Source organism: Anaerobacillus alkalilacustris, assembly GCF_001866005.1.
GTDB classification, from domain to species: domain Bacteria; phylum Bacillota; class Bacilli; order Bacillales; family Anaerobacillaceae; genus Anaerobacillus; species Anaerobacillus alkalilacustris.
This window is the reverse complement of record NZ_MLQR01000001.1, coordinates 1-57,671: the sequence shown is the minus strand read 5'-3', so window position 1 is coordinate 57,671 and position 57,671 is coordinate 1. Positions and strand designations below refer to the sequence as shown.

Annotated in this window: 47 protein-coding genes, 8 tRNA genes, 1 rRNA gene, 1 pseudogene, 1 riboswitch and 1 other annotated feature (1 of these 59 running past the window's edge); of the genes and pseudogenes, 12 read left to right on the top strand and 45 right to left on the bottom strand. The window is 35.2% G+C overall.

Annotated elements, in window-relative coordinates; genetic code table 11:
* From BKP37_RS00285 to BKP37_RS00130, 32 genes and pseudogenes are all read right to left on the bottom strand, one after another.
* Window positions 1-224: the 5' portion of an MBL fold metallo-hydrolase gene (locus BKP37_RS00285; RefSeq protein ID WP_071307759.1), read on the bottom strand. 571 nt of this gene lie to the left of the window's left edge; only the first 224 of its 795 coding nucleotides appear in the window; its start codon is at window positions 222-224; its stop codon lies off the left edge, out of view.
* Between the two features lie 15 nt (window positions 225-239).
* The gene (locus BKP37_RS00280; RefSeq protein ID WP_071307758.1) at window positions 240-1,037 is read right to left on the bottom strand and encodes a two-component system regulatory protein YycI; all 798 of its coding nucleotides are present in this window, start codon (window positions 1,035-1,037) and stop codon (window positions 240-242) included.
* Window positions 1,024-2,391 carry a YycH family regulatory protein gene (locus BKP37_RS00275; RefSeq protein WP_071307757.1) on the bottom strand — a complete coding sequence of 456 codons (1,368 nt, stop codon included), beginning with the start codon at window positions 2,389-2,391 and terminating at the stop codon, window positions 1,024-1,026. The genes BKP37_RS00280 and BKP37_RS00275 overlap by 14 nt, the downstream gene beginning before the upstream one ends.
* A gap of 2 nt (window positions 2,392-2,393) precedes the next feature.
* Window positions 2,394-4,211, bottom strand: coding sequence for a cell wall metabolism sensor histidine kinase WalK (gene walK / locus BKP37_RS00270; RefSeq protein WP_071307756.1), 1,818 nt, complete (start codon window positions 4,209-4,211; stop codon window positions 2,394-2,396).
* A gap of 2 nt (window positions 4,212-4,213) precedes the next feature.
* On the bottom strand, window positions 4,214-4,918 hold the full coding sequence (gene yycF / locus BKP37_RS00265; RefSeq protein WP_084034478.1) for a response regulator YycF: 705 nt from the start codon (window positions 4,916-4,918) through the stop codon (window positions 4,214-4,216).
* Between the two features lie 268 nt (window positions 4,919-5,186).
* On the bottom strand, window positions 5,187-6,701 hold the full coding sequence (locus tag BKP37_RS00260; RefSeq protein WP_071307755.1) for a peptidoglycan DD-metalloendopeptidase family protein: 1,515 nt from the start codon (window positions 6,699-6,701) through the stop codon (window positions 5,187-5,189).
* Window positions 6,702-6,936: 235 nt separating this feature from the next.
* Window positions 6,937-7,009: transfer RNA gene (locus BKP37_RS00255), tRNA-Thr, on the bottom strand.
* Between the two features lie 19 nt (window positions 7,010-7,028).
* A tRNA-Phe gene (locus BKP37_RS00250) sits at window positions 7,029-7,104 on the bottom strand.
* A 34-nt stretch (window positions 7,105-7,138) separates the two neighbouring features.
* Window positions 7,139-7,214 (bottom strand) — tRNA-Asp (locus BKP37_RS00245).
* A 3-nt stretch (window positions 7,215-7,217) separates the two neighbouring features.
* A tRNA-Met gene (locus tag BKP37_RS00240) sits at window positions 7,218-7,294 on the bottom strand.
* 150 nt (window positions 7,295-7,444) lie between these two features.
* Window positions 7,445-7,519: transfer RNA gene (locus BKP37_RS00235), tRNA-Glu, on the bottom strand.
* Window positions 7,520-7,530: 11 nt separating this feature from the next.
* A tRNA-Lys gene (locus tag BKP37_RS00230) sits at window positions 7,531-7,606 on the bottom strand.
* Window positions 7,607-8,125: 519 nt separating this feature from the next.
* A complete protein-coding gene (locus BKP37_RS00225; RefSeq protein ID WP_071307754.1) occupies window positions 8,126-9,412 on the bottom strand; it encodes an adenylosuccinate synthase in 1,287 nt (428 codons plus the stop codon).
* Between the two features lie 729 nt (window positions 9,413-10,141).
* On the bottom strand, window positions 10,142-10,633 hold the full coding sequence (gene queF / locus BKP37_RS00220) for a preQ(1) synthase (RefSeq protein ID WP_071307753.1): 492 nt from the start codon (window positions 10,631-10,633) through the stop codon (window positions 10,142-10,144).
* Between the two features lie 3 nt (window positions 10,634-10,636).
* Window positions 10,637-11,362 carry a 7-carboxy-7-deazaguanine synthase QueE gene (queE, locus tag BKP37_RS00215; RefSeq protein WP_071307752.1) on the bottom strand — a complete coding sequence of 242 codons (726 nt, stop codon included), beginning with the start codon at window positions 11,360-11,362 and terminating at the stop codon, window positions 10,637-10,639.
* The gene (queD, locus tag BKP37_RS00210; protein WP_071307751.1) at window positions 11,359-11,847 is read right to left on the bottom strand and encodes a 6-carboxytetrahydropterin synthase QueD; all 489 of its coding nucleotides are present in this window, start codon (window positions 11,845-11,847) and stop codon (window positions 11,359-11,361) included. Before queD ends, queE begins: the two co-directional genes overlap by 4 nt.
* Window positions 11,840-12,505, bottom strand: coding sequence for a 7-cyano-7-deazaguanine synthase QueC (queC, locus tag BKP37_RS00205; protein ID WP_071307750.1), 666 nt, complete (start codon window positions 12,503-12,505; stop codon window positions 11,840-11,842). Before queC ends, queD begins: the two co-directional genes overlap by 8 nt.
* Before the next feature lie 679 nt (window positions 12,506-13,184).
* A complete protein-coding gene (gene dnaB / locus BKP37_RS00200) occupies window positions 13,185-14,549 on the bottom strand; it encodes a replicative DNA helicase (protein ID WP_071307749.1) in 1,365 nt (454 codons plus the stop codon).
* A gap of 70 nt (window positions 14,550-14,619) precedes the next feature.
* Window positions 14,620-15,063 (bottom strand): 50S ribosomal protein L9, encoded by a 444-nt coding sequence (rplI, locus tag BKP37_RS00195; RefSeq protein ID WP_071307748.1) that lies wholly within the window; start codon window positions 15,061-15,063, stop codon window positions 14,620-14,622.
* On the bottom strand, window positions 15,060-17,030 hold the full coding sequence (locus tag BKP37_RS00190) for a DHH family phosphoesterase (RefSeq protein WP_071307747.1): 1,971 nt from the start codon (window positions 17,028-17,030) through the stop codon (window positions 15,060-15,062). The genes rplI and BKP37_RS00190 overlap by 4 nt, the downstream gene beginning before the upstream one ends.
* Window positions 17,031-17,045: 15 nt before the next feature.
* A complete protein-coding gene (locus BKP37_RS00185; protein WP_071307746.1) occupies window positions 17,046-17,981 on the bottom strand; it encodes a YybS family protein in 936 nt (311 codons plus the stop codon).
* Window positions 17,982-18,270: 289 nt separating this feature from the next.
* Window positions 18,271-18,927 (bottom strand): potassium channel family protein, encoded by a 657-nt coding sequence (locus BKP37_RS00180; RefSeq protein WP_071307745.1) that lies wholly within the window; start codon window positions 18,925-18,927, stop codon window positions 18,271-18,273.
* A 79-nt stretch (window positions 18,928-19,006) separates the two neighbouring features.
* Window positions 19,007-20,360, bottom strand: a pseudogene (locus BKP37_RS00175) (TrkH family potassium uptake protein).
* A gap of 1 nt (window position 20,361) precedes the next feature.
* Window positions 20,362-21,018 (bottom strand): potassium channel family protein, encoded by a 657-nt coding sequence (locus BKP37_RS00170; RefSeq protein WP_071307744.1) that lies wholly within the window; start codon window positions 21,016-21,018, stop codon window positions 20,362-20,364.
* 76 nt (window positions 21,019-21,094) lie between these two features.
* Window positions 21,095-21,242, bottom strand: a riboswitch (cyclic di-AMP (ydaO/yuaA leader).
* Window positions 21,243-21,341: 99 nt separating this feature from the next.
* The gene (locus BKP37_RS00165; RefSeq protein ID WP_071307743.1) at window positions 21,342-22,364 is read right to left on the bottom strand and encodes a potassium channel family protein; all 1,023 of its coding nucleotides are present in this window, start codon (window positions 22,362-22,364) and stop codon (window positions 21,342-21,344) included.
* 96 nt (window positions 22,365-22,460) lie between these two features.
* Window positions 22,461-22,700, bottom strand: a complete 240-nt coding sequence (rpsR, locus tag BKP37_RS00160; protein ID WP_238938037.1) for a 30S ribosomal protein S18 — start codon at window positions 22,698-22,700, stop codon at window positions 22,461-22,463.
* A gap of 86 nt (window positions 22,701-22,786) precedes the next feature.
* A complete protein-coding gene (gene ssb / locus BKP37_RS00155) occupies window positions 22,787-23,302 on the bottom strand; it encodes a single-stranded DNA-binding protein (RefSeq protein ID WP_071307741.1) in 516 nt (171 codons plus the stop codon).
* A 30-nt stretch (window positions 23,303-23,332) separates the two neighbouring features.
* Complete coding sequence (gene rpsF / locus BKP37_RS00150; RefSeq protein WP_071307740.1) at window positions 23,333-23,620, bottom strand: 30S ribosomal protein S6; 288 nt, start codon at window positions 23,618-23,620, stop codon at window positions 23,333-23,335.
* Window positions 23,621-23,857: 237 nt separating this feature from the next.
* Window positions 23,858-24,958, bottom strand: a complete 1,101-nt coding sequence (gene ychF / locus BKP37_RS00145; RefSeq protein WP_071307739.1) for a redox-regulated ATPase YchF — start codon at window positions 24,956-24,958, stop codon at window positions 23,858-23,860.
* A 232-nt stretch (window positions 24,959-25,190) separates the two neighbouring features.
* A complete protein-coding gene (locus tag BKP37_RS00140) occupies window positions 25,191-27,185 on the bottom strand; it encodes a molybdopterin-dependent oxidoreductase (RefSeq protein ID WP_071307738.1) in 1,995 nt (664 codons plus the stop codon).
* A gap of 38 nt (window positions 27,186-27,223) precedes the next feature.
* On the bottom strand, window positions 27,224-27,424 hold the full coding sequence (locus BKP37_RS00135; RefSeq protein WP_071307737.1) for a DUF951 domain-containing protein: 201 nt from the start codon (window positions 27,422-27,424) through the stop codon (window positions 27,224-27,226).
* A 139-nt stretch (window positions 27,425-27,563) separates the two neighbouring features.
* The gene (locus BKP37_RS00130; RefSeq protein WP_071307736.1) at window positions 27,564-28,586 is read right to left on the bottom strand and encodes a YkvI family membrane protein; all 1,023 of its coding nucleotides are present in this window, start codon (window positions 28,584-28,586) and stop codon (window positions 27,564-27,566) included.
* Between the two features lie 100 nt (window positions 28,587-28,686).
* Between BKP37_RS00130 and yyaC the strand changes: the two genes are divergently transcribed.
* Complete coding sequence (gene yyaC / locus BKP37_RS00125; RefSeq protein WP_071307735.1) at window positions 28,687-29,310, top strand: spore protease YyaC; 624 nt, start codon at window positions 28,687-28,689, stop codon at window positions 29,308-29,310.
* 532 nt (window positions 29,311-29,842) lie between these two features.
* Here yyaC and BKP37_RS00120 read toward each other — a convergent pair.
* The 13 genes from BKP37_RS00120 to rpmH all read right to left on the bottom strand — a co-directional run bounded on the left by BKP37_RS00120 (window position 29,843) and on the right by rpmH (window position 42,685).
* Window positions 29,843-30,544, bottom strand: coding sequence for a DUF554 domain-containing protein (locus BKP37_RS00120; RefSeq protein WP_071307734.1), 702 nt, complete (start codon window positions 30,542-30,544; stop codon window positions 29,843-29,845).
* A 10-nt stretch (window positions 30,545-30,554) separates the two neighbouring features.
* Complete coding sequence (locus BKP37_RS00115; RefSeq protein ID WP_071307733.1) at window positions 30,555-31,715, bottom strand: aminotransferase class V-fold PLP-dependent enzyme; 1,161 nt, start codon at window positions 31,713-31,715, stop codon at window positions 30,555-30,557.
* A gap of 190 nt (window positions 31,716-31,905) precedes the next feature.
* Entirely contained in the window at window positions 31,906-32,757 is an 852-nt protein-coding gene (locus BKP37_RS00110) for a ParB/RepB/Spo0J family partition protein (RefSeq protein ID WP_071307732.1), read from the bottom strand.
* Window positions 32,750-33,511 carry a ParA family protein gene (locus tag BKP37_RS00105; protein ID WP_071307731.1) on the bottom strand — a complete coding sequence of 254 codons (762 nt, stop codon included), beginning with the start codon at window positions 33,509-33,511 and terminating at the stop codon, window positions 32,750-32,752. Before BKP37_RS00105 ends, BKP37_RS00110 begins: the two co-directional genes overlap by 8 nt.
* A gap of 709 nt (window positions 33,512-34,220) precedes the next feature.
* Window positions 34,221-35,087, bottom strand: a complete 867-nt coding sequence (gene noc / locus BKP37_RS00100) for a nucleoid occlusion protein (RefSeq protein ID WP_071307730.1) — start codon at window positions 35,085-35,087, stop codon at window positions 34,221-34,223.
* 535 nt (window positions 35,088-35,622) lie between these two features.
* Window positions 35,623-36,339, bottom strand: coding sequence for a 16S rRNA (guanine(527)-N(7))-methyltransferase RsmG (gene rsmG, locus BKP37_RS00095; RefSeq protein ID WP_071307729.1), 717 nt, complete (start codon window positions 36,337-36,339; stop codon window positions 35,623-35,625).
* Window positions 36,332-38,233, bottom strand: a complete 1,902-nt coding sequence (gene mnmG, locus BKP37_RS00090; protein ID WP_071307728.1) for a tRNA uridine-5-carboxymethylaminomethyl(34) synthesis enzyme MnmG — start codon at window positions 38,231-38,233, stop codon at window positions 36,332-36,334. Before mnmG ends, rsmG begins: the two co-directional genes overlap by 8 nt.
* Window positions 38,234-38,330: 97 nt before the next feature.
* Window positions 38,331-39,707, bottom strand: coding sequence for a tRNA uridine-5-carboxymethylaminomethyl(34) synthesis GTPase MnmE (mnmE, locus tag BKP37_RS00085; RefSeq protein WP_071307727.1), 1,377 nt, complete (start codon window positions 39,705-39,707; stop codon window positions 38,331-38,333).
* 448 nt (window positions 39,708-40,155) lie between these two features.
* Entirely contained in the window at window positions 40,156-40,779 is a 624-nt protein-coding gene (gene jag, locus BKP37_RS00080) for an RNA-binding cell elongation regulator Jag/EloR (protein ID WP_071307726.1), read from the bottom strand.
* Window positions 40,776-41,546 (bottom strand): YidC family membrane integrase SpoIIIJ, encoded by a 771-nt coding sequence (gene spoIIIJ / locus BKP37_RS00075; protein WP_071307725.1) that lies wholly within the window; start codon window positions 41,544-41,546, stop codon window positions 40,776-40,778. Before spoIIIJ ends, jag begins: the two co-directional genes overlap by 4 nt.
* A gap of 155 nt (window positions 41,547-41,701) precedes the next feature.
* Window positions 41,702-41,926, bottom strand: coding sequence for a membrane protein insertion efficiency factor YidD (yidD, locus tag BKP37_RS00070; RefSeq protein WP_211271416.1), 225 nt, complete (start codon window positions 41,924-41,926; stop codon window positions 41,702-41,704).
* A gap of 13 nt (window positions 41,927-41,939) precedes the next feature.
* A complete protein-coding gene (rnpA, locus tag BKP37_RS00065; RefSeq protein ID WP_071307724.1) occupies window positions 41,940-42,290 on the bottom strand; it encodes a ribonuclease P protein component in 351 nt (116 codons plus the stop codon).
* A gap of 257 nt (window positions 42,291-42,547) precedes the next feature.
* Window positions 42,548-42,685 carry a 50S ribosomal protein L34 gene (rpmH, locus tag BKP37_RS00060; protein WP_071307723.1) on the bottom strand — a complete coding sequence of 46 codons (138 nt, stop codon included), beginning with the start codon at window positions 42,683-42,685 and terminating at the stop codon, window positions 42,548-42,550.
* Window positions 42,686-43,366: 681 nt separating this feature from the next.
* Here rpmH and dnaA point away from each other — a divergent pair.
* From dnaA to BKP37_RS00005, 11 genes are all read left to right on the top strand, one after another.
* A complete protein-coding gene (gene dnaA, locus BKP37_RS00055; protein ID WP_071307722.1) occupies window positions 43,367-44,716 on the top strand; it encodes a chromosomal replication initiator protein DnaA in 1,350 nt (449 codons plus the stop codon).
* Window positions 44,717-44,961: 245 nt separating this feature from the next.
* Window positions 44,962-46,104: a DNA polymerase III subunit beta gene (gene dnaN, locus BKP37_RS00050; protein ID WP_071307721.1), complete on the top strand. Its 1,143-nt coding sequence runs from the start codon at window positions 44,962-44,964 to the stop codon at window positions 46,102-46,104.
* A gap of 268 nt (window positions 46,105-46,372) precedes the next feature.
* Complete coding sequence (gene yaaA, locus BKP37_RS00045; protein ID WP_071307720.1) at window positions 46,373-46,591, top strand: S4 domain-containing protein YaaA; 219 nt, start codon at window positions 46,373-46,375, stop codon at window positions 46,589-46,591.
* 15 nt (window positions 46,592-46,606) lie between these two features.
* Window positions 46,607-47,722 (top strand): DNA replication/repair protein RecF, encoded by a 1,116-nt coding sequence (gene recF / locus BKP37_RS00040; RefSeq protein WP_071307719.1) that lies wholly within the window; start codon window positions 46,607-46,609, stop codon window positions 47,720-47,722.
* Window positions 47,723-47,731: 9 nt separating this feature from the next.
* Complete coding sequence (gene remB / locus BKP37_RS00035; protein ID WP_071307718.1) at window positions 47,732-47,989, top strand: extracellular matrix regulator RemB; 258 nt, start codon at window positions 47,732-47,734, stop codon at window positions 47,987-47,989.
* A gap of 106 nt (window positions 47,990-48,095) precedes the next feature.
* A complete protein-coding gene (gyrB, locus tag BKP37_RS00030; protein WP_071308366.1) occupies window positions 48,096-50,009 on the top strand; it encodes a DNA topoisomerase (ATP-hydrolyzing) subunit B in 1,914 nt (637 codons plus the stop codon).
* A 420-nt stretch (window positions 50,010-50,429) separates the two neighbouring features.
* Window positions 50,430-52,925 (top strand): DNA gyrase subunit A, encoded by a 2,496-nt coding sequence (gyrA, locus tag BKP37_RS00025; protein WP_071307717.1) that lies wholly within the window; start codon window positions 50,430-50,432, stop codon window positions 52,923-52,925.
* Window positions 52,926-53,702: 777 nt separating this feature from the next.
* Window positions 53,703-54,785 carry an HD-GYP domain-containing protein gene (locus tag BKP37_RS00020; RefSeq protein WP_071307716.1) on the top strand — a complete coding sequence of 361 codons (1,083 nt, stop codon included), beginning with the start codon at window positions 53,703-53,705 and terminating at the stop codon, window positions 54,783-54,785.
* Window positions 54,786-55,159: 374 nt separating this feature from the next.
* Window positions 55,160-56,667: a sequence feature (mutual gap in cmsearch alignment for this rRNA model is longer than 100), on the top strand.
* A gap of 151 nt (window positions 56,668-56,818) precedes the next feature.
* A tRNA-Ile gene (locus BKP37_RS00015) sits at window positions 56,819-56,895 on the top strand.
* A 15-nt stretch (window positions 56,896-56,910) separates the two neighbouring features.
* Window positions 56,911-56,986 (top strand) — tRNA-Ala (locus tag BKP37_RS00010).
* A 319-nt stretch (window positions 56,987-57,305) separates the two neighbouring features.
* A 23S ribosomal RNA gene (locus BKP37_RS00005) occupies window positions 57,306-57,671 on the top strand; the annotation flags it as partial.

Genomic DNA, 57,671 nt, shown 5'->3' with positions numbered 1-57,671 from the left:
TGATATTTTCTTGCTAGTATACCAACCCCTTTTATATGATCGCTATGTTCATGCGTAACTAATATTGCATCCAACTCACTTGGACAACAGTCAATCTTTTTGAATAATTGATCCATCGCCTTGCCACTTAAACCTGCATCAACTAAAACTCGCTTTTTTTCGGTAGCAACATAAATGGCATTTCCTGAGCTGCCACTTGCTAATACACTGAATGTTAAACTCATCTATGCTTCTCCTCATTATTGTATATTTTGAATGGCGCCATCGATCGCATTTACATAATAAATCTGTTCATTTACACCAATATTCCACATTGGCGCAAAAACCTGAACCTCCCCTTGAGGTGGCTTAAAAAAACTATAATAACTCAACTCAATCTTTGTGATTACACTATCTGGCGGAATAAGCTGTTGGTTAAATAGTTTCTCTATTGCTCTCATACTTGAAAGCAGCTCTTGTTCCTTGCCTGGGGGGTGGATTGGTTGAATCGTCAAATAATTTTGTTCATACATAACAACTTCAAAATCATTGTTTAGTTGTAAAAGAAGTGGTAATCGTCCACTTTCATAATTATCAACTTTTTTGCCTTGATACGTTTGATAAAAAAACACTTGCTTTAACTTAGAATCATAATGACTAAAACGATAATGTTGACCAAAATTGATATGTTGTAGAACAAACTCTTTTGCTTGCTCTTGAATAGGTCCATCTTTTTGCCTGAAAGAATGCGGATTATTTAAACTAACTACTATTCCATCATCATTGACTTCCACAACTTTTTGAGAATTTTTTTTCCTCTCGACTTCTTTATCCAAAGGCACTTCAACTGCACCACTTATATAAGTTCCGGTAAGCTGTTCATCGAGCAACTCTGCCTCAATAACAATATTCATTTCCGAAAGTCGTTCTTGTATCGTAGCTTCTAATAGAAAATTAATATTACTAGCATCTTTTTTTTCATTTAGTTGATAACCTAGGAAAATATTAAGCAATAAGAAAGTAATAATGAAAATTGTTTTTGCTCTACTCCAATCCATCGGTTATCACCTCACTATCTTCCATACCATTAACAACATTTACGACTTCCCAACTATTATTGTAGTAAATAAACCATCTCGGCTCTAAAATAACAAATGACTGTCGTTTAACCATCATATACCCTACACTAATATCTGTTAATAAATATGGATTAAAATCCTCTTTATTATTTATTGCTTTTATAACTTCATAACCAGAGGGTAATATCGTAGACTCGCCAAGATTAATAGGTTCTTCGTCAACGAAAAACAGTGGCCGCTTATATTGTTCTATACGGTTTCCACTCCCTCGCTGTAGTGTGATTTCATATAAGTTATTTATCTCAAAAAAGTTGGCACGATATACCGGAATTCCGTCAACAAAGAGTCGAAAATTAATCTCATCCTTGTCACCTACTGATTTTACAGAATCATAGTAATACGAATTAGTAAAGCCACCGTGACCATTCAAGAAATCCAGTCCAGTAAATAAAATATGTTTATCATTTCGGTCAATCCCATCACCAAAAACAGGATTAATATACTGCAAAACATTACCGTTATTTAATACATTCATCATTCTATTTCCATCTGTGAAGGATTCTTCGCCATTTGACTGCAAATAGTTTTTTACAAAGCTGGGATCACTGAATAGTGATTGTTTAAAATGTTCAGCAGATATCGTTTTTGCTAAATATGTGCCACTATTTATCATTAAATCATCTTCAGGTAAAAACACGGTTCCCATAAAGCCACTACCATAATTAACGATATTATATGGGAATACTTCATAGTAACTTCCGTTTTTATCATCAACCGTTATATCTTCTCTAAAGCTCTCTGCAGAAATATTTGTTATGGCATTGGCTACGACTTGCTCATTATTAGAAATTAACCGTGCATGAACTTGTTCTTTACCATCACTAGATTCAATAAAAAAAACAATCCTATCTATATTTCTAATAAAACTACTTTTATTATTGTTGAAATGAAAAAACTCATTTAACGCTTCAAATGGAATACTCGATGGAAAAATAAATTCTATCCCTTTGAATTCCTCATCAATCTCTATATCTATAAAATTAGTAGTAACAGTTATTTGTTCTACTGATACCCCATGATACTCATCATAATATTTTTGAATGTACTCTAAGCTTCCAATGGGTGAAAATGATAATCCATCATTATAAAGAACAATCTGCTTTGGCCTAATTACCTGATCTAAGCCTTTTTCATCGCCAATTTGAGTACGATCAATATATTCTGTACTCTGTAATACTCTATAATTCGGCTGAAAAATCCAAATTTGATACGTTAAGAACACACTGAGTAAAATTAGGAGCCATAGAATGACGGTTTTCACATGTTCAATCATTACTACTCACCACCTTTTTCTGCCGAATAAGGTAAAGTTAATGTAATCCTTGTACCAATATTCCATTCACTACTTACCCAAATGCTCCCACCATGAGCCGAGACAATTTGTTTTGCTATTGCTAACCCAAGCCCTGTTCCACCTAATTTTCGCGAACGAGCCTTATCAACACGATAAAAACGATCAAAAACTTGTGGCAAGTTTTCGGCTGGTATTCCTACCCCTTCATCATTAACACTAATACTAAAATCTTTTTCGTTTTCTTTTAAAGATATTGAAATTTCCCCGCCTTCTGGAGAATACTTAATAGCATTTGATAAGATGTTATCGAGAACTTGAATAACTTTATCCCTATCAACGGTAGCAAAAGTCGTATGACTAGGTATATCCCTATGAAAATAAATCTTATCATTATCAGAAACTAGCTCATATCGATCAATGACACTATTTAATAACTTTGTCATATCAATGGTATCTAAATATAGTCGGTAATCTTTACTATCCATCTTTGAAAGTTGGAGTAAATCGTTTACTAAACGAATCATCCGTTCTGTTTCAGTTTGAGCTACATTTAAAAATTTAGGAGCAATAGTTGGATCATGTAATGCGCCATCCTCAAGAGCCTCAAGATAACTTTTCATTGAAGTTAAAGGGGTTCTTAATTCATGGGATACATTTGCTACAAACTCTCGACGTTCCTGTTCAATTTTTTCTTGCTCAGTAACATCATGTATAACAGTAATAATTCCGTTATAACTACCATCTTCTTTTTGAATAACAGAGAAATTTGCTTCTAATATATACTCTTTTTCTTTCTCACTAAAATCCAACAACAAAGAACCAGGGTTTCGATACAAATCATCTATCGTTCTATCATTAAATACTCGTAGCAATTTAACGATTGACTTACCTAGAACTTCCTCTTGAGAAACATTCAATAAATTCTCAGCCTGTTTATTCATTAATATAATACTACCTTCTTTGTCCGAAGCAATAACCCCATCTGTCATATGGGAAAGAACTGAACTTAGCTTCCTCTTTTCCGCTTCTGTAGTAGCGTTTGCTTCTTTTAACTTGGTAGTTAGTTCATTAAACGTAATCGCCAACTGACCTATTTCATCTTTACCATATACATGAACTTTTCTTGAAAAGTCCCCTATTCCCAATACTTGCGCTTGTTTTCGCATATCTAATATTGGCCTTGTAATGGTTTGAGCTAAAAGTATTCCTAAACCACCAGTAATGACTAAAGCAATCAACGTACCCGTCATTAATATTTGATTAATTTGTTGCATTTGCTCATATATTTCTTCTATTGAAGCCTCAATATAAACTGCTCCAATCGTTTCATTATTTGAAATAACAGGTATAGCTAAAACCCGCATTCTGTGTCCTGTTGTTTGATCACGGAGAATATCTCTATCTTTTGCTCCAAGTAAAGCTCTTTTCACACGTACTTCTGTCGTTCTCTGCCCAACAACGTGGCGCTTTTGAAAATTAGAAACACTTAAAACTACTTTGTGTTTATCAATAACCTGTACTTCTGCATTTTCAATCGAAAAGAACTCTCGCAATAATACATCGATATCATCATTTAAACTAGACGTCGTTTCATCTCTAGTTTTTTTCATTTCTTGTTCGATATTATAAGCCAATAAATTTGCCCGTTCTTCTAACATTTCAAAATGGTTTTCTACAAGTTGCTCTTCTAACTGTTTTGTAAAATAAACGCCAATCACTTGCATCGCTATTAAAATCAGTAATACGTATATAATAACTATTTTTACTTGTATCGATTTAAAAAAACCGACTTTATGCATAATTAATTCTCCTCATGGTTCTTTAAATAATATCCTACTCCCCTACGTGTAATAATCCAATTAGGATGACTAGGATTGTCCTCTACCTTTTCCCTTAGTCGCCTTACAGTTACATCGACAGTGCGAACATCACCAAAGTAATCATATCCCCACACTGCTTGCAATAAATGCTCACGAGTCATAACTTGTCCCATATGTTTTGCTAAATAATAGATTAATTCAAATTCTCGGTGAGTTAATTCGATAGCTTCCCCACGTTTTGTAACTTGATACGCATCAGGGTGAATGATCAGCGAACCTATATTCAACTCTTTTTTTTCAGGTACTACTTCTTCTGGTTGCTGTTGGTGACGTCTTATATTAGCTTTAACCCTAGCTAACAACTCCCTAGTGCTAAATGGCTTTGTTACATAGTCATCTGCTCCAAGTTCAAGACCTAGTACTTTATCTATCTCAGAATCTTTAGCTGTGAGCATAATAATTGGCATATCATATTTTTTTCTGACTTCCCGACATACTTCCATACCGTCTTTAAGTGGTAACATAATATCTAGTAAAATTAAATCTGGAACTAAACTAGCAACTTTTTTTACCGCTTCTTCCCCATCATAAGCACACTCAACAAAAAAGCCTTCTTTTTCTAGACTAAACTTTAAAATATCTGCAATCGGCTGCTCATCATCAACTACTAAGATTTTCTTCACCATTTTATTTTCAACTCCCGATTTTTATAGAAAGTGTCTGATTTTACTGTTTCAAATATATTACTGATTTAAGTTTCAACTATATTCTATCATATTATGAAAGCTTTTTTGTCCACTACAATCTGGGTACCATATAAAAAGTCTGGCAACTACAACTATCGACGTAACACGACAAAACATTTGTTTTTATCACGTCTACACAAGTTGAAGTTACCAGACCTCGAATATATATTCTTTTAATTAATTTAAAGGCTAAAAGCCACTATACAAATTATCTATTTAAAAAATCCATTGGATTTTTTAATTCTCCATTTTGATAAACCTCAAAATGTAAATGGATACCAGTTGAATTACCAGTTGTACCCATCACACCAATCTTTTGTCCTCGAGCAACAGTTTGCCCTACTTTGACATCCATTGAAGCCAAATGAGCATATAACGTTCTCATACCATTATTATGATTAATAATAATTTTATTGCCATAGCCACCATCCCACCCAGCAAAAGTAACGGTACCATTATCGGCTGCTAAAATATTATAATTGGATGGTCTTGCAATATCGATTCCTCTATGAAATCTCCCCCAACGCATTCCTTGATAACTAGAAATATATCCACCTACTGCAGGCCATGCTAATTGTCCAGTTCCTCTAGATGGGGTTACTTTTGTTCCACGTAATACTACTCGATTTACTGGTTCTTTTGTTACATTTTCACTAACAATTTTTCTTTCAATCGTTCTACCGTTTTCCCGGGTAATACTATAACTAACTACTCGTTCACCTTTTTGTCCTTCTTGTTGGACTTTCGTGTCACCACGCCACATATTAGCATCGTCTTTTGTTTCTGTCTGAAATGGTATTTCTTCCTTAACTTTTGAAGCTTCTTCAATAATTACTTTTACGATCGGTTTATATACAGTAACATTTAATTCATCACCAATTTGTAACAATGTATCTTGTGTAACTTTTGGATTTAAAGCAAGGATTTCATCGATTGAAAGATTGTTATCTTCAGCAATTGTTCCAAGCACATCACCTGGTTCAACAACATAAACCTCATCTTCTAATGTACCTAAATTAATTTGTTTTACTGCATCCTCTACAGATAATATCTCCTTTGGATTTACAACAGCTTCACCAGGTTCTATTTCCTTTGATAACTTAATATCTAATATAATCTTCTCTCCAACAGAAGGTTTTCTATCAAGCTCGTCAATTTCTTTTACTTCCTGAAAATCTTTTAATTCCTCTTTTGAAACATATTGAAGCATTAACTTTTCAATTACCTCTAGGTATTCATCTTCACTACTTACATACCCAATTTCTTCATCCTCGACCTTCAAGGATATAGATTCAGCCTTCACACTTAACCTATGTTCTAATTCTTCTAATGTATCATCAGTATTAGTCCTAGAAGTAAAAACAAGTTCAGGAATCATGTCAATATCTTGCCCAATAACCAATGTAAGGTCTTCATAACTACCACTAAATTCTTGTAAAATATCATTCTTTAATTTTGTAACTAAAGAACTATCATTTACTGAACCTACTCTATTACCATCAATATAAATGTGATAGATCGATTGTAAACCATTATTTTCGACCTCTTCTTGAGCGTTAACAAAACCAGTATGTAAGTTTGTTGCTAGTAGTGCTGTACATAGTCCTGATCCAATGACTTTTTTATATTTATTAGTGAATGTTTTCAATAAATTAAGGTTTGTTTTTGTCTTACCTATTAAGCCTTTTGGTAGACGATCTAACCAGTGCTTATAGTGTTTCATGGTTCTCCTCCTACGCTACTTTGTTCAATTTTTTATATTAGTAATATTAATGTTTTAATCATAAATTTCATACAACCTATTGTATTGTAACACATCTAGCTTAAAACGGTTTGATAAATTTATAATCGTAATATAACTGTATAATTATTGTTATTATTTAACAGATACCTTCTGTTCCCGTACCCAAAAAATAAAAGCCTACCAAATGAATGATAGACTTTTATGTAAAATAGAGTGCCGGCCAGAGGACTTGAACCCCCAACCTACTGATTACAAGTCAGTTGCTCTACCAATTGAGCTAGGCCGGCATACTATTAATTTATTTAGTGGTGGCTCGGGACGGAATCGAACCGCCGACACGAGGATTTTCAGTCCTCTGCTCTACCGACTGAGCTACCGAGCCGTTACATTAGTCACAATCAATAAAAAACAAAAAATGGCGGACCCGACCGGGATCGAACCGGCGATCTCCTGCGTGACAGGCAGGCATGTTAACCGCTACACCACGGGTCCATTTGGTTGCGGGAGAAGGATTTGAACCTCCGACCTTCGGGTTATGAGCCCGACGAGCTACCAGACTGCTCCATCCCGCGATAATAAAAAGTATAATGTTTTGTGCTTGTTTTTGATGTGTTGACTTTTTCTTCCTACAGTTACACTTCAAATTGTTACTTTGATATTAACGTGCCGACAATAACTATTATAACCACTTTCGTCTTGTTTTACAACACCAATTTTAAAATTGGTGACCCGTACGGGATTCGAACCCGTGTTACCGCCGTGAAAGGGCGGTGTCTTAACCGCTTGACCAACGGGCCAAAGATGAAAATGGTGAGCCATGAAGGATTCGAACCTTCGACCCTCTGATTAAAAGTCAGATGCTCTACCAACTGAGCTAATGGCTCATCTCTTAACGACAATATTTATAATATCATATCTTAAAAACAAATGCAACACTTTTTCTAAAAAAACTTTTTTCGAAAATAATGTAACTTGTTTTTGCAACACTTTTACTAGAATATACAATTACTAAATAAAAATCAAGTTTTTTTTTATAAAATTTCTGAATCCTCTATTAAGAGTTCATTAAAGTCCCTTACTACTAACTAAAGAAATGAGAAATACGTTGGAAATTTGTTGTCTTAATGCGTTATTTATTGCTAAAAATATTTCATTATCATTATAATCAGTTAACTTATCTAATTATATACCTCTTTGCATATTAATTAGCTCCCCATAAATTTCCTTATTTTATCTTTAAATATTTTTCCTTTTTACTTATTCCGTAAGAAAGGGAAAGCCCCACGGCTCTAGACGTAATAATTATTTTTGCAACGAATAATCGCAAGAGCAACGCTAATAAAATAGAGCACGAGTTATTAATAAACTCGTACTCCAATTTAATCATTATTGAACTTGAGATCTTATGCAAACACGCCTCTTACAAGATTTGTTTGGCTACGATCAGGTCCAACAGAGAAGATTGTTAAAGGAATTCCAGTTAGTTGAGAAATACGCTCGACATAATGTCGTGCATTTTCTGGTAATTCATCAAGAGATTTTACTCCTGTAATATCTTCCGTCCAACCTGGTAACTCTTCAAATACAGGCTCACACTCTGATAATACTTTTAAGCTTGCTGGGAATTCTTTCATAACTTCGCCGCGGTATTTGTAAGCTACACAAATTTTCAGTTTTTCAATACCAGTAAGTACGTCAATTGAATTTAACGATAAATCTGTAATACCACTTACACGTCTCGCATGACGAACAACGACACTATCAAACCATCCGACACGGCGTGGACGACCTGTAGTTGTACCATATTCATTCCCTACTTCACGAATACGGTCACCAACTTCATTTTCTAATTCTGTTGGAAATGGCCCATCACCAACACGTGTTGTATATGCTTTAGATACTCCAACTACATGATTAATTTTAGAAGGTCCAACACCTGATCCAATTGTTACTCCACCTGCAATTGGATTTGAAGACGTAACGAAAGGATATGTTCCTTGGTCAATGTCTAACATTACCCCTTGGGCACCTTCAAACAGAACGCGTCTTCCATCGTCTAGTGCATCATTTAATACAACAGATGTATCATCTACATATTGTGCAATTTGTTGACCATACTCGAAATATTCGTCTAAAATTTCTTCTTTTGTAAAGCCTTCAACTTCATAATACTTTTCAAACATACGATTTTTTTCTTTTAGGTTACGCTCAAGCTTCATTTCGAATTCTTCACGATCAAGTAAGTCGGCAATTCTAATACCTACACGTGCTGCTTTATCCATGTAAGCTGGACCAATACCTTTTTTCGTTGTTCCAATTTTGTTGTCACCCTTACTCTCTTCTTCCACAATGTCTAACTTAATGTGGTAAGGAAGTATGACATGAGCACGATTACTAATTCGTAAGTTGCTTGTATCTACACCTTTGTCATGTAAATATTGTAATTCTTGTACTAACGCTTTCGGATCAATAACCATCCCATTACCAATTACGCAAATTTTATCTTTATAAAAAATACCTGAAGGAATTAAGTGTAACTTGTACTTTTTTCCATCAAAAACAATCGTGTGACCAGCATTGTTTCCGCCTTGATATCTTGCTACAACTTCAGCTTTTTCAGACAAGTAGTCTGTAATTTTTCCTTTTCCTTCGTCTCCCCACTGTGTTCCAACGACAACAACTGATGCCATTAATGTACACCTCCGCAAATAATTAAAAGAATATATATATTTTTTCCTTGTAATATTTTATCCATTCAAAACCATAGTAAGTGTAACAATTTACTAAAGTAAAGTCAATAAAATCCGAACGATTTATTACTAATTTAACGATTCGTTCGTGAAAACTTTTTGTGGAAAAGTATATTAAAAAATGATGTTTCAACTAAATCATCATTATAAAAGTCTCCATAATTATTTTTCTCTTATTGCATTTGGGTTAAGTTCCCATATCGGTATAGTCATGCTCTATTCGCGTACCCTAAAGCACTATTTTCCATTTTTGCATACTTGATTATGTTCTATTCGTGTACCCTAAAGCACTATTTTTCATTTTGCATACTTGATTATGCTCTATTCGTGTACCCTAATACACTATTTTCCATTTTTCATACTTGATTATGCTCTATTCGCGCACCCTAAAGCACTATTTTCCATTTTTCATACTTGATTATGCTCTATTCGTGTACCCTAAAGCACTATTTTCTACTTTGCATACTTGATTATGCTCTATTCGCGCACCCTAAAGCACTATTTTCCATTTTTCATACTTGATTATGCTCTATTCGCGTACCCTAAAGCACTATTTTCTACTTTGCATACATGATTAGCTATATTCCTTAATTCCAATTCAAAATTAAGGCTTAGGGATCCCTTTAATCCCTAAGCCTTTTAACTACTTGCTATACTCAAGCAGCTTGATTACCTATTATCGATTTTTTCTGGATACATGTCATGGTTAAACATGCGTTGTTTTGCCATCTCTTCAAACATTGTTCCTTTTTTTCCGTAGTTTGCATATGGATCAATTGAGATACCACCTCGTGGCGTGAATTTACCCCATACTTCAATATATTTCGGGTCCATCAACTCAATTAGATCCTTCATAATAATGTTGATACAATCTTCATGGAAGTCCCCTTGGTTACGAAAACTAAAAAGATAGAGTTTTAACGATTTACTTTCAACCATTTTTTCACTAGGTATATATGAAATATAGATCGTTGCGAAATCAGGTTGGCCTGTTTTTGGGCAAAGGCTTGTAAATTCCGGACAATTAAATTTTACCCAATAATCATTGTCTAGATGCTTATTCTCAAAAGTCTCTAAAATTGATTTATCATATTCGAATTTATATTCAACATTTTGGTTACCTAACAAAGATACACCTTCTAATTCATGATCTTTTCTCAATGTTTACACTCCTTTTTTATTACCCCAAAGTAACGTATGAAGTTGTGGTAATACTCTTACATTATTCAACTCTGGATCAACGACAACTTTACTAATAAGCCATTCTAATTTTTGAATTAAAATTAAAGCAAGTCGTTCGTTACTCTCATCAGATAAATCTTCGTTCCCTACCTGTAAATAAAAAGGTACTGTAGGAAATTTTTTATGAACGTCTTTTGCATATTGTAAATCATTATCATTAAAAATAACTACTTTTATACTAACGTGCCCATTATCTATTCTTTTAGTTAAAAGTTGTACTATATCTTCTAACCTATTAAAATCTGTCTCCATACCACTGCTAGGAGGCTTAGGTGAAACCGTTAAGTCGTCAATCTCAAGCATCCAATCTTGCCAAACACTACCCTGTGTTTCTAGACCAACCTTGATTTTTTTTTCCTTTAGTAATCGAATAAGAGTGCCCAATGATTTAATAAGAGCCGGATTTCCCCCTGAAATCGTCACATGTTCAAAGTTATCAAGCCCTATTTTCTCTAATTCTCCAAAGATCTCTTCAGCATTCATCATCGCAATGTCTTCTTTGCCACTGCCATCCCAAGTAAAAGCAGAATCACACCAAGAGCACTGGTAATCACAACCTGCTGTTCTAATAAAAACAGTTTTTTTACCAATAACTGCACCTTCGCCTTGAATGGTTGGGCCGAAAATTTCAATTACTGGTATTTTCATTCCATCCACTCTCTTCTAGCTTCCGCATAACTCGTTGGTGTTTCAAATAAACGAACAAACTCCACTCTCGGTTGTAACTCTTTAAATTGACTTTTCTTTAAATAATCAGCCATTTTTTCATAAATCCAAACAACCAAATTTTCTGCTGTTGTATTCATAGGCGGTAATGTCTCATTTAAATATCTATGATCTAAATATATTTCAATTTGTTCTTTCCAAATTTTCTTAATATCACCAAAGTCAATAGCAATACCAATTTCATCTGTTAGCGAACTAATTCCAAAAACGACTTTATACGTATGGCCGTGTAGGTTCTTACATTTGCCTTCATAATGATGAAGATGATGAGCCGCATCAAATGTGAACTCTTTACTTACTAGGACTCGTTTATTATGATATCTTAGCTGTTCTTTTTGAATATCTTCACCAAACTTTTGAAGCTTATCGACAATACGAAAACCAAATAAGTTATGACTGTTACACATCGGCTGCTCCTCCTTTTTGCTCCTCTAAATACATACGTAATCCTTCTTTACGGAGCTTACAAGCTGGGCACTCACCGCACCCGTCACCAATAATACCGTTGTAACAAGTTAACGTTTTTTCTCTTACATACTCAAAGGCACCTAGTTCATCAGCAAGAGCCCATGTTTCTTTTTTATCAATCCACATTAATGGTGTATGAATGACAAACTGATAGTCCATCGATAAATTTAACGTGACATTTAAAGATTTTACAAACACGTCACGGCAATCTGGGTATCCTGAAAAATCTGTTTCACATACACCTGTAATAATATTTTTTATTCCTTTGGCTTTTGCCATAATAGCTGCAAACGATAAGAAGAGATGATTCCTTCCATCTACAAATGTTGAAGGTAATTCTCCTTCTCCACCTTCTTTTATCTCTATGTCACTTCTAGTTAATGCATTTGAAGTGAGTTGATTTAAAAGACTCATATCTATAACCGTATTTTCTACACCTAGATCACTAGCAATTGCCTTTGCAACATCAATTTCTTTATTATGCCTTTGGTTATAATCAAACGTTACCGTTTCGACTACATCAAAGTTTTTCAATGCCCAAAATAGACAAGTAGTTGAATCTTGTCCACCACTGAACACCACCAATGCTTTTTTCATATTTAAACACTCCTTAGTTTTTTTTAACGAGAGGAGATCGCGAACTCTCGAATTTTACAAGAAAAGCGCAAGGCGCCAAACACTGGAAGGTCGGCAAATAGCGGTCTGCTCCTTTGACCGCAATCTATGTGCTTCTGCGTCTGACAGCAATGCTTCGAAGTAGGCTTCCTCGAAGCAAAGTAGCATGAAGCATCATCAAAGAAGTAATCCAGGAAGTCAGTGAAGTCAGAACCTTGACTGAAGTGATCGAGCCGATGGCGCCTGGAGCTAGACAACTTTCTAGCTTCAAAATTTTATAATTTCTTTTAAAAATATATCTTCTATAAGACTCTTCTTAGAAAATGCCCCTCACTATTTTACATACTCCCTCGTATAAACACAAGATGTCCCCTCTAGAATATACTGGAGGGGACTGCAAAATATGCTATTTAACCTACTCGTATAACGCTGTATCAAACTTCGTCGTCACATAGCTACACGAAGCTTTTCTATGCTGTCTAGCTTCAGTGCCTATCGACTAGAGAGCTTCCCTCACCTCGTCTACGATAAGTCGAGAACGAAAGCCTAACGTCTTTCGACTCTCCTTTATCTCACTCGACTCAGTCTAGCTATTTACGTCCATGAACAAGGCACTTACACTTTTCTATAGAGCCGTCCACGATGTGATTGAAGTCAGTGGCTAGGCTCCTGCTGGGATGTTATTGTCATCGAAACGCCGTTCTAAGTTAACGAATTTATTATACTCTTTCACAAAAGCTAGTTCGACCGTGCCTACTGGACCATTCCTTTGCTTGGCAATAATAATTTCAATAATATCCTTGTTCTCCGATTCTTTATCATAGTAATCATCACGATAAAGGAATGCTACGATGTCGGCATCCTGCTCAATACTTCCCGATTCACGAATATCTGACATCATCGGACGCTTATCTTGACGTGATTCAACTCCACGGGAAAGCTGCGAAAGAGCAATAACAGGAACTTCTAATTCCCTCGCAATTGCTTTTAACGTTCTGGAAATCTCAGAAACTTCCTGTTGACGATTTTCACCACTTCTACCATCTCCTCGAATAAGTTGTAGGTAGTCGATCAAAATCATCCCTAAACCTTTTTCCTGTTTTAATCTTCGGCACTTTGCACGGATATCGTTTACTTTAACACCAGGAGTGTCATCAATATAAATACCTGCTTTAGAAAGACTTCCCATTGCCATTGTCAACTTAGTCCAGTCTTCTTCTAGAAGAGATCCTGTACGTAGTCGCTGTGCGTCGATATTTCCCTCTGCACAAATCATCCTCATAACAAGCTGAGATGCTCCCATCTCTAAACTAAAAATAGCTACATTTTCATCGGTTTTTGTCGCTACATTTTGTGCTATGTTTAAAGCAAAGGCAGTCTTACCTACAGAAGGTCTCGCTGCAACAATGATTAAGTCATTTCGTTGAAAACCAGCTGTCATTCTATCAAGTTCAGAAAATCCTGTTGGGATCCCTGTGATATCACCTGTTCGATGCTGAAGTTGCTCAATATTATCATACGCTTCAACGAGCACGTCCTTAATTGAAATAAACGCACTCGTATTCTTTTTATGTGAAACTTCTAAAATTGTTTTCTCTGCTTCATTTAATATTGCATCAACTTCTTCTTCTTCAGCATAACCTTCAGCTGCAATTGTAGTGGCAACACGAATTAAACGTCTTAATATAGACTTTTCTTCGACAATTTTACTATAGTACTCAACATTTGCAGCTGTAGGTACACTACCTGCTAGATCACTTAAATAAGATACTCCACCAATTTCTTCTAGCCACTTTCTATCTTGAAGTTCTGCTGTAACAGTGACAAGATCAACAGGCTCTCCTCTTTCAGCTAAGTTTATCATCACACTGTAAATTCGCTGATGTGCTGCACGGTAAAAGTCTTCTGATGTTAATCGCTCTGATGCTGTGACTAGTGCCTCCGGTTCTAAAAATATTGCTCCTAGAACAGCTTGTTCTGCTTCAACGTTTTGCGGCGGAGTGCGGTCAGCAAATAATTCACTCATGATGGTTCCACCTACCCTTTTTAATGTAAGATCTAGAATGATTGAAAAGTGATACCGTTACTTTATTACATTATCCTTCAATTACATGTACTTTAATTGTTGCTGTTACTTCTGGGTGTAATTTAACCGGAACATTGGTATAACCTAGTGCACGAATTGGTTCATCTAATTCGATTTTACGTTTATCTACTTTCTTTTTCATTTTACCAAGTGTATCAGCAATTTGTTTACTTGTGACAGCTCCGAAAAGACGGCCACCTTCACCAGATTTTGCTTTAATTTCTACCGTAAGTTTCTCTAATTCATCTTTATAGGCTTTTGCTTCATTTAACTTTTCTTCTGCACGCTTTTCCTCGCCTTGCTTTTTCACTTCTAACGTTTTTAAGTTTCCTGAAGTTGCTTCAGAAGCTAGTTTATTGGGAAGTAAATAGTTTCTTGCATATCCTTCCGAAACATTTTTGATTTCACCTTTTTTTCCTTTACCTTTTACATCTTGAAGAAAAATTACTTTCATGATTCTTTTCCCCCTTCAAAGTATTGATCTATTTTTTCTTTTAATAATTCTTCCGCTTCATCTACTGAAATGCCTTCAAGTTGTGTTGCAGCGTTTGATAAATGACCGCCACCATCTAGCATTTCCATAATTAATTGCACATTAACGGCGCCTAATGATCTAGCACTAATACCGATCGCATCATCTTTTCGTTTTGAAATAACAAACGAAGCCACGATACCATTCATTGAAAGTAGCGTATCTGCAGCTTGTGCAATTAGTACTTGACTACATACTTTATCCGGACTTCCTTTAGCTATCGCAACACCATTACGGTAAATATGCGCATTTTCAATAAGACGAGATCGTGTAATATACTGATCTAAGTCTTGTTTAAGAAGGTTTTGAACTAAAGCAGTGTCTGCTCCTTGTGATCTTAAATAGGACGCTGCATCAAATGTTCTAGACCCTGTTCTAACTGCGAAACTTTTCGTATCAACAATAATTCCTGCTAATAACGAAGTTGCTTCTAACAAATCGAGTTTTGTTTGTTTAGGCTGGTATTCAAGAAGTTCTGTCACTAACTCAGCTGTTGATGACGCATAAGGCTCCATATAGACTAATACCGAATCTTCAATAAATTCTTCACCACGGCGGTGATGATCTATCACAATTACACGATCAATTTTTTCCAAGACTTTCGGCTCAATCACTAACGAAGGCTTATGTGTATCAACTATAACTAAAAGAGTATCATTCGTTACCTCTTCTAAAGCTTCTGTAGGAGTAATAAAATGCGCCCATAAGCGATCATGTCTCTCTACTTCCTCCATTAACTTCCTTACGTCCCTACTAATATTGTCAGGATCTAAAATAATATATCCTTCTTTACCATTTAGTTGCGCTAATTTTAGTACACCTATAGCTGAACCTACCGCATCCATATCAGGATTTTTATGCCCCATAATCATGACACGGTCACTTTCTAAAATGAAGTCACGAATTGCGTGGGAAATAACACGTGCTCTAACCCTAGTTCGTTTCTCTACAGCATTTGACTTTCCACCATAAAAACGAACCTTACCGTTTTTTTGTTTAATAGCTACTTGGTCACCACCACGTCCTAGTGCCAAATCTAAACTTGATTGAGCAAGTAATCCAAGCTCTTGGAATGTTCCTTGCCCACTACCTACTCCAATACTTAGTGTAATAGGTATTTTCTCGCTAGAAGTAGCTTCTCTTACCTCATCAAGTAAATCAAATCTTGTTTCTTCAAGTTTTTCGAGAACTTCTTGGCGGAATATAGCTAAAAAACGATCCGAAGACGTCCTTCTTAGAAAGACACCGTGTTCCTTTGACCAATTATTTAAAGTAGATGTAACTTGACTCATTAACTTACTTCGAATTTGGTCTTCCATACCTTGTGTTACTTCATCATAATTGTCTAAGTAAATAATAGCAATAACAGTTTGTTCCTTTTCGTACAGCTTTTTCACATAAGTTTCTTCTGTTATATCAAAAAAGTAGATCAGCCGTTCATCTCTCTTTATGAGGGCTCTAAAAACATTTTCGCCAATTTGAATGGAAGTCTCTTTTTCGTCACTGTCAAGAACATTATATAAATCTTCATCAATTTTAGTGATTGGTTGACCAATGCATTCCTCTTCTATAAATGAAGTAACCATAGGATTTACCCATTGGATTATTTTGTCTTCATTGTAGAGAAGCATACCGACCGGCATCTTTGTAACCGCTTCCTCTCCTGCCTTATTAACTCGATACGACAGTGTAGAAATATATTTATCTAAATCCTTAACAAAAGAATTTTTCGCTTGAATAGTATAAATAAGTACGACCCCTAGACATAAAAAGCCGACTAGGCCAAAAATCCATTGATATAACGTTAATATTCCAATAAAAATGGCTGCCACAGCAAACAAGGCGATGACATGATATCCATGCCACCGTTTAAATAAGAACTCTGGCATAATTTCAACTCCTACTCATTTCGAGTTTTTCATTCTTTTTCGAAGTTCGAATCCTAAATCAATTATACCTAAAATTCTATATATATAAAGAAGAAATGGGGCTATAATCGTAATAATTATAATTATGATAGGAATTGATTTATTTAACCGCTTGGCATAACAGTAGTAAAATACGACTGCTAACCCTTGAATTGTCATGACAATTTCTAGTAAGGGAAATAGATTCCACATGACAATATGAAGAGCGGTCCCTTCTTGTAAGCCAATAATCATTAAAATAGAAGCAACTAGATAATACCATAAAAATGACTTCGGAAATGACCATTCTCTAAATGGTTTAAACTTAGGTACTTTCATACCGATTCTTTTTAATACTGCATATGAAATAAGTTGGATAAATAAAGCGTAAAAAGCCCCAGTTGAAATAATAATAGATGGCGCTAAAACGATAAGCTGATTAGTAAAGTCGACAAGATGAGCAAGCTGTGCACTTGGATCTTGTCCCAATGCAAGTAACATTGCTTCGGCAGCATTGATTGATTCAATCATTAACTCTTGAGTTGCTCTCACTGGATGAATATCAAATATAAGGATACTTAAAATGAAATAAAAAAGCAGATTAACGATATACGCTAAACTACCTCCTAATAAGACAGTAAAGGCAGACTTTTTTCTTCTAAATAATTCCCCAACTACTAGCCCACCACTTCCAAAAAAGATAGCACTAAAAATTAATAATGGTCCTCCGATAATAAATGAAACAAATGAAGCTACAAAAAATAACAGTAAGCCAGGTTTCCATCCATTTCGTAAGGTATAAATAATAAATGGTAGTGGTAGTATCCAAATTAAAATAGAACCCAGTATTGGCAAAATGACTGTCGTAAAAGCTATTAATGCAAATATTGCTGCAAATATCGCTCCTTCAGTCATTACCTTAGTATTTTTCAATCTTATTTCCCTCTTTTCTCTAATACTAAATTATTTATCTAAAATCAATTTTCTTTAACCTCAAATATTTCCCTTAACCTTGAAGTCTTTCTATTTGTTAAAGATATGAAAAATATTATATAGTAACGAACTACATTAATGTGTGACTTGTTAATGAAATTTTTGGTATAACTAAGGTATGTTACTAGCATCTTCCCCTATCACCTTATAATATAAACAACCCTCAATGATTTTCACTAACTTAGCCTGTAAAAAGTAAAAAATAGTATAAATTGATTGTAACATACGATTATAAACTCTCATCTTCAAAACGTTTTAAATCATTGTTATGGCCTATTAGTATTAAAATATCTTTATCTAAAATGAGCTCATCAGGAAAAGGAGTGATAATAACTTCTTCCCCACGCTTAATCCCTAATATTGTACACCCATATTTAGCACGAATATCTAATTCAAATATGGTACGATTTGCTACTTTATTTGATGCTATTAGCTCCATTATACTGTAGTCAGGGGAGAGCTCAATATAATCTATAATTTTCTCCGATACTAAATAATGAGCTATTCTTACACCCATATCGTGTTCGGGATGGATAATTCGGTCTGCACCTATTTTTTCAAGAACTTTATGGTGGTAGTTGTTTTGTGCTTTTACCCATACTTGACTTACATTTAACTCTTTAAGAAGTAGTGTGCAAAGAATACTAGCTTGAATATTATCACCAATAGCTACTATAACATGTTCAAAGTTTCTAATTCCCAGAGATAGTAATGTATTCTCATCCGTCACATTAGCTATAACAGCATGTGTTGAATAATTAGCAAATTCGTTAACTTTGTCTTCATTTGTATCAATAGCTAGTACTTCGTGCCCCATCGAATAAAGCTCTTTACATACACTTCCTCCGAATCTCCCTAAACCAATCACTGCAAACTGTTTTTTCACTTAGATCAATCCAATCCATACTTTTTATTGTCTCTCTTATTTTAAACATAATTACGTTTTATAAAAAATCTAAATGTTTTTACCCAATAATTACTTTTTCCTTAGGGTAATGATAATGCTCAGTAGTTTCTGCTCCTCTCATGATAAATAAAAATGAGAAAATACCAATTCTACCAATAAACATCAGTATAATAATGACTTGTTTTCCAAGAACACTTAGTTCAGGATTAATTCCCATTGATAACCCTGTTGTTCCAAACGCTGAAGTAACTTCAAAAATAATGTGCATTAACGGAAACGGTTCATATGCAGCTAAAATAATTATTGATAGCCCACAAATTAAAGTAGCAACACAAATGACTACAAACGATTTTAAGATGTCCTCTTGATCTAGTTCTCTATGAAATACTTTTACGGATTGTTTTCCACGAGCGAAAGAAAATATAGCTAACAATATAATAGCAAAAGTCGTTGTACGAATTCCACCACCTACACTACTTGGAGAAGCTCCTACAAACATGAGGAAACTTAACATAAGCTGTGTCGCAACGGAATATTCATTAATATCCATAGTCACTAATCCACCATTTCTAGTCGTAACAGATTGAAAAAGAGAATAAAAAAACTTTTCATGCCATGATTTATCTAATAAAAAATTTGACCAATCAAAAATTAATATAAAAAACATACCGAAAAATATTAAACTAAAAAAAGTAATCGTCGTTATTTTAGTGAATAATGAAAAACGAAACTTTTCTTTATTTCTTTTTACCTTAATAAACCCTTTACTTCAACTAATACTGGAAAACCAATAGCACCAAGAATGAGTAGAACAATATTGACGGTTTGAACAAAATAATCGTTAGCGAATGGAATTAAAGATTCCCCAGTAATGTCAAACCCAGCATTTGTTGTAGCACTCACTGATGCAAAAAAACCTTGGAGAAAAGCTTCTTGCCAAGTTGAAAAATAAGTGAGGTAATATAACCCTAATATAGTTGTACCAATTAATTCAATGAATAAAATTAGTTTTAAAATTTCTTTCATTAATATTACTAACCCTAAAATGTTGCCCTATTTTGGTCGGTCATAATTAAGTGACGTTCCCTTAACCCAATCCTTTTCCCCAGAATGAGCCAAATAAATGTTCCAAGAGTCATAATACCAATGCCACCAAATTGGAGAACAAACGCCAAAATGAACGTTCCAGGAACACTAAACGTTTCTACTGTTGAAACAACGGTTAAACCAGTCACACTAACTGCACTAACAGCAGTAAATATCGTATCCAGAAGACTTAACTCTACCCCTTTTTTTTGAACAATAGGTAAACTAAATAAGATTGTAGCGGTGAAAACAGCCCCGAGGTAAAACAAAACAATCATCTGTACAGAAGTAAGTCGTATGTTTAATCCCTTTTTATGAGTAAACATTTTATAGACCGTCTTCTTCAAAACGTTTTAAATCATTATTTTCCCCTACTATAATAATAATATCTTTTTCAATGATCATTTGATCAGGAGTAGGCGAAACGATAACCTCCTCCCCTCTTTTTAAACCTAATATGGTACAGCCAAATTTTGCTCGAATATTAAGTTGGGCAATTGTTCGTTTTGAAACCTTTTCAGTTGCCATCAATTCAACGATGCTGTATTCAGGTGACAGTTCAATATAGTCAATAATCTTTTCAGAAACTAAATAATGAGCTACTCTAACACCCATGTCATGTTCTGGGTGAATAATACGGTCAGCACCAATTTTCTCAACGACTTTATGATGATATTGGTTTTGAGCCTTTACCCAAACTTGCTTAACTTTTAGTTCTTTTAAAAGTAACGTACATAAAATACTCGCTTGAATATTATCGCCGATTGCTACAATGACATGTTCAAAATTTCTAATACCTAATGAAGTTAAAGCATTTTCATCGGTACCATTTGCAACAACCGCATGTGTTGACGTATGTGCATAATTATTAACTCTTTCTTCATTTACATCAATAGCAAGAACTTCATGGCCCATTGTATATAATTCTTTACACACACTCCCACCAAAACGACCTAGGCCAATCACTGCAAATTGCTTTTTCATAGTAAAACTCCTTTATTCAATTTTCATAAAACAAAAAAGACCATTACAAAGAATGATCAATAGTGAATCTATTTGACCCTTCTTCTTCAAACGCTTACGAGGTTAGCTGCCGGATTAGGGACTAAGAAGTATCCCTTCTTACAAGGTAAGATTCACCCCAAAAAGTCATGAACTGACTGTTAAATGGTTCCCCCGCTCAAAATTTGATTCAGCGACTTATAGGTTTATGATATGTAAATTTACTCCTCACCTTACTTTTTGTCAATACATTTTTTAGTAATAGTAATCTAAAACAGTTTTCAATTTCGCCCAGCCCTCATTAATTATTGAATAACCTTTTGATATGTATCTTTACTACAAATAATAAAAAACTCAGCATCGGCTGGTATCATTTCTTCTAGCTTCGTTAATATACTAAAATCATTACGGTCTGCAAGTAAATTTGCACCTTCTTTCTTTAAATCCTCATAAGCATCATTATACGTCTTCCAATAAGGCCGTTTATTTATTTTCCACAAATCTATACCGGTTTTACTACTTAAAAGCTTCATGATGAGCTTTCCAGACCCTTTATGAACAGCCGATTTAGCCATAAGATCTGAAAGTGCTTCATCAGCTAAAATAAACTCATCAACATTGGCATGCTCAAAATTTTGGATATGCTTTTCTTTTAAAATTTCTACTATTGTATAAATTTCTTTGTTAATTTCAGCTGCGTAACTCTCAATTGAAGATACAATTATTAAAGACTTTCCATCGGCCGCGATTGGATCTAGTTCATTTGCTCTAGAAAAGATTAATACAGATTTTGCATCGCGAATATTAGCTTTTTCTAACGTTTGCTTTTCTGTTGCATCTCCTTGAACAAAGAATACACTCTCATCATCAAAAGGAGATTTTTTTGCATAATCAATTAAAACAAAGGTTGCCTTTTCATCAATTTGTTTAATTTCTTTTATGGCATGGTTAGCTTTATTTGACCAACCGATAATTACATAATGTCCTTTCCCCTTAAAGGTCAATTTACCTTCCTCCTTCAACTTCCGATATACACTAAATCCTTCAGCAATCTTACTAATTACAATGCCAATTAACCCAATGCCAAAAAAGTATAAGAATAATCCAAAAAGTCTTCCTTGTGTAGTTTGAGGTACAAAATCTCCATAACCTGTCGTAGTTACTGTTGTCATTACATACCAAAATGCAATAAAAGGGGTTGGAAATGTTTCAGGTTCTAGCCACCAAATAAAAAAAGAACTAAATACTAAAAAAATAATCGTCACTAATAGTAGTGTTACCTTTCTAATTTTCACAACAACCTTCATTAGTTCAAAAATCATTAACATGGACTTTCTCCCCCTCTTTAGAATTATTCCCTTTTGCTCCTTTAAATATAAAAAAGGCACAGTAGAGTTCATTCTACTGTGCCTTTTCATCATATATTATTCACCACTAACATACGGTAATAAAGCGATTTGACGTGCACGCTTAATTGCAGTTGTTAATTGACGTTGGTACTTAGCTGAAGTTCCCGTTACACGACGAGGTAAGATTTTACCACGCTCAGAAACGAAACGCTTAAGTAATTCTACGTTTTTATAGTCGATTTTCGTGATTTTATTTACAGTAAAGTAACATACTTTACGGCGTTTCGCACCACGGCCACCACGACGTCCTCCCATTGCCATTCAAAAAACCTCCTTTACTTAGAAATTTTATATTCGCTCAAAGGGTTATCCCTAAATAGTTTATTTAGAAAGCCAATGATCTAAAATGGTAAATCATCATCTGAGATGTCAATTGGCTTGCCATCACTAGCAAATGGATCATCAGAAAATGACTGACTACGCCCTTGATTTTGATTCTGGTTATTATTCGGATATCCACCTTGATTCGGAGCACCATAATAGTCTCCACCACCTTGGTTTCCACCAGATCCAGAAGAACCACTCGCACCACCAGAACCTTTTGATTCTAAAAATTGAACAGTGTCTGCGACAACTTCCATAATGAAAACTTTCTTACCTTCGTTGTTTTCATAATTACGAGTTTGCAGTCGACCGTCAATTCCAGCTAAACTTCCCTTACGTAAATAGTTAGCAACATTTTCTGCTTGTTTGCGCCAAATTACTACGTTAATAAAGTCAGCCTCTCGATTGCCTTGTTGGTTTGAAAACGGTCGATTAACAGCAAGTGTAATACTTGCTACCGCGATTCCGTTTGGCGTATATCTGAGTTCCGGATCTCTTGTTAGACGGCCTACTAGAACGACACGATTAAGCATCAGAACCCCTCCCCATTTCCACTAGTTCTATTATTCTTCGTCTTTTGTAATAAGTACGCGAATTACATCTTCGTTAATTTTTGTTAAACGATCGAATTCTGCGATTGCTGTTGGCTCAGCAGTTACGTTTAGTAATACATAGAAGCCTTCACGGAAGTCTTCAATCTCATATGCTAAACGACGCTTACCCATTTCTTCCACCTTATCAAGAGTAGCACCATTATCAGTTAAAACGTTGTTGAAACGTTCGATAACTTCTTTCATTGCAGACTCTTCCAAGTTTGGACGAATAATGTACATGATTTCATATTTACGCATTTGTACGTCACCTCCTTTTGGTCTAACGGCCCCTCATATTTCCGAGGAGCAAGGGGCAAGTAATAACATTTCATAAAGTCATTTACTCGCATTTATCGATTATAGCAGAAACCCCACTACAAAACAAGCCTCTTCTCCATTAAACAAAATAGCATATTATTGTATTAGATTTCCCCTCTGTTTATTAAGAAGAAAAATTTTAATAACTTTTTTTCACCATCTAAACTCTATTCGAACTTAAACGTTAAATCTAAAGTGAATGACATCACCATCAGCTACGACATATTCTTTACCTTCAAGTCTAACTTTTCCTTTTTCCTTAGCAACTGCATGCGAACCCGCTTCAACTAAATCATCATAGGCTACCACTTCAGCTCGAATAAATCCACGTTCAAAGTCAGAATGAATAACTCCAGCAGCTTGTGGCGCTTTCGTTCCTTGACGGATTGTCCATGCACGAACTTCTTGAACACCAGCTGTAAAATAGGTTGATAAACCTAATAAGTGATACGCAGCTTTTATTAACTGATCTAAACCAGATTCCTTAATCCCCAACTCTTCAAGGAACATGGCTTTTTCATCAGCATCTAGTTCAGAAATTTCTTCTTCAATTTTTGCACAAACTACGATTACCTCAGCATTTTCACCAGCTGCAAAATCTCTAACTTTTTGAACTAATGGATTATCGTCTGCATCTAACAAACCGTCTTCGTTTACATTAGCTACATACAATACAGGCTTCATTGTTAACAAGTGCATGCCTTGTACAATTTTTTTCTGTTCATCAGTTAAATCAACACTTCGAGCTGGCTTTTCATTTTCAAATGCTTCTTTCAATAATATTAAAATATCGTACTCTGCCATTGCATCTTTATCTTTTTGCTTCATTAACTTTTCAACGCGACTAATACGCTTATCCACTGATTCTAAATCAGCCAGAATTAATTCAAGATTAATAACTTCAATGTCACGAATTGGATCAACACTTCCTGACACATGAGTAATATTTTCATCTTCAAAACAACGAACAACATGAGAGATTGCATCTACTTGACGAATGTGTGATAAAAATTTATTTCCGAGTCCTTCTCCCTTACTTGCTCCTTCTACAATCCCTGCTATATCCGTAAATTCAAATGCTGTCGGCACCACTTTCTTCGGTTGAACAAGTTCTGTTAACTTTGTTAATCGATGATCTGGTACCTCAACAATTCCAACGTTTGGATCAATTGTACAAAATGGATAGTTTGCCGATTCAATACCCGCTTGAGTTATTGCATTAAATAATGTAGATTTACCTACATTAGGTAAACCAACAATTCCAGTTGTTAAAGCCATCTTCTAGTACACTTCCTTTATAAAATTAATAAAAACTGTGCTGCAAAATTGACAATTTATTATTACCTCATCGAATACTTCTTAATTTTCACTTTTTCCTAAAATAAAAAGAATTTTCTCAACCTCACAATTATATTGATTACAAAGGGAAAAAACAAGCTTTGTTAAGCTTGTTTTCCCATAGTCGTCATTGTTTTCTAGATTATGATAAAATCAAGAAAAATTTTATCAATTAAGTTATCGAATCAACTTTTCTCAAACTTACCAAACAGTCATATTGAATACCGCCTAGTCCAATTTGTGATTGACCTGAATTTGTCAGAATATTAACCGTACCACCTAATGACTTCCATCTTCCTTCATCAATATTAATTGTATCTCTATGAGAATTTGGTGTTATTTTTACAAACCCTTCAATTTGTCCCCTGTCATTAAATACGATAACCTTTTCTCCATCTTTTAACACATGTTCATTAGCGATCACTTCAGATATTTCAACGACTACTTTCTCGTCATTAAGAAGATGAAAATGTTGAGAATGATTCGATCTCGAGGGATGTTTTGATACTAAATGGTAAGGGTGCTTTTCTTTTTCAACTTCTAATGGATATTGGAAAGTTAACCTACCGTCATAACCTTCCCTAGTACCCGTATTAGAGGTAAACTCATATTTTCCACTTGGTGTTTTAAAGCGAAAATCCTTCCATGGCACGTTCGGAATTGGTAGCTTTATAAATCCTTCTTTTTTTATTCGCTCTAAAGTAATCCCTTCTTTAACGAGAGATTTTAAACCGGTAGATAAAAACTCATCATTACTATAAGCAAAATCTTTACCGAAACCTAACCGATTAGCTAACTCTGTCCAAATCCAACGATCAGACTTTGATTCTCCTTTTGGTGAAACGAGCTTCGGTCCATAATTGACATAGCTATGATACATCGATGCATAATAAATATCCTCTTCTTCAAAGACAGTTGTACACGGTAAAACATAATCAGCAAACTCCGCTGTATCTGTCATATACTGATCAATGACCACAATTGTATCAATGGATAAAAAAGCTTTCTCTACTCGATTGGTGTCCGGTAATTGTGTCACCGGATTTCCTCTTGTAACAAAAGCCATACGAATTGGTACACCTTCATTAGACAAGATTTTCTCGGCTTGATTCATTCTTGTAAACGTTCGTTTTTCTATTTTTTTGTCAGCTAAAGTTAAAGCATCCAATGAAAAGGATTGCCCGACACTAAGGTTTGCATAATTAGCACCACCACCAGAAATCCCAATGTTTCCACTTACTGCTACTAATGCATCTATTAATCTAACTGTATGTCCACCATTTGCATATCTTTGTAAGCCTAAACCTAAATATGTTGATGTAGGGCCTTTAGAGTATTGTTTAGCTAGTAACGTAATCATATCCTTCTTCACTGATGTTTCTTCAACAATTTCATCTAAAGAATATTCGTCTAGTGTTTTCATAAGGTCGTTAAACCCATATGAATAATTTTCTATAAAGCTCCTATTTAGAACATTTAACCTTTGTAACTCTTTTATAATTCCAATTGCTAATAATCCATCCATGCCTGGACGTACCGAAATATACGTATTAGCAATTTGAGCTGTTTTATGGAATAACGGATCAATAACCGTTATATGAATTCCTCTTTTTTTTGCTTCTAACAAATGAGCAAACAGGTGAATATTTGTACTTGCTGCATTTCTTCCCCAAATAATCACATGTTTACTATTAAATAAATCTTCTGGAGCATGACTTTCGCAATTGCCAAAATCCCAAGTTTGCGCCTCGATCCCAGCTCCCCAGCATAAACTACCGACTACTTCGGTTAAACCACCAAAACAAGTAAAAAATCGTTGATCTAAATTTTTTAGTAGCCCATTGTTTGAGTAATCGTGACTATGAAGGACAGCTGTTGGCCCATAAGTTTCTTTGATGGAGTATAATTTTCCTGCTATTTCATCCAAGGCTTGTTGCCAAGAAATTTCTTTAAACTTACCCAACTCTTTTTTCAACGGTTTTGTTAGTCGCAAAGGAGAGTTCGTTCGTGCTTCTAACATCCTTCCTCTACTACAAATTTTCCCTTTTGTAATTGGATGGTCTTTATTTCCATCGACTTTAACAACAAGGTTATTTTCTACCGTAACACGAAAACTACATGCATCCCAACAATTAAGGGGACAGGCCGATATGTGTGTCTCCTTCAATGTAACCTCTCCCAACTAAATTATTTCTTAAAATACTATTATTCAGAATGCTTTTCTAAAATCTTTTTTAACTTCCTTGTAAACTCTTTTCTTGGTATTAATACACTGTGATCACAGCCTAAACACTTTATTCGAATATCCATCCCTAATCGAATAATTTTCCATCGATTTTCTCCACAAGGATGAGGCTTCTTCATCTCAACAACATCATTAAGCCCAAATTGTTTTTGATTCTCCATTTAACACCCTCACTCCATTCTTAACAAAATCTATCCTTTAAGCATTATAATCTATTCGTCATTATACAATACTATTTATATTTCTACATTACTATTTAGTAAAGGCAAATAGGAGAACACACTACGTGTTCTCCTATAATTAGGTAACATTGGAATATTTTTTTACAATTGGGTAAAGAAGAATCGCTGCTAATATATATAAATTTAATATTCCATAAAGTGGATATAACACTGCTATTAACGTAGAAAAACCAATCGTTGTTAAAGGAATCATTGTTAATAGGATCAAAAATGCAAGGGTCCATAGTGGAACTGAAACATATTTTCTAAACCTTGTTGTTAACCCGAAAACCCCAGATGCCGCTGTTGTATAGATAGCTACCCATAACAGAAAAGACATAACTAATACCATATAATATGGGTAGTGTTTCAAAATTGCAAATAAAGGAATTTCATAAAACATAATATCGTGCGCTACTTTTAATAGTGATTCATTATATAAAAAAGAAATTCCCCCTAGTACCACTCCACTACCTATACTTGCAATCCAAACTTCCCCCTTTGTTTTTATTTCCTTTCCTACCCCTGCCAAAACTGCGACTAAAGGTAATATATTCAATGCAGTAAATGTAAAGGCGGCTGGCCAATTTCTTTGTTCATATATATTAAAATTAATTGAGAAACCATCTAGCATTTGAAACGAAAATAAGATAACAATTAAAAATGTAATTAAGACCGGTATGATAAATGAGTTCATCGATGTAATTCCCTTTGTATCCCAAACAAATAAAAGTACTAACAAACCAGCAATAATAATAATTCCAACCCAATATGGAAAGTTTAATACTTCTAGTGTTGCCCCTCCTCCAGCAAGCATGATTACCGTGGTAGAAAATAAATATAAAATAATCATGTAATCATACAAACTAGTTAACTTCTTCCCCATGAGCAATTGTAATACAGGTATATAATGTATCGTCTTTTGGCTATAGCATATACTCATTATTACAGCACAGCATATACTAAATAAAATTGTAAATAGAATGATAGCCACTCCACTCTCGTTGCCAAAAAACTCCCACAGTTCTCTTCCGGAGGCATATCCTGCGCCAATCATTGTTCCTATTATTAAAAACATCCATTTTAGTCCAGCCTTAATCATTAAAACGCATCCTTTCAGCGGTTTATTTTATAAGTCATGTATAGAAAGGAGAAAAAATTCGTATAATGTATACTACTATAATAAGATGGGAGAGCATAGGATGATTACACGTAACTTCTTTAAAAAGAAGCAATTACCTTTTCGAGTTCATATCGATGAAAAAAATGCAGCCCATGACTTTGCTAATCAAATTCTAAACTTACTACCAAAACTATCAAACAGAGATCTTGTAATCGTATGTATTGGGACTGATAGATCAACTGGCGATTCACTAGGCCCTTTAATAGGTTCAAAGCTTATAGAAAATAAAACAACCTCCTTTTATATTTACGGTACATTAGACGACCCTGTTCACGCAGTTAATCTAGAAGAAAAAGTTGCTCAAATTTTCGAAAAGCATGATAACCCATTTGTGATCGGTATCGATGCTTGCCTAGGACGTTCGAGCAGTGTTGGAATTATGTCAATTGATGAAGGTCCAGTAAAACCTGGAGCTGCAGTTAATAAAAAACTACCACCAATTGGAGATATTCACATAACCGGTATTGTTAATGTTGCAGGATTTATGGAATATATGGTTCTTCAAAACACACGCCTACATTTTGTTATTAAATTAGCTAACAAAATTGCTGAGAGTATTGTCATTGCCGACCAACGATTAAATAAAGAAAGACAGCGTTCATTCTTAGATAAAGGGAAATCATCTTTGTTTACTAACAATTAGTAAACTACGATTCACCTCTACAGTTATTCTTTCATTAAATAAAACAAGAAAAGCGCAAGCGCCTTGGTCACAAGCGAAAGGCACTGGAAGGCCTTTGACAGAAGCCGCTCTTTGGCTTCCGAAAAGGACTGAAGTGACCGAGCTCGTAGGCGCTGAAGCTAGACAGTTTCCAAGTTAGAAATTTATAAATTCTGATACTGCAAGAAAAGCGCAAGCGCCTTGGTCACAAGCTGGAACTAGACATCCTTCAACTTCAAAAATTTTATACTTTCTTACCTTGCGATAAAAAAAGGACAACTCACTACATGTATATGTAGTGGTTGTCTTTTTTTATTCTTACTATCTTATATTCGTTTTAGAAACTGAAATATCTACCAGTAGTTATAGTATCTAGTAACCTATTAGGTTACTTAATATTTATTAATCAAACTGATTTGTACTTATGGATCATAGCCCCCACCTCTAAGCTAGAACGAGTTCTCTGAATTCATAGTTATCAAACAACGTACTATCGAAGTAAAACTATCTATTTTCAAAAAAAGTTTAAGATTGTTACAATAATTGCTACAACAATAATTGCCGGCAATAGATTTGCAACTCGTATTTTAGTTATTCCTAGAATATTTAACCCTATCGCTAAGATCATTACCCCACCAGTTGCAGTCATTTCTACAATAAACATGTCCATTAAATCTTGTGAAACCATGTGCACAATTTGAGTTGCTAAAACGGCAATTGTCCCTTGATAAACCATAACTGGAATCGCTGAAAACAACACTCCGATACCGAGTGTACTCGTAAATAATATGGCAGAAAAACCATCGAGCATCGATTTCGTATATAAAACAGCATGATCATTTCTTAACCCACTGTCTAGTGCACCTACAATCGCCATAGCACCAACCACATAAATTAAAGTTGCTGTAACAAAACCTTTCGCAAATGAACCTTCTTCTTTTGCTCCAGTTTTCATTTCCAACCATTTTCCTAAGCGATTTAATTTATCCTCAAGGTCCCACCGTTCTCCTAGAATCGCACCAATCGCTAAACTCCCTATCACAATTAAAAAGTTTTCACTCTTCAAACCCATTCCAACTCCAATTATGATGACAGCTAAAGCTATTGCTTGCATTACCGTTACTTTTACACGCTCAGGAATATTTCTAAGTTGTGTTCCAATTAAAGAACCAATAATAATAACCAAACCATTAACAACCGTTCCTAATAAAGCCATCTTCTTTCTCCTATCCGACTAAACCCTCTTTTATCTCTTTAATCATTTCTATCCAACTATCGATTTCTTCAACTGTATTGTAAAGACCAAAACTTGCTCGTAATGTCCCCCCAGCTAACGTACCTAACGTCTGATGTGCTAAAGGTGTACAATGTAGTCCTGCTCTTAATGCTACTTGATAGTGTTGATCAAAAATCATCGCTATCTCTTGAACATCGGTTCCATCTATGACAAATGGTATAACAGCAAGCCTCTCTTTATGACTATCCGGACCGAACACCGTTACCCCTTCTAACGTTTCTAATTTATCTAAAGCATATTTCGTTAAACGCGACTCATGCTTATAGATGTTTTCAAGTCCTACTTTATTAACTTCATCGATTCCCGCTGATAAACCTGCGATTGCCGGGGTATTCAGTGTACCACTTTCATACCGATATGGAGTTTCGTTAGGTTGATCTTCACTTTCAGATTGACTACCAGTACCACCATGAATAAGTGGTACTAATTCTATACCTTTTTTTACAATTAACCCCCCCGTCCCTTGTGGTCCTAGTAAACCTTTATGGCCTGGGAAGGCTAGCATATCAATATGCATTTTTTCCATATCTATCGGAATAACCCCGGCAGTTTGAGCTGCATCAACCAAAAATGTTATCCCCTTTTCAAAACAAACTAAGCCAATCATTTCAACGGGGAAAATAGCTCCAGTTAAATTAGAGCCGTGACTCGAAACGACTAACCTTGTTTCAGGAGTAATCTCTTTTAGTAATTGCTCTTTATCAATACCTCCGTTATGGTCACTTTCTAAATAAGTGATCGTAATACCAACTTCCCTTTTTAAAAACTCTAAAGGACGTCTTACTGAATTATGCTCATACGTTGTCGAAATTACGTGATCACCTTTTTTCAAACCTAAACCTTTAATAGCTTGATTTAATGCATGAGTAGTATTTTGACAAAAAATTACGTTATTCGGATCCCTTTCACCAAATAGATTTGCAACTTTCACTCTTGTTTCATAAATGATTGAAGCTGCTTTATTCGCCAACTGGTGCCCTCCTCTTCCTGGATTAGCACCATACTCATTTATTGCTTTTGCAACAGCAAGAGCTACTGAAGGCGGTTTTGGAAATGAAGAAGCTGCCTGATCAAAGTAAATGATTGTCACCTTTACCCCTCCTTTTTCATATTGTAAAACGTAGGCTTTGTACCTAAGTACCGTTTCAACTTCAAAAATTTTAACTTTCCTTTAAAATAAAGAGGTAGACCTAATCGGTCATACCTCTAAAATAGTTTTGTGAAATAAAACTTTAAGATAGCAATAAAAACTGTATTCCTACGTCTATTAAAAATGCGTATTATTCGTGACCTTCAATTAATGATAAAATCCTTTCCAAATCATCTTCGGAAAAAAATTGAATTTCGATCTTGCCTTTTTTCTTGTTTTTCTTAATAGTAACAGATGTACCGAAACGCTCTCTTAAAAATTCTTCTTTTTCTTTTATAAAAAATGAAGGCTCGTCTTTTTTTCGATTTGTTTCACGTGAAACATTTTCATTTAAGTTTTGAATCAGTTGTTCAAGTTGTCGAACATTTAGGCCTTCATCCAATACTTTCTTTAATAACAAGGGTAATTTTTCTTTATTTTTTAAACCTAATAGAGCTCGTCCGTGCCCCATCGAAAGCTGCCCTTCTTCTACTAAATTTTGAATCTCTACAGGTAACTGCAATAAGCGAAGATGATTAGCAACATGGGGACGACTTTTCCCAACTCTAGTTGCTAGTTGTTCTTGAGTTACATTTAAATGTTTCATTAATTTATCGTAAGCAACCGCTTCTTCTATTGGGTTTAAATCTTCCCTTTGAAGGTTTTCGATTAATGCAAATTCCATCATTTTATCTTCAGTTAATTCTTTGATAATTACTGGAATTTTTTCTAAACCAGCTTCTACAGCTGCACGATATCGACGTTCACCAACGACTATTTCATACCCTTTAATACTTTTTCTCACTAATAAAGGTTGCAGTATGCCGTGGTTAATAATAGAATCCTTCAACTCCGCAATTGACTCTTCAGAAAAAAACTTACGAGGTTGATATGGATTCGCTCTCAAATCGTTTAAGGGGATTTCTTTTACTTCTTCTTTTCTTTCATCTCCTGCTTCTGGAAAAAAGGCTTGGATTCCTTTTCCTAAACCACCTTTAGCCATTTACCATCACTTCCTTTGCCAAATCTATATATACTTCTGCACCTCTAGATTTCGGATCATAAGTGATAATTGGTTGTCCATGACTTGGCGCTTCACTTAAACGTACATTTCTTGGAATAATTGTTTGAAACACCTTTTCCCTGAAGTACTTCTTTACTTCATCAATAACTTGAATACCTAAATTCGTTCTAGCATCAAGCATTGTTAATAATACACCTTCAATTTCCAAGTTGGTATTTAAATGTTTTTGAACTAACCTAACCGTGTTTAATAATTGACTTAACCCTTCAAGTGCATAGTACTCACATTGAACTGGAATTAATACAGAACTTGCAGCTGTTAAAGAATTTATCGTAAGTAACCCTAAAGATGGTGGACAATCAATGATAATAAAATCATAATCTTGTTCAACGGACTCTAGCGCTCTTCTCAAACGTACTTCCCTTGATATAGTTGGAACTAGTTCGATTTCAGCGCCAGCTAACTGAATAGTTGATGGAATAATATGTAGTCCTTCTACTATTGTTTTAATGACCGCATCCTTTGGATTTATATCTTCGACTAAGATGTTATAAATACAATGTTCAACATCACCCTTATCAATGCCAATACCACTTGTTGTATTTCCTTGGGGATCAACGTCAATTAGAAGTACTCTTTTTCCTAAAGAAGCAAGGCAAGCACTTAAATTAACAGCAGTGGTTGTTTTACCAACTCCACCTTTTTGATTTGCAATAGCTATTACTTTCCCCATCTTTACACCTACCTCACATATCTTAATACCTACAAACATTCAACTATTAATGTTAATCAGAAAAGTTCGGCTTTTCATCAAGACCTAAACCCGATAATCGCCCTTTATCTTTAAATATGAAGAAACATCTTAAGGGAAGCTTAATTTGAGATTTTTTTAAGCAGAAGAATAGAGAAGACTTTTCTTCATTATCTCTTTTCAGCACAATCGCTTAGCACTAGGCGTAAGCCTATGCTTTCTTTTATACCGAAAAAACAAAGCTTAACTTTAATCAGTAGGATATTTTCTTCCTGATTGAAAGTTAAACTTATCCGACCAGTAAGGATTACACCCTAAATAATAATTTAATTTCTCTTTATTTTCACAGTGGTTTGCTAGTCCTTAAGAGTAGGATAAACCTAAAAAATCACAAATGAAATTGCACTGTTTTATTTTATCATGAAAATCTAAAAGTAAGTTATTTTTTTAGACAAAAAAAAATAAATATGAACAAAATACTATTTTTTCTATGCTTAGTTTTTCTAAATATCTTCAAGTTTGCGAAAGTACAATAAATATTTTAATAAACACACGCCCACAAAAAAATGACCCAAAAGAAAACAAACCTTCTTTCTCAGCTATTTAATGATAAAAAACATATCCTTAACAGTTTTTAGGATCAAGTAAATAACTTTAAAATGAAGCTCTACTTCAGTTGAGTCACCTTTTATTACTTTTTAGGTATTCTAATTGTAAATTGATAAAACTCTTCATGTTCTTCTTCATCTGTATCGATAGATAAACCACTTTTCACTACCATATCAACAGATTGACGAATCGTATTCATTGCCAATCGCATATCTCGCGAAAATGCTTTTCGTGTAGGTTTCTTCTTTTTTACAGGACCTTCTAATACTTTTTTGACAAGTTCCTCTGTTTGCTTAACATTTAAATTTTTATCAATTACTTCCTGTAATACCTTTTCTTGAACTTCTATAACCTTTAATGAGATAAGTGCTCTAGCATGTCGTTCTGTAATTGAACGAGTTAAAATCGCTTCTTGAACTTTTTCAGGCAGTTGTAATAATCGAAGTTTATTAGCAATCGTTGACTGACCTTTTCCAAGTCGTTGTGCTAAGCTTTCTTGTGTCAAACCATGTAATTCTAGTAATTTAGCGTACGCAACCGCTTCTTCAATTGCAGTTAATCCTTCACGCTGTAAGTTTTCTATTAAGGCAACAGAGGCAGTTTGTGAATCGTTAAATTCTTTCACAATAGCGGGAATATGTTCCCATCCTAATTTGGTAACTGCTCTCCAACGACGCTCGCCAGCTATAATCTCGAATTTACCATCTCTCTGACGAACAACAATCGGCTGAATAACACCATGAGTTCTTATTGTTTGCGCCAATTCATCAATACGTTCATCAATAAAAACAGTACGTGGTTGGAAACGATTCGGTACGATATCCTTAACTAGAATTTGTTTAACCTCTTCATTCTCACTAATCTCTTCAATTTTTTCTATCTTCTCTACTTGTTCAATCATTTCTTCGCTCTTTTCATTAAAACCGAACAGGCGCGAAAACGGCTTCATCTCGACACCACCTCTTGAAAGCTACCTATCTATGCATATTCTAGATTAGAGATAGGAATTCCTTCTTTTCCTTCTATATTACCATGATAAATAACAATTTAGTAGCGTAGTTAGACATTAATCATCATAGTTCTATTAAAATATAAAATTAAAAGTTGTGTTATAAAAAATAGATTTATCATTTTATCAAATGAATAAGTTTCACTCTTTCATGTGTGATAAGAAAAGGGCAAGCGCCTTGGTCACGAGCAACTGCTCCTGTCCACTCCGTTCACTCATAAGCAACGTAGCATGGAGCATCTTCAAGCAGTAATCCAAGAAGGCATTGAAGTCAGAAACTTGACTGAAGTGACCGATCTCGTAGACTGCTTGCGCTAGACAGATTTACACCTTCAGAAATTTTATTCTTTCTTACCTTGAAATAAGAATGTTTCACGTGAAACATTCTTATTATAATTTATCCTACTACCAGATAGGTTATCTCCTCTCAAAAACTTATTAAGGACGATTATGAAAAAACTAATTGAACTTCTACTTATTGTAAAGGTTGCTTGTTTGGCGTTCCTGGTTTCCTTGGATAATGCTTTGGTGTTGTCTTCCTTTTTTCTATAAAAACAAAGTGTCTAGTACTTTCTTCAAAAGGTAATAATAAACTTTCATTTGCGACAACTTCACCACCAAGTGTCGCAATTGCTTTCTTTGCATCTGTAATTTCATTAACTACTTCGGGTCCTTTCATCGCCAAAAAGGAACCACCAACTTTAGCTAACGGAAGACAAAGCTCTGCTAATACTGGCATTCTTGCCACTGCTCTGGCGATAACTAAATCATACTTTTCACGATGCTCTTTCTTTTTAGCAAATGTTTCAGCGCGATCATGGAAAAGCGAAACATCTGATAGACCTAAAGAATTAACTAAATGCTGTAAAAATGAAATCCGTTTATTTAAAGAGTCAACAATTGTTACCTTCAAATGCGGAAAACAAATCTTTATCGGAATACTTGGAAATCCAGCTCCTGCACCTACATCTACTAAATGAAAGGGTTTTGAAAAATCTTGATAAAACGCTGCACTAATCGAATCATAAAAATGTTTTAAATAAACCCCATCTTCGTCAGTAATTGCTGTTAAATTCATTTTATTATTCCATTCAACTAACTCTTGAAAATAAGTATTAAATTGCTCCATTTGTGTATCATTAAGAGAAATTCCCTTTTCCTCAAGCATGGAATGAAATTGTACTTTATTCATGGGCACCACTTTCTTTCGTTCTTTGTAATTTCCCTTGTTCTAAATAAATTAATAAAATAGAAATATCGGCCGGATTAACACCCGATACCCTTGAAGCTTGTCCTACTGATAAAGGTCTTACTTCACTTAGTTTTTGGCGAGCTTCTGTTGCAAGACCTGAAATAACATTATAATCGAGGTTTTCCGGTATTTTCTTATCATCCATTTTTTTCATTCGTTCAATTTGCTGTACTTGTTTTTCAATATATCCAGCATATTTTATTTGAATTTCAACTTGTTCCGCCACTTCAGGGGAAACCTCATGTTCACTTGGGAAGAGGTTTTCAATAAATGCATAAGTAATTTCAGGTCGCTTCAATAAAACAGACGCTTTAAAGCCATCTTGCAGCGGCGAAGAACCTATTTCAGTTAATGCATCTTGCACTTCCTTCGTTGGTTTAACCGTAATTTGATCAAGCCTTTCAATTTCCGATTTAATTTGTGCTTTTTTCTCAATAAAACGCTGGTATCTTTCTTCAGGTATAAGCCCTGCTTTATATCCAATTTCTGTGAGCCTTAAGTCTGCATTATCGTGACGTAAAACTAAACGATGCTCTGCTCTTGAAGTAAGAAGTCGATAAGGTTCATTTGTTCCTTTTGTAACTAGGTCATCTACTAAAACACCAATATAAGCTTCCGATCGATCTAAAATAATCGGTTCTCTTCCAGAGGATTTTAGTGCAGCATTCATTCCTGCAAACAAGCCTTGACCTGCAGCTTCCTCGTAGCCTGATGTCCCATTTATTTGTCCTGCAGTAAATAGGTTTTCTACTATCTTTGTTTCTAGCGTTGGCCAAAGTTGAGTAGGTACAACGGCATCATACTCAATTGCATAGCCAGGACGCATCATTTTTACATTTTCTAAACCTTTTAATGTTTTCAACATATCTAATTGTACTTCTTCTGGTAAACTTGTTGAAAAACCTTGAACGTATACTTCCGAAGTATTTCTTCCTTCAGGCTCAAGAAAAATCTGATGTCTCGGTTTATCACTGAAACGCACAATTTTATCTTCAATAGATGGACAGTATCTCGGACCCGTTCCTTCGATAACTCCAGAGTACATCGGTGAACGATGTAAATTTTGGTTAATGATTTCATGAGTTTTGTCAGTCGTATAAGTTAGCCAACATGGCAGTTGGTCTAAATGAAATTCCTTTGTTTCATATGAAAAAGCACGTGGAACGTCATCTCCAGGTTGAATCTCAGTTACACTATAGTCGATCGTATCTCCTTGTACTCGAGGTGGTGTCCCTGTTTTGAATCTTACTAAATTAAACCCATGCTCTTTCAAATCATAGGCTAAGTTTACAGATGGTTGTTGGTTATTCGGTCCACTTTCATAAGCTAAATCACCAAGAATGATTTTCCCACGTAAATACGTTCCTGTTGTAATTATGACTGCTTTCGCTTTATAAATTGCGCCTGTATTCGTAACTACTCCCCTACATACTCCATCCTCAACAATTAGTTTTTCAACCATACCTTGACGAAGTAGTAAGTTTTCTTGTTCTTCGATCGTTTTTTTCATTTCATGTTGATACAGAAACTTATCCGCTTGAGCGCGCAGCGCACGTACAGCTGGACCTTTCCCTGTATTTAACATTCTCATTTGAATATGGGTTTTATCAATATTTCTTCCCATTTCACCACCAAGGGCGTCTATTTCTCTTACAACTATCCCTTTTGCCGGACCACCAACAGATGGATTACATGGCATATAGGCAACTGCATCTAAATTTAACGTTAATATTAACGTATTAGCCCCCATTCTAGCCGCTGCAAGTCCTGCTTCAACGCCTGCATGGCCTGCACCAACGACTATGACATCAAACTCTCCCGCTTGATATTGCATGTTTTTTCCTCCTAATTTCACTTATAAAATGTAGTACTTTGCGTGCAGCTTTTATTTATATCGAAGGAGCTGTAAACCACCTTACAGCCAACAACAATTATTTCCCCAAGCAAAACTGTGCAAATAGCTGGTCAATTAGACTTTCAGAAACTGTATCGCCAATAATCTCTCCTAATATTTCCCACGTTCTTGTAATATCAATTTGAACCATATCAACCGGCACATCAGATTCAAGTGCAAAAATTGCATCTTCAATCGTTCGCTTCGCTTGATGTAAAAGTGCAATATGTCTTGAATTAGAAACGTACGTTAAATCTCCACCTTCAATGTTCCCTTGAAAGAATAACTTTGAAATTGCATCTTCTAATTCATCAATTCCTTGGTCTTCTACTAACGAGGTAGTAACAATAGGTCTTCCACTCGCTAACTCTTCAACTTTAGCCATATCAATTTTCTGAGGAATATCTGTCTTGTTAACAATAATAATCGAATCCATCCCTTCAACTATTTGAAACAAATTTTCATCTTCATTAGATAACGGTTCCCCAAAATTTAAAACAAGTAACACTAACTCAGCTTGCTTCACTACTTGCCTTGAACGTTCAACACCAATTTTTTCAACGATATCTTCAGTTTCTCTAATACCAGCTGTATCTAGCAAACGTAACGGAACACCCCTTACGTTTACATATTCCTCTATAACATCTCTTGTTGTTCCTGGAATATCTGTCACAATTGCCTTTGTTTCATGTACAAGACTGTTAAGTAATGAAGATTTACCTACATTAGGTCGACCAATAATAACTGTGGACAACCCTTCTCTTAATATCTTCCCTTGCTCAGCAGTACCTAATATTTTATCTATTTCACTACTTACGTATCGAGCTTTTTCTTTGAGAAGTTGATTTGTCATTTCTTCAGCATCATACTCAGGGTAATCAATATTTACCTCAACGTGCGCAACTGTTTCTAATAAGGCATTCCTTAACTTTTGGATTTTTGCCGAAAGACGTCCTTCAACTTGTCCGATAGCGACGTTCATTGCTTTATCTGTTTTCGCCCTGATTAAATCAATAACCCCTTCGGCTTGGGAAAGGTCAATTCTCCCATTTAAAAAGGCTCGCTTCGTGAACTCACCTGGTTCAGCTAGACGAGATCCACTCCGTAAAACTTGTTGAAGTACCCGATTAACTGAAACTAAGCCACCATGACAATTAATTTCGACAATATTTTCTCTCGTAAACGTTCGAGGTGCTTTTAATACGGTTACCATTACTTCATCAATGACTTGACCAGTGTTTTGATCAATAATGTGACCATAATGAATCGTATGACTTTCTACCTCACCTAAAGATTTTCTACCTTTATATATTTTATCAACGACTTTTATCGCATCTTCACCACTTATTCGAACAATAGCTATTGCTCCTTCACCCATTGCTGTTGATATAGCAGCAATTGTATCAAACTCCATCTTTGTCACCTCTTAGTAATACATTGAAACTATTATAGTTTATGTATTTTACGTCTCTAACTAAATAGAATACCACAGTATTTCTTCAATAAAAAGTTTTCCATTTTATCTAACTTCAACTATTGTCCCCGTTTTTTGCACTGATCAACCATAAAACATATCCACAACTAAGAATTCCCTTCTACCATTTTACCAAATAATCATCTTTTCCACATGTGAATAACTATTTTTCATTCACCTCATCATTAATTTTTCATGATGTGGATTACTTTTTGGTTTATTCTAAACATCATTGCTATTGAAACTACAAATTAAGACATTTCGACAAAGTTTTACAATAACACCTTCACCTACACGGTAGGAAAAAACACACTACCTCGAAATTCAAACGTAAAAAAGCCCATACTAGTGGATATCCACTAGTATGGGCTTTTTACACTCTTTTCTACTACATTTTAGCTGGAGCGACAACAATTCTACGGTTCGGCTCTACTCCCTCAGAATAAGTCTTCACACCTTTTATATCTTGAAGAGCTGTATGGATTATTTTTCTCTCCAATGCATTCATCGGTTCTAATATAACTTCTTTTCTTGTTCTAACTGCTTTATTTCCTAAGCGTTTCGCTAACTGCTCAAGTGATTCTTTTCTACGGTCACGATAATTTTCAGCATCTAACACAATTCGGAGATATTGTTCTGAGTATCGATTAGCTACGAGATTTACTAAGTATTGTAATGAATCAAGAGTTTGACCTCTCTTTCCAATTAACACACCAAGTCCCGCCCCTTTTAAGTCAAACAAAATTCCATCTTTTGTTTCACGTTGTTCTACTTCAATTGTCACGCCCATATTAGCTGTTACATCTTGAAGAAATTTAATCGCTTCCTCTGCTGCATCAGGTTTAATTTCCACTTCAACGACTGCTGGCTTTGTACCAATTAAACCTAGAAAACCTTTTTGAGGTTCTTCTAGAACTTGTATAGAGACTCTTTCTCTCGTTGTTTTTAATTGCGCAATTGCAGATTTGACAGCTTCATCAACAGTTTTACCGGAAACAGTTATTTTCTTCACTTTTTCTTCGCTCCCCCTGTTTTAGCCCCAGCAACTTTCCCTACATTAGGACCAGTAATAAAGTACGTTTGAACAATCATAAAGATGTTACCAACTACCCAGTAAAGCGCAAGCGCTGATGGGAAAAATGCGGCAAATGCAATAATCATAATCGGCATTATATATAGTAACGCTTTCATCTGTGGGTTATTTTCGATCATCATCATCTTTTGTTGGATAAACGTTGTCGCACCGGCAACTAACGGTAAAATATAAAATGGATCTGGTGCACCTAGGCTAAACCAAAGAAAACTATGCTCTGCAATCTCACCTGTACGAATAATTGCATGATAAAAAGCAAATAAAATTGGCATTTGAACAAAAATAGGTAAACATCCAGCTAGTGGATTTACATTGTGTTCTTGGAATAATTTCATTGTTTCTTGTTGTAGCTTTTGTTGTGTTTTTTGATCTTTCGCACTATATTTTTCTCTTAATTCTTTCATATGCGGCTGCAATGCTTGCATTGCTTTTGAACTCTTCGTTTGTTTAATCATTAATGGTAAAATTAATATACGAAGCAGTATTGTTACGATAATAATCGATAATCCATAGTCATTAAAGAATACTGCTACCTCTTTAATTAACCATGATAATGGATAAACAAAATAACTTTCCCAGATCCCAGTTTTATTCTCCGCTGTAATCGGCACCTCTAAATTTCCACATCCAACAGCTAATAGAACAAAACCTAGTAGTAATGCGGCTAAACCGAATTTTTTCTTCACTACAATTTCCTCCCTGAACTCCAACAAATTAAATATATTTATATAAAACAGCCAAAGTAAATATAGCGTGCTTCACCAAAAAGTTTCATAAGTTAAAGATACCTAAAATCTACCAATGAAACAAGCCTATTTATTGTTACTTTGACCCATTTCAATTATTTATCTTTTTTATCAGGTACTGGATCAATTCCACCTGGATGAAAAGGATGACATTTACTAATACGCTTTATAGTTAGCCAACAGCCTTTGAATGGACCAAAACGTTTGATAGCTTCTAATCCATAGTGAGAACATGTTGGATAAAACCGACACGTCGGCTGAGTGAATCTTGATATGTATCTTTGGTAAAATAATATCATCCCTATTAACATACCTTTGATCAACTTCAAAAATTTACTCACCCTTCTTTTTAAATGCATAGCCCCGGAAAAAGACATGCGATATACTCTTCTTCATTTCATGAAAATCCATTTCAACACAAGGCTTTCTAGCAATTAGCAAGTAATCACATGACTGTTTGAGGTCATTTGAAAGTTGGAAAACACTTTCCCTCATTAATCGTTTAATTCGATTTCTTGTTACTGCATTACCTAACTTTTTGCTAACAGACACTCCTAACCTTAAATGAGCTTGGTCCTTTTTTTCAAGTATATATAAAACAAATTGTCTATTGGCAACAGATTTTCCTTCTTTAAAAATTAGAGAAATTTCTTCATTTTTTTTAACACGATACTCTTTTTTCATCCATTATACCCCATCCAAATTTTCAATTCCCTTCTTTAATTAAGTAAAGAATTATTAGAACATCTATAGTTTCATCATTTCTAATACAGGGAATTCTAAACAATTTATAAGAAATTAAAGTATTATTGAGAAAAACTCGGCCTTTAGTCAAGTATTAACTAAACACCAAGCCTTTCTCAATATATGCCGCGTTATTTTCCACATTTATATTTAATTTTAATGTAAAAAGTGAAAAAAGACCACTGACAACCAGTGGCCTATGCAGACAATACTTTTCTTCCTTTGCGACGACGACGAGCTAAAACTTTACGGCCATTCGCAGTACTCATTCGCGCACGGAAACCGTGTACTTTTTTACGCTTACGGTTATTTGGTTGGAAAGTTGGTTTTCCCATTTATTACACCTCCCTCGAGGAATTACTCAGTATAAGACAGTCTTGTAAATTATAAGGACTATACCCCCTAATTGTCAAGTCCCCTTAAGATATAACACTACAATGTAAATTTTTCTATTTCCTAAATTGGTTCTAATACTTCTAATCGATCCAACAAAACATATCACCTATATAATATTCGACATAAACTATCACTCATTCAAAAAACATTAATTTATAATTACATTTCCACTTTTCAGTCTGTGGATATCTTTTATGACATTTTCTCCTCTTCTTCTCCACTTATCGACATAATTCACACAGCATCTTGTGTTGTGGAAAACTTTTAAACACAAGGGGTTGAGTATTGTGGATAAGTGTTTAAAAACCATTGCTTACTAAGGTTTTTTTTGATATTATAGTTATGTTTTCACTCGTGGATAAAAAAAATCATCGCAAAGTTTTCCACAGCCTGTGTATAAAGTTGTGGACACTTCTCTTTAGTTGTTAATTACTTGTCCACAGAGTTGTTTATATACTTGAATTCTACACTTTTCTACTATAATATATAAATTTCCACAATCAATGTTAATTAAATAATTATTCATTCGCATTCACTCGGGTTGTACATTTGTTATACAAGCCGAGTTTACTTAATTTTAAATTTGTTTCAATAATTTTTTTAGGTAAGGAGGGAGCCTGTTGCAAAATATTAACGACTTATGGAAGAAAGCTTTAGAAGCTATGGAAGAGAAAGTAAGTAAACCTAGCTTCGATACTTGGTTAAAAGCAACAAAAGCCGAAATAATTCAAAACGATACAATAACAATTACCGCTCCTAATGAATTTGCCAGAGATTGGTTAGAAAACCGTTATATTAATTTTATATCTGAAACATTACATGATCTTACTGGAGCTGAATTAAAAGTTAAAATTGTCATACCCAAAAATATTGAAAATGATGATGAAATAGTTGAAAGTGTAGCAAAAGTTCCAGATAGTATCATATCCAATAATGAAGAAATACCAAAAAATATGTTAAATCCGAAGTATACATTTAATACTTTCGTTATTGGTGCGGGAAATCGTTTTGCTCATGCAGCATCTTTAGCTGTTGCTGAAGCCCCGGCTAAAGCTTACAATCCTCTATTTATTTACGGTGGCGTTGGTTTAGGAAAAACACATCTTATGCATGCAATTGGGCATTATGTAATTGAGCACAACCCAAATGCTAAAGTTGTCTATTTATCTTCAGAAAAATTTACAAATGAGTTTATTAATTCAATACGTGACAATCGTGCAGTCAATTTTCGAAATAAATATCGAAATGTCGACGTTCTTTTAATAGATGATATTCAATTTCTTGCCGGAAAAGAACAAACACAAGAAGAATTTTTCCATACTTTTAATGCTTTGCATGATGACAGTAAGCAAATTGTTATCTCTAGTGACCGACCACCAAAAGAAATTCCGACATTAGAGGATCGCTTACGGTCTCGGTTTGAATGGGGCTTAATTACTGATATTACTCCACCAGATTTAGAAACTAGAATTGCTATTTTACGAAAAAAAGCAAAAGCTGAAAACCTAGATATTCCTAACGAAGTGATGTTATATATTGCAAATCAAATCGACACAAATATTAGAGAGTTAGAAGGAGCACTTATACGAGTCGTTGCTTATTCTTCCTTAATTAATCAAGATATGAATGCCGATTTAGCTGCTGTAGCACTTAAAGACATCGTCCCTAATTCAAAACCAAAAGTAATAACAATTAGTGATATCCAGCGTGTAGTCGGAGAGCATTATAATATTAAGTTAGATGATTTCAAAGCGAAAAAAAGAACGAAAAATGTAGCATTTCCAAGGCAGATCGCTATGTATTTATCTCGAGAGATGACAGAGTTCTCACTACCTAAAATCGGAAGTGAATTTGGCGGACGAGATCATACAACCGTAATTCATGCACATGAAAAAATCTCAAAGATGTTGGGCACTGATCATGAATTACAAAAACAACTTGAAGAAATTAAGGAACAATTAAAAATTTAATACGAAAAAGCTTAGGGGATATTGTTGATAACTAGCTCAGGGTTTTACACAAGTTATCAACATGTGTAAAACGTCTAAAATTCGACAAATTTCAAGGTTATCCACATATTAACAGGCCCTATTACTATTACTACTATTTTTTTATTAAATAAAAATAATATATATGTCTATATAAAATGACTTCGTTTTAATCTAAGAAAAGAAAACAGCACACATTAAAAGGGTGACATTCAGGAGGGTGTATAATGCATTTCGTCATTAACCGAGATTATTTTGTTCATAGCGTTCAGCATGTTTCAAAAGCAATCTCGTCAAGAACAACAATTCCAATCTTAACAGGGATAAAAATTGTTGCAGATCATGAAGGGGTAACAATAACAGGAAGTGATTCGGATATATCAATTGAATGTTTTATACCAATTGAAGAGGAAGAAAAACAATTAGTTCAAATTATTCAAGAGGGAAGCATTGTTCTTCAAGCAAAAGTATTCACTGAAATTGTAAAAAAGCTCCCAAATGATAAAATTGAATTAGTCGTACAGGATCAATTTTCTACTACTTTACGATCTGGCTCATCGGTTTTTAATTTAAATGGACTTGATCCAGAAGAGTACCCACGTCTACCACAGATTGAAGAGGAAAATATTTTTCAAATACAAAATGACTTATTAAAAAATCTAATTAGACAAACTGTCTTTGCTGTGTCGTCTGCAGAAACTCGACCAATCTTGACAGGTGTAAACTGGCAAGTCGAAGAAAATCATTTAATCTGTACTGCAACAGATAGTCATCGCTTAGCTATGAGGAAGGCGATAATTGAACCGGCTTCAAATGAATTAAACTTTCAAAATGTAGTTATACCTGGTAAAAGTTTGAACGAGCTAAGTAAAATCATTGAAGATAATAATGACCTCTTAACGATTATTGTTACGGAAAACCAAATTTTGTTTAAATTTAAAAATTTGTTGTTTTTCTCAAGATTGTTAGATGGAAATTATCCAGCTACCAAGAATATGATCCCTCAACAGTCTAAAACTGAGATCATTTTAGAGACGAAAGGTTTTCAACAAGCAATCGAAAGAGCCCTTCTATTATCAAGAGATGGGAAGAATAATGTTGTGAATTTTAAAACGTTAGAAGATGAACAGATTGAAATTACTTCGGTAACCCCTGAAATTGGAAGAGTTACTGAAAAAGTAAATACTAAACAATTAAGTGGCGAGGAACTAAGAATATCGTTTAATGGCAAAAATATTATCGATGCGTTAAAAATTGTGGATAGTAGTGAAATTAAAATATCTTTTACCGGAGCAATGAGTCCGTTTTTAGTAAAACCAGTTGATAATGAAAATTCCTTACATCTATTTTCACCAGTACGAACTTATTAGAAAAAATGCTACCCATTGTTTTAACATCAACAGGGTAGCATTTTTTTACGGTTGTCTTTTTTACACTAGTTTGAATTGTTTTCACGCGGTGAGTTTAGTACAATATAAGTTAGGGTATAAATTTTCAAATTGGTAAAAGGTAAGTTTTTGGACTATAACTTCATTACTTTTCCAATTTCATTTTTTATAATTTTCGTTATTTCCAAAGATACTAAATTTAAGAAAAAGCATTAGTGTTTTTCCTATAAATGGAAAGAGGGTGGTTTGTTTGGAAACAAACGTTTATATATCGTCAGAATTTATCACATTAGGACAAATGTTGAAAGAAACAGGTATTATTGATACTGGTGGCATGGCTAAGTGGTTTTTAAGTGAGCATGAAGTATTTTTAAATAACGAGCTTGAAAACAGAAGAGGAAAAAAACTTTACAATGATGACATCATTACGATTCCAGCTCACGGTACTTTTCGAATTGTTTCATCCTAAAGCGAGGGAAATTCTTTGCATATAAATGAATTAACGTTAACTAATTACCGAAATTATCAAAAAGAGCAAATTAATTTTGAAAATAATGTAAATGTAATACTCGGTGAAAATGCTCAAGGTAAAACAAATGTTATGGAATCTATTTACGTTCTTGGTTTAGCGAAGTCGCATCGCACTTCACGAGATAAAGAACTTATCTATTGGGACTCAGAATATGCTAAAATAGAAGGTAGAATAGTCAAACGTACTGGCCCTTTATCTTTAGAAGTTATTATTTCCAATAAAGGGAAAAAAGTAAAGTTAAATAGTTTAGAACAACGAAAGTTAAGTGAATATATTGGTTCACTTAATATTGTTATGTTTGCACCTGAGGATTTAAATCTCGTAAAAGGAAGTCCTCAGGTGCGGCGTCGTTTTATAGATATGGAAATAGGTCAAATAAACCCTGTATATTTATATAATTTAGGTTTATATCTGAAAATACTCCAACAAAGAAATCATTTGTTAAAAGAATTACAAAGGAAAAAATCAGATAATGGATTACTAGATATTTTAACTGAGCAACTAATTCAAAGTGCGTCTAAAGTTGTTAAAAAGCGCTTTGAATTTCTTGGCATGCTAGAAAAGTGGGCCAAACCTATTCATCAAGATATAAGCAGAAATTTAGAAAACCTAGTTATTCAATATAAACCGTCAATAAAGGTATCAGAAACGGCAGAATTGTCGAAAATAGAAGAGGTATTGGAAGAACAATTTGCCAAGGTGAAAGATAAAGAAATTGAACGAGGCATTTCGTTAATCGGACCACATCGAGACGATATTGCATTTTTTGTTAATGATAGAGATGTTCAAACATATGGTTCGCAAGGACAACAGCGTACAACGGCTCTTTCTGTAAAAATGGCAGAATTAGAATTAATCTATGAAAAAATTGATGAATATCCAATTTTGTTACTAGACGATGTACTTTCAGAATTAGACGATTATCGTCAATCGCACTTATTGAACACTATTCAAGGTAAGGTACAAACATTTGTTACAACAACTAGTGTCGATGGGATTGACCATCAAACATTAAAAGAAGCATCCACATATGTAGTTCAAAATGGAAACATCGAAAAGATGAAATGAGGTGGTTAGGTGTTTATTCACTTAGGTGGAGAAACTGTTATTCGCTCTAAGGATGTTATTGCAATTTTAGATCGTCAAGTTAAAGAAACATCAGAAACTACTGAAGAATTTTTAAGTAATTGTATTGAGGCCGAGAAAGTGGAAGAAATATTAAAGGATATGACCAAGTCTATTGTAATTACAACTGATAAAATCTTTCTTTCCCCTATTTCTTCTACGACCTTAAAACGAAGAGCGCTTTTTGTTTCAGATATTGAAGAAGTTTAAAAATGTAGAATGTAAAAGAATTAGAGTTCTAGGGAGTTTTTTTCTCTCGATTAATTTATTTGTTTTATTCTACATTCAAATTTAGAAGTAGGTGAAGAAATTGACAATTGAACAACAATCGCAAAGCTATGATGAAAGTCAAATTCAAGTATTAGAAGGATTAGAAGCAGTACGAAAGCGTCCGGGAATGTACATTGGATCTACGAGTAGTCGTGGCCTTCATCATTTAGTCTGGGAAATTGTAGACAATAGTATAGACGAAGCTTTGGCTGGTCATTGTGATACAATCTCAGTCACGATTGAAGAAGATAACAGCATTACTGTTGTCGATAATGGGCGAGGAATTCCAGTTGGTATTCATGAAAAAATGGGCCGTCCTGCAGTTGAAGTTATTATGACCGTTCTTCACGCAGGTGGAAAATTCGGCGGTGGTGGTTATAAAGTATCTGGTGGACTTCATGGTGTAGGTGCATCGGTTGTAAATGCATTGTCTAGTATTTTGGAAGTAGAAGTTCACAGGGACGGTAACGTATACTACCAGAAGTATCAGCGAGGTGTTCCAGATGCTGACCTTGCCCAAGTCGGGAATACAGAAAAGCGCGGAACGAAAATACATTTTGTCCCAGATACTGAAATTTTTACAGAAACAACTGTATATGAATTTGATATATTAGCCACTCGTTTAAGAGAATTAGCCTTTTTAAATCGAGGCTTAAAAATCATTATTGAAGATAAAAGGGAAGGTGGTAAACAAAAAGAATACCACTATGAAGGTGGTATTGCTTCGTTTGTTGAGCATTTGAATAGAACTCGTGAAGTTTTACACGAACCACCGATTTTTCTCGAAGCTGAAAAAGATGGGATTGCTGTTGAAATTGCCATTCAATATAACGATAGCTATACAAGTAATATATATTCTTTTGCTAATAACATTAATACACACGAGGGTGGAACTCATGAATCAGGGTTTAAAACAGGGTTAACCCGTGTCATTAATGATTACGCAAGAAAACATAATTTATTTAAGGATAATGATGCGAATTTAACTGGAGATGACGTCCGTGAAGGTTTAACGGCAATTATTTCTGTGAAAATATCAGAACCGCAATTCGAAGGTCAAACAAAAACAAAGTTAGGAAATAGTGAAGCTAGAACTATTACAGACTCTGTTTTTAGTGAATGTTTTGCTAAGTTTTTAGCTGAAAATCCTTCAGTAGCTAAGAAAATAGTTGAAAAAGGTACGATGGCAGCTAGAGCTAGAGAAGCAGCGAAGAAAGCTAGAGAATTAACGAGAAGAAAAAGTGCTTTAGAAGTAAGTTCTCTACCAGGTAAGCTAGCAGATTGTTCATCAAAGGATGCGACAATTAGTGAAATTTATATCGTTGAGGGTGACTCAGCCGGTGGTTCTGCCAAGCAGGGGCGTGATCGTCATTTCCAAGCAATTTTACCTTTACGTGGTAAGATTATTAATGTCGAAAAAGCCCGTTTGGATAAAATCTTATCGAATAATGAAATAAGAGCGATTATTACTGCTTTAGGAACTGGAATAGGTGAAGATTTTGATATTTCAAAAGCTCGTTACCACAAAGTTTTTATTATGACCGATGCAGACGTTGACGGAGCGCATATACGAACGCTTCTTCTCACATTCTTTTATCGCTATATGAAACCATTAATTGAAAGTGGATATATATATATTGCTCAACCACCATTATATAAAATCCAACAAGGGAAACGTATTGAGTATGCCTATAATGAAAAAGAATTAAATATTATTATGGGTGAACTATCAGAAACACCAAAACCTGGTGTGCAACGGTACAAAGGTTTGGGAGAAATGAATCCAACTCAGTTATGGGAAACGACAATGGATCCTAGTGTAAGAACAGTCCTTCAAGTTACGCTTGAAGATGCAATAAAAGCAGATGAAACGTTTGAAACGCTTATGGGGGATAAGGTTGAACCTCGTCGTGATTTCATTCAAGAAAATGCTATTTATGTAAAGAATTTAGATATCTAATACTAATTAGAATGTAAGAGTTTTTGTTTGATTTTTTTCAAGGTAAGAAAGTATACAATTTCTAACTTAGAAACTGTCTAGCGCAAGCAGGCTACGAGCTCGGTCACTTCAGTCAAGCTACTGACTTCAATAACTACTTGAATAACGTCTCTGAATAGCTTCATTGCTGTCAGACGCAGAAGCACATAGATTGCGGTCAAAGAGCAGACCGCAACTTGCTGGCCTTCCAGTGCCTTTCGCTCGTGACCAAGGCGCTTGCGCTTTTCTAATGTATAAAATGGACAACTACTTTTATGTTTTCAAAGATTGTTTTATTCCATCCAATGAGACACTATCTTTGTTATTTATGATTATATTTTAACAACCATATAAATGTAATGTGGTACTTCGTTGGATAAAGGGAATTGGAGGTAAGACTCGATGTCAGATCAACCTAGAGTAAAAGAAATAAATATTAGTCAGGAAATGAAAACGTCGTTCATGGATTATGCAATGAGTGTAATCGTAAGCCGTGCTTTACCTGATGTAAGAGATGGTTTAAAACCGGTACACAGAAGGATTTTATATGCCATGAACGATTTAGGTATGACATCCGATAAAGCGTATAAAAAATCAGCTCGTATCGTTGGTGAAGTAATTGGTAAGTATCATCCGCATGGTGACTCTGCAGTTTATGAAACGATGGTTAGGATGGCACAAGACTTTAGTTACCGCTATATGTTGATTGATGGACATGGTAACTTTGGATCGATTGATGGTGATGCAGCGGCTGCAATGCGTTACACAGAAGCGAGAATGTCAAAGATTTCAATGGAAATGGTACGTGACATTAATAAAGACACGATTGATTTTCAAGATAATTACGACGGCTCAGAACGTGAACCAATCGTATTACCTGCACGCTTCCCTAACCTTTTAGTTAATGGTGCATCAGGGATCGCAGTCGGAATGGCAACAAATATTCCGCCGCATCAGTTAGGTGAAGTCATTGATGGGGTGCTTGCTGTTAGTCGCAATCCAGAAATAACATTACCAGAATTAATGGAAGTTATTCCTGGTCCGGATTTCCCAACTGGTGCCGAAATTGTTGGTATTTCTGGTATTCGACGTGCTTATCAAACTGGTAGAGGTTCAATCGTATTGAGAGCAAAAGCTTCTATCGAAGAGATGAGTGGCGGCAAACAAAGAATTATTGTCTCCGAGATACCCTACCAAGTAAACAAAGCAAAACTTATTGAAAAAATTGCAGAGTTAGTTCGTGAAAAGAAAATTGACGGTATTACTGATTTACGCGACGAAAGTGACCGTAATGGTATGCGAATTGTTATTGAGTTACGTCGAGATGTCAATGCCAATGTTCTTCTAAATAACTTGTATAAGCAAACTGCTATGCAGACAAGCTTCGGTATTAATTTACTTGCACTTGTAGACGGACAACCAAAAGTTTTAAACTTAAAAGAATGTTTAGAACATTATTTAGAACATCAAAAGGTTGTTATTAAACGTCGTACAGCCTTTGAATTGAGGAAAGCGGAAGCAAGAGCTCATATTCTCGAAGGCTTACGGATTGCCCTTGATCATCTTGATGAAGTGATTGCGTTAATCCGTAGCTCTCAAACAACTGATATTGCAAGAGTTGGCTTAATGGAACAGTTTTCTTTAAGTTATGAGCAAGCACAAGCGATTTTAGACATGCGTCTGCAACGTCTTACTGGTTTAGAGAGAGATAAAATTGAAAACGAATATGCAGAATTAGTTAAGAGGATTGCTGAATTAAAAGCAATTTTAGCGGATGAAGAAAAAGTACTAGAAATCATTCGTGAAGAACTGAATGAAATCAAAGATAGGTTTAATGACGAGAGAAAAACGATCATTTCTATTGATGAAGATAGTTTTGAAGATGAGGATTTAATTCCAAGATCAAATATCGTTATTACTCTTACTCACAATGGGTACATTAAGAGATTACCGATTACGACATACCGTAGTCAAAAGCGTGGTGGTCGTGGTATCCAGGGGATGGGAACAAATGATGATGATTTTGTAGAACACTTATTTACAACTAATACACACCACACGATATTATTTTTCACGAATAAAGGTAAAGTGTACCGACTAAAAGGTTATGAAATACCAGAGTTAGGTAGAACTGCTAAGGGTATTCCGATTATTAACTTATTACAAATTGAACAAGGTGAGTACATTAGTACGGTTATACCAATTGAAGAATTTAACGAGAATTACTTATTCTTCATGACTAAACATGGTATAACAAAGCGTACGGAGCTAGCTTCATTTGCTAACATACGTAAAGGTGGACTTTTTGCGATTAACTTACGTGATGATGATGAATTACACGGTGTTCGCTTAACTGATGGTAATAAGGAGATTATTATCGGAACTAAAAAAGGAATGTCAATACGTTTCCACGAAGAAGATGTCCGATTAATGGGTAGAACTGCTGGTGGTGTTAAAGGGATTTCTTTACCGGAGGATGACCAAGTAGTAGGGATGGATATAATTGAAAAAGGTTATGACGTATTGACTGTTACCGAAAAAGGGTATGGCAAGAAAACACCAGAAGAGGACTACCGTATCCAGAACCGTGGTGGTAAAGGAATTAGAACTTGTAATATTACTGAAAAAAATGGTAATGTAGTTTCATTGCGTGTCGTAGCTGATGATAATGATTTAATGATCATTACTGTAAGTGGGGTTATCATTCGTCTCCATGTTGAAGATATTTCAAGAACAGGTAGAAATACGCAAGGTGTTCGATTGATTCGAGTTGGCGAAGGTGAAGGTGTAGCAACCGTTGCTAAAGTTGATATCGATGAAGAATCTATGGAAACCGAAATGCTAGAAGAGGAAAATACAGAAGTAGAAAATACAGAAGTAGAAAATAGTGAAGATTAAGCTATAACCATATACTTTAAAGACTTACCTACACGAATTGTGAGGTAAGTCTTTTTTTAAAGTATCAGAATTTATAAGTTTCTAACTTGGAAACTGTCTAGCTTCAGCGCCTACGAGCTCGGTCACTTCAGTCAAGTTACTGACTTCAATGTCTTCTTGGATTACTTCTTGAATATGCTTCATGCTACTTTGCTTCGAGGAAGCCTACTTCAAAGCTATGCTAGAAGACGCAGAAGCACGTAGGAAGCCAAAGAACGGCTTCTGTCAAAGGCCTTCCAGTGCCTTTCGCTCGTGACCAAGGCGCTTGCGCTTTTCTTGAAGAATATTGAATAATATAATTCGTCATTTTGGCTCTAAAAATATTATATATAGCTACACTGAACTGTTTTGAACGGGATATAGATTTATGCAGTTCAGTATTGATCATTATGAAATTTATTCAGATATGCTTATAATTTTCGGTATGGAAACTAATCTAATACTTTAGGGCCTCTGAACTCAAATCAGTTAATCTCTAGGCTTGAAATAATCATGTACTATAACTCAAGTGTTTTCTTTGTAATTTGTACGTTGTTGTATATCTGCTTCATAGCTTTATTAGTATCCGCAGAGGTACAATTAACTTTTACGCTGATCAGCGAGAGTACTTGCGCTTTATAAATAACACTTACAAGTGGTAAAAAAGTTTTTCTTAATAGAGTAGTAGTGAAACTATTTATAATTCGTTATAATATAAAAAATACAGGAAAAATTTATCAGTTTCTGGAGGAAGTGTAAATGAAGGTCAAACCAAATCAGTTGGAGTTAGGTTGCATACTATCCAAAGATGTATTTACTATATCGGATCGAGTACTAATGCGTAAAAAAACAGTATTAACAGAAGATTATATTCATGTTTTAAAGGCATTTTTAGTCGATGCGGTAGAAGTTGAAGCTACACTTGTTAACGGTCAACCTTTTACACCTAAAGAAGTTATCGAGCCTGAAATTGAAGACACCGAGAAAAGTGGTAATAAATCATTTATCGATCTCTATTTAGAAGCTGTTTCAACCTATACAGATATGTTTAAGAGTTGGCAAGCTGGAAGTAAAGTCGATATTTTAGGTATTCGTCAGATTCTTCTACCTCTACTAGATAAATTAGGAGAACAACCGAACGAGTTAATATCAATACACCACTACGCAGCGAAAGAAGCATATATTTTTCATCATGCAGTTACTCTAGGGTTACTTTCCTCGTATCTAGGAAAAAAATTAAATTATTCAAAGGCAGAGCAAATACAACTAGGTATTGCTGGCATGATGTCTGATAGTGGTATGGCTAAAATACCATACCGCATATTAGAGAAGAAAGGTCCCTTGACTGCATTAGAATATGATGAAATAAAAAAACATCCATTGTATAGTTACCAGATGATTAAAGATGTACCTGGTATAACTGAAGCTGTCTTACTTGGCATTCTTCAACATCATGAACGCGAAGATAGTACAGGTTATCCTATGAAACTACCATCTACCAAACTTCATAGATTTAGTAGAATAATTGCTGTTATAGATATTTTCCATGCGATGACTTCAGAGAGGCCTTATAAAGCAAAACAATCACCATACCGAGTTATCGAATTAATTATTAAAGATAACTTCGGAAAGTATGACCTTAATGTTGTAAGGGTATTATGTAATTTAATAGCAAATTTTATCATTGGAGATAAGGTAAGATTAAATAACAATGATATAGCTGAAGTTATTTTTATTGAACCACATGCTCCAACTCGCCCTATGGTTAAAGTTGAAGACACAGGTGAAATTATTAAACTAGCGAACAGGAGTGATTTGTACCTCGAAGAAGTAATTGTATGATAAATGATTTCGATCCTTGATTATTATTATTTTAGATTCGAACAAAAAGATATTGCATTACAATTTATACTGTGATAAAGTATTCTTTATGTCCAACCGAACAAACAAACAAATAATAAATTTTAAATAAGAAAATGTTGACTAAGTTGATTGTTAGTGATATATTATTAAAGTCGCTTCTTGATAAATTAACACGAAATGAAAAGTTGTTGACAAAACGTTCTGTTGATGGTAAAGTTAAGATCTTGTCTCAAGGCGAGGTTGAACAACACATCAGAAATTGTTCTTTGAAAACTGAACACACAGCCAAGCGAATTAAAGAGATAGTAAATATCTCGTCAATGAATTTTTATTTTTGAGCTTTATCAAACACTTTTATGGAGAGTTTGATCCTGGCTCAGGACGAACGCTGGCGGCGTGCCTAATACATGCAAGTCGAGCGAATGGATGGGAGCTTGCTCCCTGAAATTAGCGGCGGACGGGTGAGTAACACGTGGGCAACCTGCCCTGTAGACTGGGATAACTTATTGCTAGTAATCGCGGATCAGCATGCCGCGGTGAATACGTTCCCGGGCCTTGTACACACCGCCCGTCACACCACGAGAGTTTGTAACACCCGAAGTCGGTGGGGTAACCTTTTGGAGCCAGCCGCCTAAGGTGGGACAGATGATTGGGGTGAAGTCGTAACAAGGTAGCCGTATCGGAAGGTGCGGCTGGATCACCTCCTTTCTATGGAGTTAAAACTCTAGTCGATGCTTTTCTTAGGGAAAAGTACCGCTTGTGCATTTGTGTTCAGTTTTGGAAGAATGATCTTCCAAATTATATAGTTTGCTGATTTGAATTCAGACCGTGCGTCTGCGTCTACAAGTGTCGCTTCGAAGTGAACTTCCTCGACGCAAAGCAGCATGAAGCTAATTCACAGTTGCATCTCATGATGTAATTGAGGTCAGTAGCTTTTTTGAGAGAATAATCTCTCTTAATAAGTAATTAAGACAATTTAGAAGCAAGAAGTTCGAGGAAGTGACTGAGGAAATCACCGGAGTGTGCTTAGGGGCACATGAGGATGATTAACGAAGGAACTGACGAAGAAATTCGACGCTTATCAATTGCCAAAAGGTAAATACGAAGTTTATCATTTGCCGACTCGTTCTTTGAAAACTAGATAACAACTAATACATTTAAGTTTTACCGGAAGTCATTATGACTTTGAGTAAATCTTGAGTAGTCAAGAATTCAATTCGACGAACTTCTATATTTTTTACACTATGTAAAGATGTAGAGGCGAATTAGAAGCGAGAAGATCGAGGAAGTGAAGGGCCGAGGAACGGAACGTATGTTCAACGATACGTGAGTACCGCAGGCACAAAACTGACGAAGAGATTTGAAGCTTATCATTCGCCGACAGGTTAAGTTATGAAGGGCGCACGGTGAATGCCTTGGCACTAGGAGCCGACGAAGGACGCGACGAACAGCGATATGCCTCGGGGAGTTGTAAGTAAACTTTGATCCGGGGATTTCCGAATGGGGGAACCCACCATCCGTAATGGGATGGTATCCATATCTGAATACATAGGGTATGAGAAGGCAGACCTGGGGAACTGAAACATCTAAGTACCCAGAGGAAGAGAAAGAAATATTCGATTACCTGAGTAGCGGCGAGCGAAAAGCCGGAAGCCGGAATTGCTAGTAATCGCGGATCAGCATGCCGCGGTGAATACGTTCCCGGGCCTTGTACACACCGCCCGTCACACCACGAGAGTTTGTAACACCCGAAGTCGGTGGGGTAACCTTTTGGAGCCAGCCGCCTAAGGTGGGACAGATGATTGGGGTGAAGTCGTAACAAGGTAGCCGTATCGGAAGGTGCGGCTGGATCACCTCCTTTCTATGGAGTTAAAACTCTAGTCGATGCTTTTCTTTAGAGAAAAGTACGCTGACGCTGTGTTTCAGTTTTGAAAGAATGATCTTTCAATAATTAAATTTATAAATGTTATTAAGGATGAGACAGTGATCCTTCTTTTTATGTGCATTTTTGTGGGCCTATAGCTCAGCTGGTTAGAGCGCACGCCTGATAAGCGTGAGGTCGGTGGTTCGAGTCCACTTAGGCCCACCAGATTTGTAAGAGATTGGGGCCTTAGCTCAGCTGGGAGAGCGCCTGCCTTGCACGCAGGAGGTCAGCGGTTCGATCCCGCTAGGCTCCACCAAAAAAGTCATTGACATCATTGATTAAATGGTGTTATATTTATCAAGTCGCCTTTTTTAGTGCGAAATTGTTCTTTGAAAACTAGATAACAACTAATACATTTAAGTTTTACCGGAAGTCATTATGACTTTGAGTAAATCTTGAGTAGTCAAGAATTCAATTCGACGAAAAATCCTTTTGAAAAAACAGGTATTTTTTTGAGAGAAGCGAGTAGTTCGAGGAAGCAACTGAGAAAATCACCGGAGTGTGCTTAAAGGCACATGAGGATGATTACCGAAGGGAGCTGACGAAGAAATGCGAAGCTTATCGCAAAAAAAATAGGTTAAGTTAGAAAGGGCGCACGGTGAATGCCTTGGCACTAGGAGCCGACGAAGGACGCGACGAACAGCGATATGCCTCGGGGAGTTGTAAGTAAACTTTGATCCGGGGATTTCCGAATGGGGGAACCCACTATCCGTAATGGGATGGTATCCATATCTGAATACATAGGGTATGAGAAGGCAGACCTGGGGAACTGAAACATCTAAGTACCCAGAGGAAGAGAAAGAAATATTCGATTACCTGAGTAGCGGCGAGCGAAACGGTAACAGCCCAAACCAAGGGGCTTGCCCCTTGGGGTTGTAGGACACTCTATACGGAGTTACAAAGAAACGAAGTAGACGAAGCGATCTGGAAAGGTCCGCGAA

Bases quoted from the DNA above. Each gene is read 5' to 3' on its own strand.
- BKP37_RS00280 (WP_071307758.1), bottom strand. From the start codon at position 1,037: ATGGATTGGAGTAGAGCAAAAACAATTTTCATTATTACTTTCTTATTG.
- mnmG (WP_071307728.1), bottom strand. From the start codon at position 38,233: ATGCAATATCAAGCGGGAGAGTTTGATGTCATAGTCGTTGGTGCAGGC.
- BKP37_RS00190 (WP_071307747.1), bottom strand. From the start codon at position 17,030: ATGCCAGAGTTCTTATTTAAACGGTGGCATGGATATCATGTCATCGCC.
- rpsF (WP_071307740.1), bottom strand. From the start codon at position 23,620: ATGCGTAAATATGAAATCATGTACATTATTCGTCCAAACTTGGAAGAG.
- queC (WP_071307750.1), bottom strand. From the start codon at position 12,505: ATGAAAAAAGCATTGGTGGTGTTCAGTGGTGGACAAGATTCAACTACT.
- gyrA (WP_071307717.1), top strand. From the start codon at position 50,430: ATGTCAGATCAACCTAGAGTAAAAGAAATAAATATTAGTCAGGAAATG.
- BKP37_RS00105 (WP_071307731.1), bottom strand. From the start codon at position 33,511: ATGGGGAAAGTAATAGCTATTGCAAATCAAAAAGGTGGAGTTGGTAAA.
- dnaB (WP_071307749.1), bottom strand. From the start codon at position 14,549: ATGAGTGAATTATTTGCTGACCGCACTCCGCCGCAAAACGTTGAAGCA.
- BKP37_RS00170 (WP_071307744.1), bottom strand. From the start codon at position 21,018: ATGAAAAAGCAATTTGCAGTGATTGGCCTAGGTCGTTTTGGTGGGAGT.
- BKP37_RS00120 (WP_071307734.1), bottom strand. From the start codon at position 30,544: ATGGCTTTATTAGGAACGGTTGTTAATGGTTTGGTTATTATTATTGGT.
- rplI (WP_071307748.1), bottom strand. From the start codon at position 15,063: ATGAAAGTAATTTTTCTTCAAGATGTAAAAGGTAAAGGAAAAAAAGGT.
- BKP37_RS00020 (WP_071307716.1), top strand. From the start codon at position 53,703: ATGAAGGTCAAACCAAATCAGTTGGAGTTAGGTTGCATACTATCCAAA.
- BKP37_RS00260 (WP_071307755.1), bottom strand. From the start codon at position 6,701: ATGAAACACTATAAGCACTGGTTAGATCGTCTACCAAAAGGCTTAATA.
- BKP37_RS00135 (WP_071307737.1), bottom strand. From the start codon at position 27,424: ATGGAGAATCAAAAACAATTTGGGCTTAATGATGTTGTTGAGATGAAG.
- rnpA (WP_071307724.1), bottom strand. From the start codon at position 42,290: ATGAAAAAAGAGTATCGTGTTAAAAAAAATGAAGAAATTTCTCTAATT.
- rpsR (WP_238938037.1), bottom strand. From the start codon at position 22,700: ATGGGAGGACGTCGTGGTGGCCGTGGTGCGAAACGCCGTAAAGTATGT.
- rsmG (WP_071307729.1), bottom strand. From the start codon at position 36,339: ATGAATAAAGTACAATTTCATTCCATGCTTGAGGAAAAGGGAATTTCT.
- BKP37_RS00130 (WP_071307736.1), bottom strand. From the start codon at position 28,586: ATGATTAAGGCTGGACTAAAATGGATGTTTTTAATAATAGGAACAATG.
- ychF (WP_071307739.1), bottom strand. From the start codon at position 24,958: ATGGCTTTAACAACTGGAATTGTTGGTTTACCTAATGTAGGTAAATCT.
- queE (WP_071307752.1), bottom strand. From the start codon at position 11,362: ATGAAAATACCAGTAATTGAAATTTTCGGCCCAACCATTCAAGGCGAA.
- BKP37_RS00110 (WP_071307732.1), bottom strand. From the start codon at position 32,757: ATGGCTAAAGGTGGTTTAGGAAAAGGAATCCAAGCCTTTTTTCCAGAA.
- ssb (WP_071307741.1), bottom strand. From the start codon at position 23,302: ATGCTTAATCGTGTCGTTCTAGTAGGCCGTCTAACAAGAGATCCGGAA.
- walK (WP_071307756.1), bottom strand. From the start codon at position 4,211: ATGCATAAAGTCGGTTTTTTTAAATCGATACAAGTAAAAATAGTTATT.
- mnmE (WP_071307727.1), bottom strand. From the start codon at position 39,707: ATGGAGTTTGATACAATTGCTGCTATATCAACAGCAATGGGTGAAGGA.
- queD (WP_071307751.1), bottom strand. From the start codon at position 11,847: ATGTGTAACAGTCATAACTTATTTGGTTTTCGTATTGTCGATAAGCTT.
- rpmH (WP_071307723.1), bottom strand. From the start codon at position 42,685: ATGGGAAAACCAACTTTCCAACCAAATAACCGTAAGCGTAAAAAAGTA.
- noc (WP_071307730.1), bottom strand. From the start codon at position 35,087: ATGAAGCCGTTTTCGCGCCTGTTCGGTTTTAATGAAAAGAGCGAAGAA.
- BKP37_RS00275 (WP_071307757.1), bottom strand. From the start codon at position 2,391: ATGATTGAACATGTGAAAACCGTCATTCTATGGCTCCTAATTTTACTC.
- dnaN (WP_071307721.1), top strand. From the start codon at position 44,962: ATGCATTTCGTCATTAACCGAGATTATTTTGTTCATAGCGTTCAGCAT.
- BKP37_RS00165 (WP_071307743.1), bottom strand. From the start codon at position 22,364: ATGTTAATGATTTTTGAACTAATGAAGGTTGTTGTGAAAATTAGAAAG.
- BKP37_RS00225 (WP_071307754.1), bottom strand. From the start codon at position 9,412: ATGGCATCAGTTGTTGTCGTTGGAACACAGTGGGGAGACGAAGGAAAA.
- yyaC (WP_071307735.1), top strand. From the start codon at position 28,687: ATGATTACACGTAACTTCTTTAAAAAGAAGCAATTACCTTTTCGAGTT.
- yycF (WP_084034478.1), bottom strand. From the start codon at position 4,918: ATGGTGAAGAAAATCTTAGTAGTTGATGATGAGCAGCCGATTGCAGAT.